We start from the raw sequence: 47,572 nt of genomic DNA, 5'->3' as shown, positions 1-47,572 counted from the left end.
TCGCCGGGGGCGATCTCCAGGACGATTTCGTCGTGGACCTGGAGCAGCATGCGGGGGGGGCGGAGGGGCATAAATGCCCCTAAAGAAATTCCTGGCGGAATTTCTCGCCCCGGAATTTGCCTGGCGGCAAATTCTTTGTGGTTTATGCCGGGCCGCTGGCGCGGCCCTTGGTTTTGCGTGTGAATTTGCCTGGCGGCAAATTCTGGGTTGTGGGTGGAGAAGGGTGTTGTATTTTGCCTGGCGGCAAAATTGTTTTTTGTTTTTGTGTTGGGCCGCTGGCGCGGCCTTTCTTGGGTTTGGCGGGGTGGTGGTTTGTCGGAGCGCTGGTGCGCTCCGGTTGTGATGGTTTGTCAGGTGTGGTGGTGTCATGTGGGTTGGTGGGGTGGGGTGTTGGTGGTGGGGGTGCCTGTCGGTGCCTTGGGTGGTGTGTGGGTTGGCGCCTGGCGGCGCTGGTTTGTGTGGGTAGCGTGGCGTCGGCTATGGCTGTCTCCCTGTCGGAGTGCGGGAGCGTGTGCGGGGGTTGTGGGCGGCTTACGGCCGTGCATCGTGCAGTTGGTTGATGGGTTGTTGGGTGTGGGGTGGCGTCATGGGGACCCTGTCGGGTCCCTTGGTGGGTGGGGTGTGTTGAGGATTGCAATATTCGGATTTCTTGCTCGCGGGAGGATGTTCCTGGTCGTTGGCCAGGGGGTTGTTGAGGGGCAGGGGCCTCTTGCTCGCCGTGATTGTGGTGGGTGGGGCTTCGTGGGGGTGTGCGGGGCGGGCGCGGCTGGGCTGTGTTCGGGTGGCCTCATAGCGTCCTGGGCATCAGCCTCTCCCGTCTCGGCTCGCCGTCCCCTTGCCGTCTCTCACTCGCTGATAGCGGGTGCCTTCTGTTCAGCAGGGTGTGGCGCCCCTGTCGGGGCGCTCGTCGGCGTGGTGGAGGCACGGGGGCGGGGGCTGTTGCTCCCGGGGGCATGGGCGATGGGGTCTCCGTTCTTGTCCGAAGCGCCGGCCTAGTGGTGATGTACAGCGGGGGCATCGCGGTTGTCCTGGACCGTGGTTGGGGCGCGGCCGGGTTCGGGTGCGTTGGGGCCGCCCCTTGCCGGGAGTGGAGCGCGGCGGTGGTCCGGGGGGCTGCCGACGGTGCAGCTGGTGCCGGCCGCAGGGTCCGGGGCGCTGGGGCCTACGGCGGGCGCCCCGGGAGGTGAATTGGTCGGTGTCCTTAGAATTCGGTATCGCGGGGCTGGTTGGGTCTGTCTCCGGCGCTCCGGAGATGCGACGGGCTCGTGGCTGAGGAGTGCTCTCAATATGTCGTTTCTTTCGGTCGCTTTTCTCCGTGGTCGGGTCGGGTTCTTTCCTCTCCGGTGCTGGGTTAATTGGGAGTCGGAACGAGCGGGTGGGGTTGCGGATTCATAAGGTGTGGGTGTGGTGTGTCAGTCTTTTCTATAGGGGGCTGTTTGTCGTGTGCTGAGCTCGGGGGCGGTGGCTCTCTTTTCTTTCTGGTCGGGATGACGGTTTTGGGGTGGTGCGCCTGTTGGGCGCTTTTCGTTTATGGGCGGTCGGGGTGCCGGGGAGGGCGAAGCACAGCAGGAGGTGGAGGGTGCGGCGCGCGGCGGTGCGGTGGGCAGGGGTGGGGCGTAGGCGGCGCTGAGGGCGGTACTGCCGGCCGGGGCGAGCCGAGTGGGGCGGATCGGGAGCTGATCGAGCGCCTGGCGGCGCTCGGCCTGCACGTGTCGGCGGCGCAGCTGGAGCGGTGGCGCGGGGCGGGGCTGCTGCCCGGGCACGCGCGGGCGTGGCTGGGCCGTGGGCGCGGCTCGGTGTCCACGCTCGCCGAGCACGCGCGGCCTGGACGGGACCTGCGCTGGACGGTGATCGCCTGGTACGCCGAGGCCGGACGCCCCGTGCTCCCCGGCGAGTTGGGGGTGCCGGAGCCTCCATGGCCGGCCGTGCGCGAGGCCCTGGTCTGGGCGATGCGGCGCTCGGCGGCGCATCGCCTGCTCGTCGCCACCCGTACAGCGGCCGAAGCTGGTGAGGCCGAGCAGGACGCCTTCTACACGCAGGCATCGCGTCGGGGTGCGGCGAGTCCTAGAAGGCCCCTAACGCCGAGTTGGCCGACCAGGGCGAGGACCGCCGGCGGCGGCGCGGGGCAGTGAGCCTGACCGCAGCCGCCGCCATGGCCGCCGGCGAGGTCGGCGGACAGGCCCTCGTCGACGCGCTCGCCACCCTCATGCCCGGCCCCGACTGGGCCGGGGCCGTCGACCCGCTCGGCCTGCTGGAGGCGGCCAGCACGCAGGAGATGGCGGCCTCGCGCCACGCCGCGACCGTGCTCGCCGGGGTCGGCGGCCTCTACCTGATGCACGGGCTCGGCATGCCCGACACCCCCGCCCTCGCCCGCCTACGGGCCTTCCTGGAGGAGTCCGGGTTCTCCCTGATCGTGACCCAGACGGTGCCCATGATGATCAACCCCTCGGGCATCGTGCACGCCCTGGCCATGTGCCTCGCCCCCGAAATCGCCGCGCTCGCCGCCTGGTTGGAGTCGGTGCTCACCGAACAGGCCGGCGCCGGAAAGGGACTGCTGCCGCTGCCCGGGGACGAGGAACGCAGCGCGGAGGCGTTCATGCACGCCTGGACCAGCCACCTCCACCAGCTCACCGACCTCGCACGCCGCGCCGTCGAGAACGCCTTAGCCGAACACACCGACGGGGCTCAGCCCTCCACGGGCACGCCGGCGGACACGGGACCGGCCGGGAGTAGTACAGCCGAGGACGGCCCGGCCCGGGCACGCGGCGCCGGCCGGACAAAGACGGGCGAAGCGGCGGCCGAGCGGGAGGAGCAGCACAGGTGACCAGGCACAACAGTGAAGACGGTGAACTCGACATCGCGGCGCGGCTCGACACCCACGGCCTCACCGCGGCGGCCCGCGCCGTCATGACCTCCGCCTCGGCGCCGGGGAGCACCAGACAGTGGCCGGCGCCGGGAGCACGGACCTGTATCTGATGGGCCGTGCCCCCGCCGACGTACTCCCCCACGGCGACGAGCCCGCCGAGCACCTGGACCGGACCCTGGCGACCGCGCCCTGTTCACCGACCGCCGAGACCTGCAGGCCGCCCCGCACCGACTTCCTGACCCCGCCCCGGCAGTACCTGTGACACCCCAGCCCTCGCCAAGCCGGAAGCCTTCCGCCCTTGGCACACCTCCCGGGCCCAACGGCACGACGCCGTACGCAAGCTGCTCGGGCAGCCAGCCGCCGACGCTGCCCTCAACGGACACAAGGCCACCATCTCCGACCCGGAGAAAGCCCTGCAGGCCGCCACCCGCAACGCCCGCATGCCCGCCCTCCTCACCCGCAGCCGGATCCGCGAGGGCACCCCCGACTGGTGACCACCCGCCCGGCCGGGCACCCGCAGCCGGCCCGGGCCGTGCGACGGGCGCGGCGGGCGCCAGCCGGACGAAGAAGAACCGCGCCGGACACCGGGCCCGTCGTACGGCCCGGCCCTCCCCAGCTCCTGCCGCGCCCGGAAACCGGCACAATAATTCACCGAAATACCGGCCTGAAAAACGTCTGCTATTTCTCTTTGGAAGTGCTCAGATAAGTCAGAATGGAAAATTTATTGTGCAGCTCCTCGGTGGTCTAATCCGGGATTGTTGTCAGGTGAAAATGTGCGACCTGTGAGCGCGGGAGGCGCGCCAGATTGGATCATGGCGTGATCTGAGTGCTGAGGTGCGTACGCAGAGGGGCGCGGGAGACCGCCGGGCATCACCCCGGCTGCGGGAAGGGTGTCGGCCAGGCCGTGTCGCCCCGGACCGATCCCTCAACTCCCCCTGCGTGTATGGGTGTTCGCTGCTGGACGTGCTCTCGGTGATCAGGCCGGCGCCTTCGCCGTACGGGGATCGGCAGCGGGCGATCGTCTCCCGTACGGCTGCCCGGCGCGCTCCGCCCGTCACAGCTGCGCATGCCGGTCACGGGCCGCCCTGAGGACGGCACGCAGCCGCGCCCGTCGGCCGTGTCCGGGATCCGGAGGCGGCCGGGGTCCATGGCCGCGAGGCGGGCCAGGGCTGTCCCGGTAGGCGGCCGGCAACCGGAACGCGGCCAGCGCAGCGGGCCTGTCGGCGGTCCAGACGGCCGGGTCGGCGGCAACGAGGCGGTGCAGGACCATCGCGTAGCTGCCCGGGCCCGGCGTCCTCGTCCCGCACTGCACCGGCCGCCTCGTGCCGGACCGGCCGTGCGCCTTCCACCCGTGCTTTCAGGGATCAGCGGGTGCCGGCTGGCGGGGTGCTGCAGCAGGTCCGTGGCAGGGGGCGGGTATGCGCGAGGACCGGCTCCGCAGTCCGGGGCCGGTCCTCGTGTCCGCGGGCACGCGTCACCGTGACCTGCGGCGGATCTCCCTGCGTCGCGTGGGTTTGCGGCCAGTAGCGGGTCAGGGAACCGGGGGTCGGTACTGCGTCGGGGCCGGACCGACGACCGGTTGTGCTGCAGCATCGCCCTCTCACGCCAGACGGGGCATCGAGGCGGTGCGAACTCGGTCTAGGCCCATACCTGCAACACCCCCGGACCAACAAACAGACATTCCGCATTTAAGTGATTTTCCGGGTGAGCGGGGCGGGGGCGGGGCGTGCCATGCTCGTCGGCACCGGAGGGTCGGCGGCCGTCAACTGCCGTCCCGCGATACCGGTTTGCGGCCAGTAGCACCCCATCAGGTCCCGGTCGCCGGTTCCCGTCCACGGGGCCGGCGGCCGGGCCGTCGGTCAGGAGGATCCCCCTCGTCATGTCCACGCACCACCCCGGCGCGAGCGCGCCCGAGTCCGAGCCGCCCCGCACCCCCGTGCGCGTGCTCACGCCCTCGCAGATCGCCGGCGTCACCGTCTTCCCGCTGCTGGGCGCCGGCCTGGCCCTGCAGGGCATGTCGGTCGACGACGTCCTCACCCTGCTCGCGGGGTGCGGCGCGATCGGCGCGGGCACCATCGCCGCCGCCGGCGGCGGACGGCACCTGCTCACCGCGCTCGCGGCGGCCGCCGTCCGCGCGGCCGCCCACGCCGAGCCCCACAGCAAGTAGGAGGCGGCTTCGATGACTTCGCCCCTGCCCGGCCGGACCGCGCGCCACCACGCCGGCCTCACCGCCCTCCTGTGGGCGATCAAGGACCGCTGCGGGCTCACGTTCAGCGAGCTCGCCGCCCGCACCGCCCGCACCGAGGACGCCGCCGCCGTCTCCGCGAGCACCCTCAAGCGGGCGGCCGGCGGCGACATCCTGCCCCAGGAACACGTCGTCACCGCCTACGCGCGGGCCTGCGGCGCCACGGCCGAGGAAGAGCTGCAGGCGCTGAAGCTGTGGCGGGCCGCGCGCGCCGAGCAGCGCGGCATCCTCGCCACCCTGCACGCCCCGGCCGTGCGCAGCATCCGCACCCCGCCCGACCTCGACGCCGCCCTCGTCGCCGCCTACGAACGCGCCGGCGCCCCGGCCCTGCGCGTCCTGCAGGAGCGCGCCTCGACCGACGAGGAGGACGGAGCGCTGCTCCTGCCGCGGACCACCCTGTGGCGCATCACCTGCCGCGAGGCCCGGGTCGCGACCTGGGAGCAGTGCGCGGCCTTCCTGCGCGGCTGCGGCGTCCACCCCCGCCGGATGGGCCCGTGGCGGGAGGCCTGGCAGCGCATCCACACCGCCGCCCGGGCCGAACCGCCCGAGCCGGCACCCGCCACCGGCCGCACCACCCGCGGCTCCTGGTGGAGCGAGATGCGCCTGTCCCTGCCCCTCACCCTGCTCACCGACGGCACCTGGCTGCACGCGCCGGACCGCCCCGCCGCGTACGGGCCGTTCGCCCCCGCCGTCGTGGACCAGCCCGGGCAGCAGGCGGGCGCGGCCCCCACCCTCAGCCGCACGTTCGCCGGCCTCGACCCCGCCGATCAGGCCTCAGTCCTCGCCGCCGGTCTCACCCGCCTCGCCGTCGCCCGGGGGCGGGCCCGCCGCAACGGCACCGCCCCCGACACCGGCATCGACGCCATCACCGTCCACGACGGCAACCTCGTCCTGCTCCAGTCCAAGCACTCCGGGGACACCGCCTCCGGTCCGCCGCCCGGCACCGGCACCGCCCCGGGCCCCGCCCTCCCGCCACGGCCCTCCGGCCCCCACCACCGGGCACGACAGGCCGCCCCCGCGTAACCCCGCGCGAGCACACCGGCCAACGGCCGTACGACATGCTCGGGACGGCACCGGAAACGGTGCCGTCCCGAGCGTCAGCGGGCGCCGACGCGGGGAGTCCGTTCAGGCCGCCGCGCCCCGAGGCCGGCTCACCGGCGGGCGGCGGCGTCGACGTCCCCGGCGTCGACCAGCGCTGTCCTCAGCTCCTCCACCCCCGAGGGGCGTTCGTCCTGGGGCAGGGCGGTTGCGGCGTCCAGCAGGGCGCGGGCGTGGCGCCGTACGGCCGCCTCCCGCCATGTCACCGGCGCCCGGGCGACCAGCAGGGCGGCCAGCAGCAGGGCGTCGGCGCGGTCGGGGTGGGCGGCAGCGCGTTCGGCGACAAGGTCGGCGTCGGCCAGGGCCGGGGAGTGCCCGGCACTCGCCCGCATCAGCTCAAGCCACACCGTCTCCTGGACGGCCGCGTCCGCGAAGGCGCCCGCACCGGCGAGCGCACCCTGCGGCAGACCGGCCGCGAGCGCGGCCCGCCACAGCTCCACCGCCGCCCCCGCCCGCGCCTGCCCGGCCGGCGGAAGCGGGCCGTCGGCGCGCGGCGTGCGGGCGGCGACCGCCTCCAGCAGACGCGAGACCGCGACGGCGCCGTCGCCGGCGTTGTCCGCCAACTCCGTCCACAGGGCGGCGGGCTGGTCCAGCAGGGCGGGATCGTCCAGGAGGGCGTGCGCGAGGTGCTCGGCGGCGCCGGACAGCCCGGCGCGCAGCGCGGCCAGGAGCTCGGCGCGGTCCAGGGCGGCGAGCAGCTGCCCGTCGGGGCCGCCCGAGCTCAGCCAGGAGGCGGCCGGCGACGGCCGGCCGGGCACGAGACCGTACAGGGCGGTGCGGTGGGCGGCGGCGAACGCGGGCGCGTAGCGGTGCAGGGCCGGCAGGTGCACCCCGACCACGGTGGCCACCGCGTCCTGGCCGGCGTGCGCGGCGAGGACCGCGGCGACCGTGTCCAGGACCTCCCCGGGCATCTCGCCGGCGGCACGGGCCCGCTGGGCGGCGTACTCCAGCAGGCAGCCCAGCGCCCGGACCTCCCTGTCCGATCCCAACAGCAGCGGCGCCGTGCCCTCCTCCGCGGTCTGCGCAGCAGCAGTCCCCGGACCGGCGGCCGCGGCGGTGGCGGTGGCGTCCTTGGCCTGCGCGGCGGGGGCGGTGTCCCCGGCGGCGCGGGTGAGCGGGGCGACCAGCGTCTGCAGGTACGCCACCGCGTCCTTGTCCTGCTCACCGTCGAGGGCGTCGCCACGCCAGGCGGCGGTAAGCAGGCCGAACAGCGCCTCGTCGGCGAAGGACACCCGGGCGGGCCAGCGCCGTACGCCGTCGAAGTGGACGGTGGGTGCCGGCTCGCCGAGGCCGCGGCGCAGGCCGAGCGCCGCGGCGACGGCCGCCGGCAGCGCATCGTCCGGGAAGGCGCCAGGGCGGTCGGCGTGGGCGGCGGCTGCGGCGAGGTAGAACGCGGCGAGCTCCGGCCGGCCCAGGGCGGCCAGGACGGCGGACACATCACTCGTCCAGGCGGTCGGGCCGGCGGCGACGAGACGCTGCAGCACCATCGCGTACCCGTCGTCGCCGGCGTCCGGGGCGCCGGCGATCCGCGTCGCGGCCGCCACCGGCCCCTGCCCGGCCGCGAGTTCCACCAGGTCCTCCGCCTGAAGAGCCGTGGTGGTCCTGCTCGGCTCGAACACGGCCCGGGTGCGCGGGTCGCGCGGGCCGGCGGGCACCAGACGGCGCAGGGCATCGAGCAGCGGATCCCAGCCCTCAAGGACCGTGGAGGTCAGCACGGGCGACCAGTCCCACACCCGCAACCACGAGGCGAGCGGCTCGGCGCGCCCGTCGGCACGTTCGGCGCCGGCGGGCAGGACCTCCTCGACGCGGGCGACGGGCGGCGGGGTGCCCAGGGCCCTGCGGGCGTCCGCGTCCAGCTGCGCGGTGTGCCCGGGCGGGCAGGAGGCGAGGACCAGCCCGACCAGGCGGGCCGGCTCCGGGGCGGGGGCGGCGGCCAGGGCCTGCGGGACGAGCGCGATCGCCTCCCGCCACCACTCCTGCCCCTCCAGCGCGCCGGCGGACGGCGGCCGGTCGGCGAGGTGCGCGGCCATCAGGCGCATGTGGAGGCGGGCATCGAGGCCGGCCACCCGCCGGAAGTGGCGGGTGCGCTCGGCCAGGCCGAGTCCGGCGTCCGCGTCCGCCGCGGCCACGTCCAGCACGGCGCGCGCCAGCCGCGGCCCGCCGAACGCCGCGGTGTCGCCGACCCGCACCTGGTCCAGGTCGGCGTGGAAGACCACCGGCCGGGCCCGCTCCGGGGTCAACTCGACGTCACGGGCGAGCAGTTTGGCCAGGACCGCCCGGACCGCGCCGACGTTGCGGTGAGCCGGACCGCCGCGGCCGGCCGGATAGGCGGTGCACGCCAGCTCCCGCACCAGCGCGGCGACGTCGTGGTCGGGCAGGCGGGACGCGACCTGAAGGGCGACCAGCCCGCGCATCTCCTCCTCGCCCGCCACCCCCTCCGTACCCGCCGCCTCCCCGGCAACCACACCCACACCCTCGCCGACGACCGCGCCGACGACGACGCCCTCGCCCACGCCGACCTCCTCGCCGTCGACGCCGACGTCCTCGCCCTCGCCGGTGTCGACGACCGCGCCGACGACGTCGCCCTCGTCGACACCGGCGTCCGCACCGGCGTCGGCGTCGGCGAGGAGGCCGGCGGCCCTCATCCGGGCGCGCACCCGCTCGGCGACCGCGTCGAGCGCCAGGCGGCCGGTGTGCTCGTCCTCCACCGCGCCGGTCAGCAGTCCCTCCGCCACGCCGATCCACTGCCCCGTCCGCCCGGCGCGCGGGACCGCGCGGGCCCACCGCACGGCCAGGCGCAGCGTCGCCCCCACGGCGGGACCGCCCCCGTCCCGGACGCCGGAGCCCGCCAGCACCGCCTGGAGCACGGCGGCGTCGACGGCGTCCCAGTGGCGTGCGGCCAGGTCCAGCAGCGCGTCAAGGGCCAGGCGGCCGGCAGCGGCGATCTGCTGCGCCCGCAGGACGCCGGGGGCGCCCTGGCCGGCCGGTGCGTTCAGCCAGGCCCGGACGGAGGCCGGGTCGGCGGCGGCGAGACGGCCGAGGAACGGGGCGGCCGGCCACCGTCCGCCCGCCGCCCCGTCCGGCAGCAGCAGGTGCGGCGCGTGCTCCTGCAGCACCGCAAGCCACGCCGGCGCGGGGCCGGAGCGGAAGAAGTAGGCCTCGGCGCGCGGGTCCGCCCAGCCGGCGAGCTCCCGTGCCTCGGCGGCGCCGGGGTGTTCGAGGGCGACCAGTTCGAGGATGCGGGCCGCGCGCTCCGCCAGCGGCACCAGCAGCTCGCGGGCCGCGGCGAGGACGTCCGTGTACAGGACGGCGGCCTCCCCGGGCTCGGCACCGCCGCCGTGCAAGATCCCCGAAGCCACCCCGTAGACGGTCCCCCACACATCCAGCGCCCTCTCCTGCGCCGCACCCAGCTCCACCCCCCTCAGCCGCTCGACGACCCCCCGCGCCCGCGCCTGGTGATACCGGCCCGGGCGGCCGAGCTCACCGCGCAGCACATCCGCGGCCTCCGTCACCCGCTCCCACGCACTCGCCCCGGCCGACCCGGCCGACGCGCCGGACAGGCCACCGGCCGCATCACCGGCGGCGCCGGCCGGGACATCCCGCCGCGGGACTTCGGCCGCGGGGAGCTCGACGTCGTCGACCGCGGCCAGCAGGCCCTGTGCCGCGGGCTTCAGTCCCACCGTGACCGGAGCGCCGGGCAGGCCCAGCAGCGCGTCCGCCGCCGAGCGCACACACGCCGCGGCGACCTCTTCCGGCCGCGCGAACCCGTCACCGGTCAGGACCCGGCGGGCGTCCCGCAGCAGCCCCAACGCCCGCACGCCCGCCTCCCCCTGGGCCACCAGGGCATCGGCGAGGACGTCGTCGACCTCGGCCAGCACGCTCGCGCCCACCGGCGCCACCTCGTCGCTCACGCCCCGCACCGTAGACCCGCCGGCCACCACCCCCGTACCGATATCGCGGATCCGCCACAGCCACCCGCCCGACCTGCCCGGACGTCCCACCGCGTCGGCCGCCGACACCGCCCTGGCCGCCCCGGCACGCACCGCGAGGCGAGGCAGCCGGCTGCTGCACAACCGCAGGAAGCGTGCACCGGCTGCCGTACGACAGCCGGCACACCGCCGGCCGCGGGCAACCACCGCGGCCCTGGACAGGCCTGCAGACGATGTACGCCGCCCGGGGCCCGGCGGGCGCCGTCGTACGGCCGACCACTGCCGCATGGGCGCATGCGTGAAAGTGTGTGAATCCGTGAAAGCCATCCGGCGGCACTTCGCTTCCTGGCACAGCAGACGACACCGCCCTACGACCCTCGGCCCGGCGCGCGGCAGGTGATCCCGACGGCGTCCGCGTCCGCGAAGACGGCCACCGGCGATGCACGCTGTGCGATAGTGGCCGCTGGACTTGTTTCCCCGCCGAAGCGGGGGTGGCCCCTTCGGCAGCTGCGCTCCCGAACCGGCAGAGCAATACTCCCCGCCTCCGCGGGGGTTGACGCAGCGACCACCCCATGCCCAGGGAGACGACCGCCCCGTGCACCTCAGTCGGCAACGGATGGTGGGGCATGGCCGTTGGCCATGCCCCACCATCCGTTGCCGTCCCTGTGCGGGGCAGACTGTCCTGGCCGCGGCCTCGAAGGACGCTTAAGAAGTGAACTGCCGAACGCACGGCACCCGCCCAGTGAGCATCGCTGGGCGGGTGCCACTGGGGGTGTGGCTCAGGCGGGGGTGATGTTCTCCGCCTGGGGGCCCTTCTGGCCCTGGGTGACGTCGAAGTTCACCTTCTGGCCCTCCTGGAGCTCACGGAAGCCGGAGCTGGCGATGTTGGAGTAGTGGGCGAAGACGTCGGGGCCGCCGCCGTCCTGCTCGATGAAGCCGAAGCCCTTTTCCGAGTTGAACCACTTGACGGTTCCGCTGGCCATTGTGTCCTCCAAGGGGACTCGAAGTCGGCCCCCGCACCGTGCGGGAACCGGAGGTGATCGCCCTGGTCCTCAGAGACTGTGAACAGCAAAGTCGCCCGTGAGCGTGCGCACGGGCGACCGGTACTTCGGAACCACGACAGCTGACCCTGACGCTACACGGAGAGGTCCGTCCTCACCACGAGAACCCTCAGGTCACAAGCGGCCCGAGCCATCCGTTCCAGCTGGAGCGAGACACGGCCGCCCGATATACGCGGCCCGCAGTACCCCGCCGAGACCGGGCTACTGCCCGACCAAGCGGACGTCCTGGTGGCCACCGCGCTCCGGGAGATGGACACCGCCGCCGCGATGAAGCAGGGCGGCCGGCGGCGGGGCGAGAGCCGTACGGACGTCCGTCTCCAGCGGCCCGGCGCGCTCGGGCGGGCAGGCGCCGAACACGAGGCCGACGAGACGGACCGGCTCCGGAGCGGCCTCCGGTGACCTGCTCCCGCCACGCCTGTCCGGCCAAGCCACCCGCAGATGAAGAGGAAGCACAGCGTCCGCGACCTCGACCTAGGCGACGACCTCGACCCCTACTACCTGGCCCCGAACTACGGCGTGACGGTCAGAGGAAACTGACCTCAACCGCCCGGATCCGCGGTGACGTTGTTCTTGCCCTGTCCTGTGTGCGGATCGCCACCGCCGACCAGCTCTCCATGGTCGTCACCGCCAACCGCGTCGGCACCGGCTACACCCTGCGGGCGCTGCGGGACCTGGAGGCGCTCGGGCTGGTCGGCCACGGCCGGCACGGCCGGCACGGCCGGCACGGCCGGTCCAAGGTCTGGCACCTGACCACCAGCGGGCAGCGCGCGGTCGCCGAGGGCGGCGACGTCCCCGTCCGCCCGCATGCCTCGACCGGCGAGAGGGCGATCGCCGCCGGCCTCGCCGCGCACGGCCTGGGAGTCACCGACGTGATGATCGCCTTCGGCGGCCACCTGCTGGACTGGGAGGTGGAGGTCGACCACAGCATCGACAAGGTGCGCCGCGTGGTCACCGACGCCGTGCTGCGCCGCGACTCGTACGGGGCGGAAGTGGAGTTCCTGGAGTTCGACCGCGGCACCATGTCGGTGCCCCGGCTCGCGGCGAAGCTGCGGGCGTACCAGACGTACGGCGAGGCCACGTACCACGAGGGTGAGCGGGGCACGATCGGCACCACGAAGTACGTGTGGCGCGAGCGCTACCGCCGCAGCCGGTCCTTCCCCCTGATCCGCCTGGTCCTCGCCGGCGGCGTCAACGCGACGCTGGAGCGGCGGACGGAGGCCCTGCGACAGCAGGCGCGCGGCATCCGGCTGCGCGTCGTCGCCGCCCCGCTGACGATGCTGCAGCAGCGGCCGCGCGAGGAATGGCAGTGGCAGCCGATCGGCGTCGACGACGGCACGACCCCCCGGGCCGCGTGACCCGCCCCGGCCGGGCTCGTTGGACCCGGTAGTCCACGTGCGCAGAGGGGCCCGGGTCGTCATGGCGATGCCCGGGCCCCGCGCCGTGGGAAAGCTCCTGCCCTCATCGCGCGCCCGCGCGTAGAGGGATCCCAGAAGTCCCAAAACCCCACCCCGGCGTTGGACCATCGGACATCAGACCTGTTAGGTCTAACGGGCCCAAGCGGAGCTGAACTGGCCATATGCCCCCAACCAGAGGGGAGTGCCGGGCGCCAAAAGAGCCGGTCCCATAAGGCGGGTACCGGCTCTCGGCGGTCTCGCGCTGCAACGCGAGACCATGCAGTCCCTGTTCACGCTTCGATTGGAGTCAGCAGCAGCCAGGGCAGCGCCTACCTCACTGATGGGGTAGGCGCATGTTGCGGGGATCGTGACTCAAGCACCGGCCGTCGCGCAACCAGGATCGGCGCACGCCTGCATCAACTCGTTTACTACCACGGGGCACTGACACCCCCCGCGATCTCGATCAGCGGAACAGAATCCCAGGTCACCGTCACGCGTACGGCGCAACGCTGACTCTGAGTCGTATTTTTCGCACGCAAGTGCCTCCAGGCGGACGGGGACGCCGCCGCATCAACCCCCCGTGAATGACCTCTGCCGGGGCTGCCGGGGTACGTGCTGCTGTCACCATCAGATCCACGCACCACAGGGACGGCTGCAACCGCCCGTGGTTCGTGTCCGATTGGAGTCAGCAGCGGTCCGGCGACCGGTGGGTCGCCGGACCCGTAAGACAGGGAGCCCCTGTGCCGAAGTCCCCGTCCGTCTCCTGCGTGGAGAACGGGTCCCCCTCCCCCCGGCGCCTCGGCGGCGCCGAGGCCGTCGTCATCATCGTGATCGTCGCCGTGGCGGCGGTCCTGGTCGCGGTCGCGGGCATGACCGTGCCCGTGATGCTGCAACTGCTCGTCGGCGCCGGCCTGACCGCCGTCCTCGTGGTCGGCATGGTCACCGGGGCCTCCACCCGGGGGCTCCGGGCTGCGCTGCGCGCTCTGCTGGCACCGGCCGCGTGAGGTGACGGACGTGTGCCGTCCCGAGAAGCCGATCAGCACCAGGAACAAGGCGCTGCGCGAGCTCGCCGAATGGCTGCGCGAGCAGCGGTTGCGCACCACGCAGGGCTATCGGGCCCTGTCCGCGCGGGCCGGCTTCCACGCCACGACCCTGCAGCGGGCCGCCTCCGGCGAGAGCGTGCCCAAGCTGCAGACCGTGCTCGGCTACGCCCGGGCCTGCGACGCCTCGCCCGACGAAGCCCGTCTGCTGTGGAAGCGGGCCCGGTACGAGGAGACCCGCCGGGCCCGCGGCGGGCGCGGGGTGCCCTCCCCACGCCCGGAGCTCATCCGTGACTTCGTCGACATGAGCGCGGCCCTGCACGACCTGTACGAGAAGGCCGGGTCCCCGCCGCTGCGCACCATGGAGCAGCGGGCGGGCCATTACGGTGAACTGCCGCGCAGCACGTTGCACCGCATCGTGACCAAACAGGCGATGCCGCACAACCAGCGGCAGTTCCAGGCGTACCTGCGGGCCTGCGAGGTCCCGGTGACCGACTGGCCCGACTGGGAGACTGCCTGGACACGCGCCTGGCGCCACGAGAAGCAGGACGACTTCGCGGCCAGGCGAGTGGTCGCCGCTGCTCACACACTGCCGCGTCAGGGCCTCGACGAGGAGTTCGAGATCCTGACGAGTGAGGAGTTCGAGGCCAACCTGGAAAGGTCGATTGCGTACGTGGGTCCGGGCGCGCGCACCACGGTTCAGGTCTCGCGGGATCGTGTCCAATACGACTTCTTCACCGGGGCCCATGGGGACGACGTGCAGCACGGCGTCCTACGGCTGCCGCCTACGCAGGTGAGGCGCCAAGCACGGGTGTCTTCCGGGCGCCGGCCGCACACGGGACCGGCGCGCCAGCGCGAGTCCGAATCGGCTGTACAGGGGCAGCTGGACTTCGCCCTCGAAGAGCCGGTGCAGGTGCAGGTGCGGGATCCCGACGCCCTCTTCTAACGCCTCAGCCTGGGTTGGACCCGTTGTCTCCAATGGGTCCAACCCAGGCTGACGTGTGCGTTCCGGTGGGCTACGCGGTGGGGGTGCGGGCGGCAGCCGCACGGTCGCTATGGATCCGGTGGGCCTTGCGGCCGGCGGGCGATCCCATGAGACCGGTGGACGGCTGCTCGACCATCGCCAGATGCAGGCTCAGGGGCGCGGTCACCCGTACCGAGTAGCCCTGGCCTCGGCGGATCGTCTGCCCGGCGTCGAGCGCCTGGCGGACCGCTCCGTCGGCGACGTCGACCAGACTCTCGGCGACGAGGCCGGGCACGTCGACCACCACGACCGCGTCGGCGTCGGCCTCCTGGTCCCGGCCGCCGTCGGCGTCCTGGTCGTCGCCGTCGAGCAGCTCGGACAGGTCGTCGGGCACTTCGCGGGCCCCGGCAGTGTCGAGCACCCGACGCACGGTCTTGGGGGCGATGCCGTACTCGCGGGCGAGCGCCTTCACGGCGACGCCCTCGTCGCGGTACGCCTTCACGAGCTCGGCCACCTCGCTCTCGCCGAGCGCGGCCGGACGCCCGAGCCGCTTCCCTCCGCTCTCGGCCGCGGCAAGGCCCTTGTCTGTGTTGCCGGCCCCTGCGCAGGCCGTCTCCAGGGCCTACTCGCGAAGCTACGGCGAAGTGACAAGTAGCTCTCTGCAATCACCGCTCGACGCGTTCCCAGACCACGTGCCGGACAGACGGCGGGCCGCTTTCCGCAGGTCACCCGCGAGTTCTTCTCCGCCACACACTTTTTGACGCGGTTTCGACTCTTTAAGGAGGTACGGCGCGCCTCGCCGGAGGCGTGCACCGAACCGGATCCAGGAGCCGCCGACATGACGTCGGACCGCAAGGCCCCCCAGCGGGGCACTGAGCCGAAGGCCACTCGGCACCAGTCCGTACCGAAGCAGGAGAGCGTCGGGGACGCGATCGGCGGGTGGGACGAGAAGCTGCTGCCGGCTGCATCCCGCCCCCAGTGGAGCAAGGTGCAGAGTATGCGCACGATGTGCCTGTTCACCGCCTACAAGTTCGTCCCGTGGGACGAGCGCGAGGACGTCTGGCAGGAGACCCGGCTGGCCCTGTGGCAGCGGCTCCTCAAGGGCCCGGTCGACAAGCTCCGGCCCTACGTGCGCACCACCTGCGAGAACACCGCGAAGCAGCACCTGAAGAAGGTCAAGAAGCGGGCCGAGCAGTTCATCGGTGACGACATCGAGGAGCTGGAGACCCCCGTCTTCGACGAGCGCACCGACGCGCGGATCCGGGAACTCCTCGTCGGCTTCCGGCCCGAGCTGACGGAGCACGAGGCCCGCGTCTTCGTGCTCCGGATGGGCCTGAAGTGGAGCATCAAGATGGTGGCCGAGTCGCTGGAGATCACCGAGGACGCGGTGAAGTCCGCGCACCGCTCGGCGAAGCGGAAGCTCCTCCACCCCGAGACCCAGAACGCCGTCTTCCGAAGGCTCAACCCTGAGTGATCCTCCATGGGTCCCTCCGCGGCCCTACGGCCTTCTGGTCCGGAACCCTCAACCGGATCAGACGTCCGTAGGGCCGAGCGGGGATCACTGGGGATTCCCGCTCGGTCTGGGATGGCCGAGAAGCAAATGTCCGTCTGTGGCCTGCAAACCCCAGACGGACATTGCAGCACAAAGGACGAGAAAAGGACGCGTCATGAACCTTATCCACATGCTTATCGCACTCGTTGGTGCCGTATGGACCTTCGTGTGCAGGGGCGCTGACCGTATGGTCATCCGGCTGGAGATGGCCTACATCTCCTTCCGCCGGTGGGCGGTTCGCGACCACGACAACAGGCTCCGGATCGTGCCGAACCAGGGCAAGTGGTTCACCGCCGGCTCCAGCGAGCGACTCTGATGTTGCCTTGGAGGCTCTGGTGATCGAGCTCCCGGGGGGGAACTGCTAGATCACATCAGGCTGAGGATCCAAGGTGGCTGAATGGGCCGGACCCCACTTTTGGGGGTCCGGCCCATCTCGTATCCGGTACACGCGAGAACCGGCACCGGCGCCGCCGCCCACCCGGCCTAGGAACCTGAGGGCGTCCACGGCGTACGGGCCCTTCCTGGAAGGACCCACATGTTCAGCATGCCTGAGCAGCCCGCCCAGAACCACCGTGATGTCGACGCGCTGCTGGTCGCCGTCGAGCACGAGCTGTCCCGCATCGCCAAGCAGAAGCGCGCGGCGAAGCAGGAGCGTCGCCGTCTGCGCCGGGCCCGCCGCGCCGAACAGGCCCGTACTCTCGTGCGCGTCGGCCGTCCGGTACTGCGCGCGGGGCTGATGTTCATCGCCTCTGCGGCCTTCCTGGTCGGCATCGTGTTCCTGGTGCTGGACATCGGCGACATCAGGCTCTTCTTCGAACTCGCCGCCGCGGCGTGCGGCATTGCGGCCGCGATGCCCTCCGGCAAGTAGGACCGCGCCGGTTTCGCTCTGTTAGCCCCGACGGGGCTGAGCGCGCATGACGTGTGACGATCCCCTGTATTGCAGGGGGAGCTTGTCAGGCTGAGTAGTTGAGGAGCTCGGCTACGGCCGGGATGTGTCGACGCCCGGTGGGCTGGCCGCGCAGTTCGGCGAGTGTGCCGGTGGTGCGGGCGGAGTCGATGCCGCCCATCGCGTCGATGACCTGGTGGCCGACGTCGAGGGCGGCGTCGACGTCGCCGAGGGCGAGGTGGGCCTCGGCCTGGCGGGCCTGGTAGATGACGGTGCCGCGGGTTTCGCGCGCGGTGTCGTAGGGGTCGACGTGGGTGACGGCCGCGGCGAAGTTCTCCAGCGCCTTCCTGGGCTCGTTCAGGCTCAGGGCGGAGCTGGCGGCGACCTGGTGGAGTTCGCCGTGGGTGATCCAGTACATCGAGGGGAGATCCGCCTCCAGGACGTCGGCCCGGCCGTAGGCGGTGAACGCGGCGTCGATCTGGTGCCAGGCGGCGGTGGCGTCGCCCGCCGTGGAGTGCGCGCGGGCAGCGCGGGCATGGAGCATGGCCAGGACGCGGGGTGAGCGGATCTTGCGGCGGTCGGACAGGGCACCGTCGATGAGGTTCAGCGCGCCGTGCGGGTCGGGGATGCCGGCGGCGTAGCGGAGGTTCGCCCAGAAGGCGAGGGTCACCGCCCCCAGGGTGGGGTCGTGGGGGCGGCGAGTGCCGCGTCGATCTCGAGCTTGGCGTCCCGGCCCAAGAAGTCCCCGAGGACGCCCTGCCTGTCCGGCATCCACCCGGCGAGCGGCAGCCGAGGGCCGGCATCCCCGGGCGGTGCCGGGTACCCGCCGAGGCCCTCACCGGCCCGGTCAGCGATCCGTCAACCGGTCAGCCGCTACGCTGCGTTGAGCATTGCCATATTCGACGACCCGGGCACGGTGAAGCATGCCTCGCGCAGCGGTACGAGCGGTGTGGATCGCCGTCGACGACAACATCCCGCAGCAGATCAAGGACCTCGCCGAGGACCACAAGGCACTCCGCGCCCGCCGCTCGACCTCCCCTCAGTGGTTCGTCCCCCGCCGTACGGCGCGCCGGGAGGCCTCACTGCGCAAGGCCGCCTGGCTCACCGAGGTCCATCGCCAACGCCGCGCGGGTGAACTCCTCGACACCCAGGACGTGATCGTCGAGTACGGCGTCCGGGAGGAACTGCGCCGCCGGGGCTGGGACCACGACCAGTGGGACGAGGCGCCCGACGAGGCCTGGAACCCCGGCCGGTGGCCCGGCTCACGCGACTGCGGCACCAGCGGCTACCCCGCACGTCTCTCCGCCCGCCTCGACGACGCCCTCGTCCGCCGCACCGTCGCCGCCTGCTGGCACACATCCGCCCCCGCGATCGAGCAGATCCAGGCCTGGCGCGACGCCCACCCCGGCATCGTCCCGCCCCGCTACGAACCCGACGAAGAAGGCCGCACCCGCCTCACCGGCCCCCTCGCCGCCTACATGCGCCTCGCCGACCAGATCACCACCACCGGCACCATCTGGCGAGCCGGCGTCGAACTCGGCCTCCTCCAGGCCCGCGCCGCCCTCACCGCCGAACCCGACGACGCCCTGGAATCCCTGGAGTCCGCGGACACCGGCGTTCGCGTGCCCTCGGCCGGCGGCTGAATTCCCTACCCGCGGCCATGCTCCATGCCCGTGCCGCCCGCGCCCACTCCACGGCGGGTGACACCGCCGCCGCCTGGCACCAGATCGGCGCCGCGTTCACCACCTGCAGGCGGGCGTCCCGGAGGCGGATCTACGAACCCCAACCCGCGAAGGCGACCTGACCTGCAAAAACAGTGCTACAAGAGAGGACGTTCCCCGAGATGCACCGCGACGTCCGAACCGACTCTCCAGTCGGCAAGACGCCGCGGACTCACCCCGTGAACGTTGTCCCTGTCCGGATCGGCACCGGCACCGACCAGTGCGGACAGCACCGCGCCGTCGCCTCGATACGTGAACACCGCCTGCCACAAAGGCGTATTGCCCTGCTCGTCCGGGGCATCCACCCGCTCACCCGCGTCCAACAGAGAACCGACAGCAACAGCATCCTGCTCATCGGCCGCGAAATGCAGCAGCGTCCAGCCCCGACGGCTCTCACACTCCAGGCCCTCAACCCCATTGCTCATGACAGCCATCATCACGACAGCTTGACGAAGGACATAGGGACACCCCCCCCGTGAGCACCCTCGGGACTGGAGTGACCTGGCGCCGCCGGACGGCTGGCGGCCCGTCCGGTCGGTACCTGGCACCAGATCGAGCGCAAACGGGCCCGCCGTGCCGCGGACGGCATCCGGCTCTCGGCCCGTCTCACAGTCCACGTCCGCCCGGCTGACGACGGGACTTCGCCCAGATACTCGCCTTGCGCACCGGCGCCGACCTGCCGGACTGGATCGGCACCGCACGCGCCGCACAGCTTCCCGGGATCACCGGGTTCGCCCATGGGCTGACCGCCGGCCTGGGAGCCGTGATGGCCGGACTCACGGTGCGCTGGAGTTCCGGCGGCACCGAGGGCGCCGTGAACAGGGTGAAAAAGATCAAGCGGCAACTCTACGGGCGTGCCGGATTCCGAATGCTCCGCAAGATGATCCTGCTCCAGTGACGCGTCACCCCCGTCATCGCATTCCTGGCCGCCAGGCTGCGCGTGGTGCGGCATGCGCCACAGTTTGACCGGTAGGTTCATATTTGCCCGCCGTTCGCTGCCGCCGCGTCCGGGATCCCGTCTGCTGAGCGTGCGTCAGGGCACGTCCGTGGCAGGTCGCGTCAGCCCCGGCAGCCCATGGAACTTGGAGAGGGGAGCGCACGATCGTGTGCACTGCTTCCGTGCCCCGCCTTCCGGGCGATGCGACGGTTGATGCGCTGGCCCGGCTCATGTACGGCACCGATATGGCCGAGGTGCGCCGTCTTGAGGAATCCGGCCAGGTGAACAGCGGAAGCATCGAGGTCACCTGGCGGCGGCTGCTGGAGAGGGTGGGGGTGACGCGGCTCCTTGCTCCGGGCGAGGAACTGGTGTCCGCAGACGGCCAGTTGGAAGGAGCCGTCCGCCTGGCCGACGGCGGTCTGCACGACCTGCTGGAATTCATCCCGTGGCTCCTTCGCCACAACGTCCTTGATGACCTCGCCTACGAGGCGGACTCCGGCCGGGCCTACCAGGTCGACACCGCACAGGGGTTCGAGCCCGGAGACGCCGCACTGCTGCGGGTGCGGTGCGTGAGCCCCGCAGCCCTCAACGCGCACCCCCTGCATGAGGACATCGAAGATGCCGCGCTGACCCGGGTCCACGAGATGCTGGCGCTGATGGCCACCTACACCGCAGTGACACACTTCATCCCGGCCACTGCCGCCTTCGATGCCGCCACCGGACTACCGCCCGAGCCGCAGACGGAACTCCGCCTGCCGGCCGAGACCGTCTTCGTCTTCCACGACGGAATCCCCCTGCCGGCCGTGACCACGGACGACGCCGCCCTCCACGCCCACGTCACCGCCCGCTTCGACATCACCCCCGACACCGAGAATCTCACCGTCTTCGACGGCAATCCCCTGATCGTCGGCGGCGTCCTGATGGGCCACCCCGACGACGGCACCGACCAGGCCCACCTGCTCGACCAGGACCTCGGCTGGCTGATCATCGCCCAGCGTGCGGACCATGGGAAACGCCACTTCTTCCTTGCCCCGATCACGCACCTGGAGAACGCCGGCCCGGCCGCCCGGACCCTGCGCAACTACGCAGCCCTGCTCGCCCTGGAGGGCTGGGACGTACCCCCACCCCTGCCGGGCCGGGCCCGCCCGGCCGGCAAGGGCAAGAAGAACCGCGGCCTGTCCCCGGCCGAACGCCGCCGACGGGCCCGCACTCCCCAGGCCCGCGCCGGCGCCCTCCTGGGCGTCCGCTCCCTGACCACCCCGCCGCACCAGCCCGCCCTCCCCGCCCAACAGACCTCCGGATCCGCCGACGAGCCGGGCCGGGCGCCCGCCCAGTACCGCGACTGGCGCCGCGCGCACTTCACCCGCAACACCCGGGTACACCTCCTCGACGAACACGACCGTCCCTCTGGCCCCGTCTACGGACCCGACGCCGTCGAAGGCGTCACATTCACCCGACGCCGGACCTGGGTCCGCGGCACCTGGGTCAACGAACACCTCCCGCCACGCCCCAGCCCAGCACCGGTGTACGCGCTCGACCACCGCCTTGCACGCACCCCTGCCGAGACCCCTTGAGGCCGATCAGCAGACGCGTGACTATGCCAAGGATCTCCGGCACGTCGCACTCCCGGTCGGCGTCCGGGACTAGATGGGGCCGCCTCGAACTCACTCTCGAAGCAGGGTTCCTGGCCTTGGGCCCTCAACCGGGGTTGGACTACCGGACCCGGCAAGACCTCTCCTACGTCGCCGGGCGTGCCGCGATGGCCCTCGACCTCGGACACCCGGAAGCGGCAGAGCGCGAGATCCAGCGTATGGAACAGGTGGGTTCCGTGGAGCAACGGGAAAGCGGCTGCGGCTGAATCGGGGCTTGCCGGGGTCCACAGACGTAGAACGATCTCTTCACGTGGCTGGTGTGATCACGGCGTTGGAACCGCACTGGACAGCCCCGTTCAGCGGCTGCACTCCCGCGACCTGCGCAGGCTGATCGCCATGTTGCGCCGAGAAGGTGCTAAGCCGACTCGTCGAGGACGTCCCTGCTCACTGCCTCTGCAAGACCGAGTGCTGTCGGTCACCGCGTAGTCGGCAGCGAAGGATGGAACACCGCCTCCGGCAGTGCCCCTCTTCGCGGTGGTCCCGCGGCGTTGGGTGGTAGAGCGGACGTTCGCCTGGCTGGGACGGTGTCGCCGGCCGTCGAAGGACTACGAGTACCCGCGCGTCTGCTCGGAGAACACCATCTACCTCACCATGGCCATGCTCCTCGTGCGGCACCTCGCAAGATCACCCCGCTGACAGGCTTTTCAGACGCCCTCTACCCGGTATTCACGTCTGAAGTCGCCAGGCTGATCAGCCTCGGTCATTTTCGGGCATGCGCAGGCGAAAATAAAAAGGGATAGCCGATCGAATCGCCACAGCCCTGCAATTTGTCACCACCGTGACATTCGAACTTTGCGTGATGAAGCGTTTATATAGCGCAGGGCGTGACGGAGGCACTACGGTCCGTTGACGCGAGGAAACCCCGGGCAGGCTCGCTACCGACTCCGGGGTCCCTCTATGACGAGACCAAGAAAAGGAAGGCAGGCTCCCCTGTGCTTGACCCGTTTTCTGTTGCCGACCTCACGGGGGCGGCAACTCGCGACGACGCTAGCATTCCGCGCCCTCGCAGGCCTGAAACCCGTATCACGAGTGTCTGGACTGTCACGTTGCAGGCGGGCGCATTCCTGGCCGTCCTTGTGCTGCCCGTGATCCTGATCCAAGGCTGGTGGCAGACACCGGCCACCACTGTGCTGGTCGCCGGGCTGACGGTGGCCATGCGTCAGTCACGGTGTCATTACCAGCGACTTCGCTTGAACTGAACGGCTTGATGGCATGGCGGTGCGTCTGCAGGCGGGCCGCCATGCCATGGGACGGCGGCCGCAGGTGCGGCCTCGGGAACAGCGAGTTCCTCTTCCAGGTGCGCAACAGGTTCGCGCTCCCGGGAGAGAAACGGTCACAGCATGTGGGAGGAACGGATGGCGGGCACCATTCCCCGCTATGGCAGCTGCGGCTACTGCAAGGAGCGGTTCGCCCAGGCGAGCGGCCCGGGTCGGAAGAAGGAGTACTGCACCGTCGAGTGCCGACGCAAGGCACAGCGTGAGCGCGACGGCCGGCTCGGGCAGCAGCGGCGCGGAAGCGCGCTCCCCCTGGGCCGGGGGATCGCCGAGGACATGCAGGCGCTGTCCGCTGCGCTGCTGGAGGCCGAATACGACGGGCGGCCTCTGGCGGAACTGCTGCACTGCGCGAACGAGCTCAGCCGCGAGCTGGACCACTACGCGGCCGCCGCGGTGCAGGATGCCCGCAATCGGGGGGCGAATTGGGACCAGGTGGCCGAGGCCGCCCAGGTGAGTGCCACGACAGCGCGCACGCGCTGGCCCGAGAACCGAGTGAAGGAACGCCTGGAACAGCGGGCGGCCCAGCGGGCGGCCGTGCGTGAGCCTTCCGCGCCGCTGATGGACGGGGCGGACCCGGCGGACCCGGCGGGCGGACGTCCGCTGTCGAAGGCGGCCGAGCGGGCGTCGGTGAAGCTGGCCTCGGCGCTCTCCCACTTGTACCGGGCCAGTGACCTGACGATCAGGGAGGTGGCCGAGGAAACCTCGCTGTCACCGTCGTACGTCTCGCGCATCCTTTCCGGAGGACGGACGCCGACCTGGCAGGTGGTGTGCTCCCTGGCCGAGCTGTTCGGCGGGGACGCAGCCGAGCTGAGCGTACTGTTCGAGAGCGCCCACGGACTTGTGCCGCCGCCGCGGAATGCAGTGCCCGACACGGTGGCGCGTCTGCAAGCGGTACTGCGCGGGCTGCACCTGGCCGCGGGGCGCCCGCAGCCGGGCGTCATCCGCAAGGCAACGCGCGGCGGACTGAGCGTCCAGGCGATCAGCGAGATCCTGAACGGCGAGATGATCCCGGGCTGGGAGCAGACCTCTGCACTGGTCACCGCACTGGGAGGCTGGCCGGCAGACGTACGGCCGCTGTGGGAGGCCGTCCACTACACGTTCCTACTCTGCCTCGATCCGCAAGAAGTACCCCGTCCTATGCCGTCGGCCCGTCCCGAATCCGACTGACGTTCTCTCGCCCGAACTGGAGGAGGTGCCATGTTCTTGTCGTTACGGCGGCGCGGCGAACCGTCCGTGCAGGCGACGTCGCCTCCGCGAAGCCCGGAGGACGCCCGTTCACCGGTGATCGAGCTCGTACTGCCGTTGGAGTACACGGCGTTCTGCCAGCTGCACCAGGAGGACTACCTGCGCTACACCCACGAGCGGGTGCAGGACGCGTGGATGAGCCGGCAGGTGGTGAAGGCCGTCCTGGGCAATCTCGCCACGATCTGGCCGACCGTCATCAGCAGCCCGAGGCCTGCAGCCGTGGCATGGCAGCTGCTGGACGCCCTGATCTCCTCGGCCCTGTCCCAGCGCACAGCACCGCCCGCCGCACAGACAGCCGACTCCATGCACCGGATGCTGCCCCCGGGGCAGGCAGACGCGTTGATTCTGCGCTGCCAGCTGCACCTGAGCGAACAGCGCGCGGCAGAGTTGATGGGAGTGGAGGCACCAACGGTCGCCTCCCAGTTGCTGATGGCACAGCGGGCGCTGGGTGACCGGTGAGAGCACGCCGCGCGCGGGCGCGGCCGCCGGGAGCCGAGTGCGCCGGTGTCAGCGGGCCATTCTGTCGTGTGCACCCGTACTGGGTAAATGATTCCGCGAAGAACCGTCCCCGGCGGACCGAGGTTTCTACCATGGTGTTTGTGCAGCATGCAGCGTGCTGCACGGTGCCGGACGGGGTGGGGTGCCGCATTGGAGCGCGGGCAGGCGCAGCAGTCGCACATCATCGATGTCGCAGCGCCGAACCTCCCCCGGATGAACAACTATCTGCTGGGCGGCAAGGATCACTACCCGGCCGACCGCAGAGCCTGCGAGCAGCTTCTGAGGATCGTTCCGCAGGCACGGGACGTCGCGCAGGCGGCGCACCGGTTCCTGTTGCGGGCCACCAGCCATCTGGTGCGCGAGCACCGCATCCGCCAGTTCCTGGTGTTCGGAGCGGGGCTGCCCACACGTATTGGCGTGCACCAGATTGCGCAGAGCATCAACGCGCGCTGCCGAGTCGTCTATGCGGACAACGATCCGCTGGTGCTGACCCATGCCCGGGCCCTGTGGGAGCAGCCACGACGAACCCTGGTCCTGCAGGCAGGGCCCGAACAGGCTCCGGAACTGCTGCTGGATCCAGCGGCGGGCGTCGTGATCGACCTGGCGCTGCCGCTGGCGGTGCTGTTCGTGTCCGCGCTCCAGACGATCCCCGCACACGCCGGCCCCCAGGAGGTGCTGGAGCGAACAGCCGGGATGCTGGCGCCGGGAAGTCTCGTGGCGGCCAGCCATCTGGTCAGCGAGGACCCCGATGTGCAGCAGGAGGCCGGTGCGCTGCTGCGTGAGGCGGCGGGCGGGCGGTGGGGCCAGGTGCGCTCGCGCGATGAGGTCGAGCCCCTCTTCCGCTCCCTACGGCCGGTGGCGCCGGGGCTGGTCGAAGTGAGCCGCTGGCGGCCGAGCGGCGACCGCACGGCGGGCGGCGACCGCCGGTGGGCCGAGTACGGCGGTGTGGCCATGGTGCAGCCGGGCGACGTCCCAGAAGGGGCTTGGCTGTTCAGCTGAGGGTGTACTCGAGCAACTCAAGGCTTTCCTGCGGGGACAGCGCGGCCTGGGCCAGACCGTCCAGGACACAGCGGTAGTGATCGGTCTCGTCGGGCTTGTCGAGGTATTCGGCGTCCCGCAGCTGCTCGAGGTAGACGATGTCCGGAAGAGCGGGCAGCTCGAAGCGCAGATGCGTGACCGGGAAGCCGCCCACGATGCAGCCGGGCCGGTTGAACGGCGCGACCTGGAGCGTTATGTGATTGAGCTGCGCCATGAACATCAGATGGCGCAGCTGCTCGCGCATGACCTGTTCACCGCCCATGGGCCTGCGCAGTACGGCCTCGTCCAGGACCGCCCACAACAAGGGCACATCATCGCGGACGAGCAGGTTCTGCCGGATCATCCGCAGCTCCACCCGGCTGTCCACCTCGTGCTGCAGGGCCTCGGGGTAGGCCTGGCGGACGACCGCTTCGGTGTAGGCGGGTGTCTGCAGCAGGCCGGGCACCAGCTGGACCTCGTAGGTACGAATGGCGGAAGCGGCCTCCTGCAGGCCGATCAGCTTCCCGGCCCAGTCGGGCAGCACGCCGTCGAAGCGGTGCCACCAGCCGGGCTGGCGCGAGATCCGCACCATCTCCTCGAACGGGGCGAGCAGGTGCGGGTCGGTGACCCCGTAGAGCGTGAGCAGGTCGCGGACGTCGTCCGGTTTGCAGGTGACCTGGGCGCGTTCCATCCGGGAGATTTTGGCTTCTGAGCCGCGGATGGCACGGCGCGCCGTCTCCGCATCGACCCCGGCTTCCTTGCGCAGCGTGCGCAGCAGGTGGCCCAGCACCATGCGCACCGCGACCGGGCTGCGGGCGGAGACGGCGAGGTAGTACTCCAGGGTGGGGGCATCAACCTGGCGGGCAGGCGCGGGCATTGGGTCTCCTGTGGCGGACGGACGACGAGCGTCAGTCTCGCAGGATGCCACCGGGCATGCCCCCAATTGAGCTGTTTCTACCTGGCGTTAGCTGGCGATTGCGTCGAACTCGCCGTCCTTCACCCCCGCGATGAAGGCGGCCATCTCAGCCTGCGTGTACACCAGCGCAGGTCCGTGCGGGTCCCGTGAGTTGCGCATGGCCACGTCGCCTCCCGCTAACAAGGCCACCTCGACACAGTTGCCGTCCGCCGTGCTGTGACGGCTTTTCAGCCACGTCACACCGTGCAGCACACCGGCCGGGACACCGTTCGCCATCCGCGCCATGACCGCCCCCTTTCGATTCTGCCCGAACTCTGCTCATATCTGGCCCGTACCGATCCTCTTGTCAGGTACAAGAGTTCCCCTCTCGTCTCGTTCGGATGCAAGTCACCGATGCAATTGCATCCGGGATAGGGCGCGGCAGATACTAACCAGTCAGGGCACAGATCCGCGGCCCATGAACTGGACGTCTTCGGGGGGATGAACAGTGCCGGCACACGCGGCGACAGCGCCGATCCGGGCGGTCGAACCAGCTATCCGTTTTTCTCCTGCCACTCGCGGGCCGGGAAATACCTCTCTGGCATACTCCGGACCCTTGGACTGGGGACTTGCGCTGGGTATCAGCACGGCCGATTTCGCAGCCCACGCATTCAGTAAGGACCCCGAAAGCGTCCAGAGCATCCGCTGCTTCGTCCGTGAGACCCTCGCAGGCTGGGGTCTGCGTGCCTGCGCCAACGACCTGACGAACGTGGCCAACGAACTCGCCGTCAACGCCGCGCAGCACGCACTGTCCCAACACGGCGAACCGGACAAGGCCTGGCTGGGCCTAGCCCACACAGGCGGCACCGTGGTTTGCGCCGTCACCGACCCCAGCCCGAAGCCCCCCTCACGCCGTTCACCGCAACACCTGGCCGCGGCAGGACGGGGACTGGTCATCGTGGATGCCCTGACCAGCCAGTGGGGTTACGCCAGAACCCATTCCGGCGGAAAGATCGTCTGGGCGCGCATCGCCACCCCCCATGCCTGACAGCCAACGAACCAAACCTGCAAGACCGGCGCAGGCGGCGCCTGCGCGATTCTTGCGGCACTCGTGAAGGCACTGCGACAACAGCCGGACACATGGCGATCGGACCGAGTGCACAACTGGCGGCTCCTCAGCGCAGGCGCGATGCCGCCCGGTTCGAGGCAATCTCTCCTCCCTTGCCTTAGGCGATCACGGAGTTCGCACCATCGGAGGACTCCATGACGTTCAGGCCCTCCTCGACCTCCCGCTGGAAATCCGGAAGCCTCAGGTAGCGGGCCACGAAGATGGTCTCCTGGGCGCGGCCGACCTCCAGCATGGTCGCGTAGGTGGGGTGGGAGGCGTTATAGGTGAAGCGGCGCAGGATCGCCTCGGTCGACGCGGTCCGCGTGCGGATCGCAGTCGCATACTTGATCATCCGGTTGTGTTGCTGGTCGAAGTGCAGCAGCCTCGCGATGCCGAATCCGATTTTCGATGAACAGACCGCCTTCCCTACTGAGTTGGCTGCCGTAGCTTGACACCTCAGTGTCGCGAGGTGTCCTCCTCGGCCTTGCCATCTGCCTCATCGCCTACCGGCACGTGCAGCGCCTTTGTCAGGACCTTCTAAGCGGCGAAGCCACCACGGCGCGCGACCTTCTGGACACTCTGCTGCACTCCCCGAGTTTCATCGAGCCCCGCCGTCTCCCTGAGATACGCTCCGCCTATTTCACCCCCCTGTGGTGCTTTGAGCGCCTCTACGCAGGACGGCAGCACGGCGAGCCGCCGCTCCCTGCGCTTCCTCCACCTGATCATCAGCGGGCAGTTCCGGGCAGCAGCAGCGCACCAGAGAAGTCGTCGTCGGACGCGACCATCCGGGCAGTCTTTTGCGTGGTCCACAGGTACTCCCCTGTGCTGTTTGCTCTGGCTGACGATGGTGCTGTCCGGACCGGTCAGATGCCGACGACCACGCGTACCCTGGCGATGTTGTCGATGCGGGCGAACACCGTGGTGGGGTCGCCTTCGTGCTGTGCGGAGACCCGCACCGTGACGAAGTGGGTGCCCGAGCGCGAGAACGTGTGCTGCCTCTCGATGCGGATGCGTTCGGACGGTTCGGTCGTCTCGGTCACCGGGAACGTGCCGTCGCCGTCGAAGTCCCAAGCCACGGACACGATCTTCCCCGCGTTCGGGGGGATCTCGGCGTCAAGGCGCAGCGTGACCCGTTTCCCGGCCTGGAGGTTCGCCTGGTCCGCACCGTCCGCGGTCAGCCGGGCCACGGGCTGGACACCCCCACGGTCGTGCGCGGAAGCGGGGACCCGGACCTGGGAGTCCTCGACCGTGTAGGTGCTCGACGCGATCGGGGGCGTGCCCTTCTCCGCCCAGGCGCTCACATCGCGCAGGGCCTTGTGGAGGACGCCGACGTAGCTGACGACGTGGGTGGAGTCCCCCGGGACCTGCTCGTCGCCGTGTTCGGCGTTGTCCACGTACCAGAGGCGGAACTGGTCGTCGGTGCCGTCGCCGAGGTGTTCGCGCACCTTGGACCGGTACCAGTCCGCCTGCCAGGGGAAGGCTTCCCGGTCGAGGAGGCAGGCCACCACGATCATCTTTCCGGAGATCTTGCCGGACTGGAGGGTTCCGGAGGCGCCCCGGGTGAAGATCGGGCCGGCCAGGAACGGGCGCTGGGGATAGAGCGGTGTCCCGTCCTCGGCGCGGAACTGGTCCCAGGCGGGGAAACCACTGGGCGGTACCTGGTGGCGGTGGTAGGTCTGGGCGGCGAGGAAGTTGCTGTTGTCGATCTCGATCTCGTCGCCCGCCCGCAGTCCCTGGGGGGTGTGCTGGCGGTCCAGGAGCGCGAGGTCGCCCTCGATCCCCCGCAGGATGAAGGTGGCGCCGGCCTCGATACCGGTGTGGACGGTCAGTACCGCCCCTTGGACGGTGCACGGCGGCGGCGTCGACAGGCGCACCGCGAAGACGGTGTCGTCATCGGCCCGCGCCTTGAAGGCATGGTCCACGCCGCCCTGCAGGTCCTCGGGCTGCCGCGGCTCGAGCCCGAGCGCCACGGCTTCGCGGCGCGTGATCGTGGCGAGGACCTCGCAGCGATAGCGGGCGCGGTCGCGGTGGACGGAGGACGTCGGATCGGCGCCGAGGTATCCGGGCTGGGTCCAGAAGTCCTCGAAGTAGCCGGGGTCGATCTGCACGAGGCCGGCATAGAGCGCGCTGAACCCGTGCATGCCCATGGTGGGGTGGGCGAACCACGAGCGGGGCGGGAAACCCATGCGGGTGACCTCGGTGAGCGCCGTGCTCTCCTCCTCGTCCAGCCCGTCGAAGGGGTTGCCGCTGCCACCCGGTTCGAGCGCGTCGACTATGCGGTCCAGTTGGTCGCGCAGGACGCGCTGGGCGTGCATCCGGACGCTGAAGACACTCGGCATCGCCATGGGGCTGGCGATGACGTAGGGGACGCAGCCGTCCCAGACGCCCTGGGTGTTCTCCGCCCCGCCGATCGTCCGGAATCCGCCGCCGCTGCCGCCGTAGGCGTACCCGAACGGACGGTCTCCGCCGTACATCTCCTGGGCCACCACCCGCGAGTACTGGGCGGCGGCGGCGTTCGCGCGGTAGGCCCCGATGGTGGGGTCGGCCGCGGACCCCGGTCCGCCGGCCTCGCCGCCGCCGTTGGTCTCGACGAAGTAGGCGCCGCTGGAGACGGCGAAGCCGATCTTGTCTTCCTGGCCGCGGGCCGTCTGCGCCAGGTTCTCGCTTCCGGGGACGGGAGTGATGTGCTGGAAGAACCGGCCCTGGTACTGATCCGCGGGCGGGAAGTAGAACGAGAACCTCGTGTCGTTGTTCGCGAAGCCGCCGTGCACGTAACGGTGCCGGACCGGAAGGTCACGCCATTCGTCCGTGTCGACGTACGGCTCACGGAAGTCCTTGTCCTGCGTCATCACTGGCTGTCCTTGTCTCTGTTCATTCTGCGAAGCTGTCCGCAGCCGGCCGGGGCGCGCGGCCGCGCGGGAGAGGCTGTCCCCCTGCGGGCGCGGTCAGAGACCGACGCCTGGGCCGTCCAGGAGCGCGCGGGCTCGCATCCAGTTCTCACCGGTCAGCCGACGGAAGCCGTCGACCAGGAGCGGGGCCAGATCGAGCGTCTGGTCGTTGACCCACATCAGCGTCAGGCCCGCCCACAGGGCGTTGAACTGCCGGGCGGTCTCCTGCGGGTCGAGGCCCGGGTGGGCGAGGCCTTCGCGCTGCCGGTCGGCGATCAATGCGGCGAAGGCCCGCAGACCGCGCTCGGTGCGGCGCAGGAAGTACTCGGCGGCGGGATGGTCCGGCGTCGCGGCCTGCCCCTGCAGCATCACATGCAGCCTGATACGCCTCTCGCCGTTGAACCGTGTGGGGTCGGCCCACAGGCGAAGGTTTTCGAGGAGATCAGCGGACTTCATGTCCGGGTTCTCCGCCTCCGCGAAGGCGAGGGCTACGTCGTCGGCCCGCTCAAGGGCCGCCACCAGCAGGTGGTCCTTGGTGGGGAAGTGATAGAGGACGGTCGGCTCGGAGGTCTTGGACCGCTTGGCGACGAGTGCGGTCGTGACGCCCTCGTGTCCGGCCTCGTCGATCAGTTCGAGAACGGCGAGCGCGATCTGCTCACGACGCTGACGGGACCGGGCATACGGACCTCGCTTCGGGGCGTTGGGAGTGCTCATGGCCTCACCCACAATCCAGAAATTGAGTATAGATTGAATTTTAACCTCACCGAATGAGTGCATGGCGCGATTCGACGGGATTCCATCCATTGAAAAGACTGATCCAGTCAGATTTGGAGGTCGTTTCACGTCGGACCGGGGCTCATGGAGGGGGCTGTAGCCGAACCAGCCGAGGGGCCCCGCGTGCCTGCCAGAGCCGCGAGTGCCGTGCTCCGGGGCATGCCCGGCCTCGCGAAGCCGGGGAGGCCGTCGTCCTTGGTGTTGGTGGTGCCGGGTGAGGGCGAGGTGGCCGGGGCGCGAAGGCAGGGACGCCTCGACGCCGGATCGTCGGCCTGCGCGGGTGCAGGCAGGGCTGGCACGGCCGTCCCGCACGGAGGCAGGGCATCAGGATTCCCGCGTTCAACGTGAGCGTTTGACGGGGAGGATCGCCAGGGCGGCGGCGAAGACGAGGACGAAGGCCAGCACCCAGATCATCCGGTAGCCGCCGGTGAGAGCGACGGCCTGCCCGGCGAGCACCGGCCCCAGGGCCTGACCGAGATTGGACCCGGTGTCGGCCACACCCAGGTCGCGGCCGGCCTTGTCACGGTCGGGCAGTACGTCAATGAACAAGGCCTGGTCGACGGGAAGGTAGACACCGAAGGCCACGCCGGCGAGGACGACCTGGACGAACAGCGCGGGCACCGTCGGCCACAGCAGCGGCACGGTCATGGACAGGGCCATCAGCAGCGAGGCCGCGACGACGAACGGCTTGCGCCGCCCGATCCGGTCCGAGAGCCGGCCGACGAAGGCCAGCGCGAGCACCGTGCCCGGCAGCCCGGCGACCGCCAGGAGCGGCACGAACTTGGTCGCGTCGGTGGCGCTCATCGCCGGGTGGACGTAGCTCTGCAGCATGTAGAAGGAGAAGGCGGTCGAGATCGTGTAGCCGAACGTCAGGCTGACGCGGGCTGTCCACACCCAGCGGAAGTCGGTGTCGCGCATCGGGACCAGGAAGCCACGCAGGAACTCTCCCCAGTGCTGCTCGGGGGCGACGGGCAGCTCCAGCGACGGCCGGTCCGGGAGGCGGACGACGAATCCGATCACCGCGGCAAGAAGGATGACGACGAAGATGTAGTAGATGTTGAAGCCCAGGCTGCCGAACAGCACACCGGCGAGGATTCCGCCGCCGACGCCCCCCAGCATCATGCCCAGGCCGCCCAGCGCGGAAGCGGTGCCGATCTTGTGTGCGGGGACCCGGTCGGCGGTGGTGGCCTTCAGCGGCCCCTGGATGGAGTTGATGGTGAACTGGGTGAACGACCACACCACCGTGAGGAGCAGGGCGCTCGGCGCGAACCGCACGATGGCCAGGAAACCCGAGCCGGCGATGGCACCGACCAGCATCCACGGTGCCCTGCGGCCCCACCGCGACCGGGTCCGGTCGGACAGCACGCCGACCACGGGCTGGGCGATCATCGTGAGGCCTATGCCGAACGCGGTCACGAGGGACAGCGACCGGGCCCTGGCCGCGTCGAAGTCGTCGTACACGCTCAGCAGGTGCCGTTGCGCGGCGGTCGGTACGACGTTTCCGTCGTGCACGGCGTTGTTCAGGTTCGTCAGCGCGGTGAGATCCACGCCGGAGTCGTGGCCGGTGAACCAGCGCGCGAACTCCATCTGCTGGACCTGGTTGGGCAGCAGTACGCCCAGAACACCGCCCCAGACCGCCGTGATGCCGAGTGACGCCAGTGCGTACCAGATCAGGTAGGTGCGGAACGGCCGTCCTCCCGCGTAGGTCACGGAGGCGCCGGGCCGCACCGGCTCGGCGTCCTCCACGGGCAGGGGAACACCGATCGCGACTTCGGTTGGTGGACTGCCAGTTGGCAACTGCTTCATCGCAGTACTCCCGTCAACGCAGGGCGAATGTGCGCTCGCAGCCGGCCGTGCGGACGATGCGCTCACGTTAAATCAGAATTAACACCAAGATTCATCCGGGAACAAGGGGGATGTGGCGTAAAGATCGCGCTTTTTCGGCGTGAAACTGATCCGACACTCGATATTCACCCTCGGTCCCGGGCTTGCCGCTCGCGGAGTCCGCGCACGCCAAGGGGCCGGGAAGGTGCCCGGGACAGACGTCGTCGGCCTGTCCCGGGCACCCGCCGGCGCCGCGGAGCGGGGAACCGGGGCAGGCTCAGCCGATGGTGGCCTCCGTGTGCAGCACGCGCTGGTGGCCGACCGTGCGGACCGGGCCGGTGAGCTGGAGGGTGCCGCGCAGGCGGATGTCGTCGCTCGACGCCCCGACCATCAGGGTGATCTCACCGGGCTCGACGATCCGACGCAGATCAGGGCCGCTGTAGGCGAGCCGGTCCGCGTGCAGCCGGAAGGTGACCCGCCGCTGCTCACCGGCCGCGAGCGGGACCCGCACGAAGCCGGTCAACTGGGTCACGGGACGCGGCAGTTGTGCCACGGGGTCGGCGGTGTACAGCTGGACCACCTCCGTACCGGGGCGCTCCCCGGTGTTGCGTACCAGGCAGCTGATCTCCACCGATCCGTCGGTGGGCGCCTGCGTGCTGCTCAGGGACAGGTCCTCGTAGGCGAAGCCGGTGTACGACAGTCCGTGGCCGAAGGGGTAGGCGGGGGTGGGGTCGAGGTTGCTCACCCCCTCGCTGTTGCCGCCCAGGGGGGCGTGCAGGTAGGTGGCGGGCTGGCCGCCGGGTGTCCGGGGGATCTGTACGGGTAGTTTGCCCGAGGGGGTGACGCGGCCGGAGAGGACACCGGCGAGGGCCGACCCGCCTTCCTCTCCCGGGAAGAACGACTGGACGACGGCCGCCGCCCGGCCGGCGTAGCGGCCCAGCGCGTACGGGCGTCCGGAGACGACGACTAGGACGACCGGCGTTCCGGTGGCCAGCAGCGCCTCGACCAGTTCGTCCTGGACACCGGGCAGGGCCAGGTCCTCCACGTCACAGCCCTCGCCCGAGGTACCCATGCCGAAGAGCCCGGCGCGATCACCGACCACCGCCACACAGACCTCCGCCCGGCGTGCCGCCGCCACCGCCGCGTCGAAGCCGCCGCGGTCGACGTCCTTCACCGGGCAGCCCTGCTCGTATCCGATACGGGTACCGGGCAGTTCGGAGACAAGGGCCTCGCGCAGGGAGCACACCGCTATGCCGTTGTCGTGGCCGGGGTGGTGGGGCAGGACGTGGTTGGGGAAGGAGTAGCAGCCGAAGAAGGCGTTGGCGTCGTCGGCACAGGGACCCACCAGCGCGAGGGAGACGGTGTCCGCGGCCAGCGGCAGGACGCGGTCGGGGTTGTCGAGCAGGACGATGCTCTGCTCGGCCAGTTCGCGGGCGACGGCTCGGTGGGCGGGCGGATCGAGGTCGACGGTCGCTCCGTGGGTGCTGCCCGCGCTGTCCGGGCTGTAGTCGGCGTCGAGGAGGCCGAGGTCGGCCTTCTGGCGCAGCACACGGCGTACGGCGCGGTCGACGAGGTCCTCGGGCACGGTGCTGTCACGGACGAGTTCGGCCAGGGGTTCGCTGTAGCAGAGGGTGTCGGGGAGTTCCACGTCGATGCCTGCGGCCAGGGCCCGGGCGCCCGCCTCACCGTCCGTGGCGGCGATCCGGTGCATCGTGCGGAGGAAGGCGATGGACCAGTAGTCGGAGACGACCGTGCCCTCGAATCCCCAGTCCTCCCGCAGGACTCCGGTGAGCAACGAAGCGTCGGCGCCGGCCGGGACGCCGTCGACGTCCGCGTAGGAGTTCATCACCGAGCGTGCGCCGCCGTCCCGCACCGCCATCTCGAACGGCGGGAGGATCACGTCGGCGAACTCCCGGGGGCCCATGGAGACCGGGGCGTGGTTGCGGGCGCCGCGCGAGGCGGAGTAGCCGGCGAAGTGCTTGAGGGTGGCGATGATCCCGGCGCTCTCCAGGCCCCGCACGTAGGCGGTGCCCGTCATGGCGACCAGGTAGGGATCCTCGCCGAGGGTTTCCTCCACCCGGCCCCAGCGGTAGTCGCGTACCACGTCGAGTACGGGCGAGAGCCCCTGATGCACGCCGACCTGGCGCATGCCGGTGCCGATGGCGTGGGCCATCCGTTCGACCAGGCCGGGATCGAAGGCGGCGGCCCAGGCCAGCGCGGTGGGAAAGACGGTGGCGCGGTAGGCGGTGAATCCGGTGAGGCACTCCTCGTGGGCGATCGCGGGGATGCCGAGCCGGGTGGTGTCCATCAGCTCGCGCTGCACGGCGGCGAGTCGGCGGGCGCCCTCGGCCGGCTCGACCGGCCTGGTGCCGAACGGGCGGGTGAGATGGCCCAGGCCGTCCTTGCTGGCTTGCGGGAAGTCCTTCTGGCGGGCGAAGACGTCCTGCATCGGTGCGACATCGCCACTGATGTTCTCAAGGCCGGGCCAGACGCTGCCCAGCTGGGCCAGCTTCTCCTCCAGGGTCATCTCGGCCAGCAGGGCCTCGATCCTGTCGTCACGCGGGCAGGCCGGATCGGCCCAGGGTGCGGTCATGGTGGGTTCCTTGCGACGGGGGCGCGCAGCGCCGGGAGGATTCAGGAATGGGTGGCAGGCGGGGCCGTGGAGGACCGGACCACCAGCTGGGTGGCCAGTTCGATCCGGTGGCTGTCCAGGGGCTTGCCCGCGCCCAGCCGGAGCAGGGTGCGCAGCGCGGTGCGGCCGATCTCGGCGAAGGGCTGGCGGACGGTGGTGAGGGGAGGGGCGGACGTGGCGGCCGCGGCGGTGTCGTCGAAGCCGACGACGCTGACGTCCTCAGGAACACGCAGGCCGTAGACGCGGGCGGCCTCGATGACGCCGAACGCCTCCAGGTCGTTCCCGGTGAACACGGCGGTCGGCGGGTCGTCCAGCGCGAAGAGCTCCAGCGCGACTTCGTAGGCCGGCTCGAAACGGAAGGCCCCTCGCTTGACGAGCCGGGGGTCGGAGGTGATGCCGGCGCCGGCGAGGGCAGCCTGATAGCCGTGCAGCCGGGCGGCGTTGCACACGGCGCCGGGCTGTCCCTCGATCATCGCGATCCGGCGATGCCCGAGCCTGAGCAGATGGTCGGCGGCCGCCATACCGCCGCTGAAGTTGCCGGCGCCGACACTCGGCACGCTGTCGTCGGGCACGTTCATCGGATCGATCAGCACCAGGGGGACGCCGTGCCGCGCGAACTGGGACCGCTGCGACGGCGTGAGCTCGGAGGTCACCAGGATGACGCCCTCGCGCCCCGCGTTGCTGACCCGCCGGGCCCAGGTGGCGCCCAGCGGATCGTCGGGCGCCACCCCGACGACCACCTCGGCCCCCGCCTCCGCGGCGGCCTCGGTCACACCCTGGATGATCAGCAGGTTGTTCGGGTTCACCAACTGGTCGAAGGTGAGGTCGACGGCGCGCCCGGACGGCCGCGCGCCACCGGGCCCGCGGGCCACATAGTCGTGCTCGACCAGCAGCCGCTCGATGCGCTCGCGGGTTCCCGAGGACACATCGCTGCGGCCGTTGACCACCTTCGACACGGTGGCCACCGACACCCCGGCCGCCTCGGCGATACCGGTCAGGGTCGTCCGGCCCCGCCTGGCGGCTCTCTCCGGCATTTCGGCTCCCTCGAAAACTTTCGGTGCGCCAGAGCGCAGCACAAGACGCCACAAGATGACGCAGGACAGCCTGAATAACCACTGTCGTGCGACAGTTCCGGGCGATGGTAACCCCCATCGCACCGATCGCGTAACACCACGTTGTCGAAATATTTCGCTGGACCCGAAACTTGAGTGAACCATAGCCTCAATCGTGCCGTGGCGGAAAAAAATCGACCCATAGGGCTTTCTGTGGCCGGTTTTCGGCCGCTAAAGTCACGGTCCACCCAAGGTCTACGTGGCATTTCGACGGTCCCCTCCCCCGGCTTGGACGGCCGGGCCGGCACCGACGGCCACTACGCGCGGGCCGTGAGCGAGCCGCCCACGGTGAGCAGCACCGGCGGACTCGACGCCGGCTGCGCCCGCTCGACGACACCAACCCCGCCACGCGTTTGCGTCGCCCGCCGAGACGGCGGGCGACGCAGGACGAAGGAGTCCGCACCGATGCGCATCCGTTCCCCGCACTCCCGCCTCTTCGCCACGTCCCTCACCGCGATCGCGGTGCTGGCCGCGACGACGTCATGCGCCGGTTCGTCAGGCGGCTCCGCCTCCTCGGGCAAGTCGCTCGCCGTCTCGATCGCGGCCGGACCCGCCGGGCTCGACCCCGTGCACCTGACGTCCGACCAGACGTCGTACATCTGGAGCTCCCTCTACGACACGCTGCTCTACCTCGACAACCAGGGCAAAGTGCAGCCCAACGCCGCGTCGAGCTGGACCTACACGGACGACGCACGGACCCTGACCCTGAAGTTGCGCAAGGGAATGACGTTCTCCAACGGTCACGCGGTGAACGCCACCGCCGTCGTGGACACCCTGAACCTGATAAGAACCACCCCCGGCAACAACCAGCAGGCTCTGGCCGCGGTCAGCAAGGCCGCCGCCCCCGACGCCCTGACGATCGTGCTGCACCTGAGCCACCCGGACCCCAACCTGCTGAACTCCCTGTCCACCATGGCGGGGGTGATCGGCGACCCGGCCACGCTCACCAAGGGCTCCACCGCGACCGACCCGGTCGGCTCCGGTCCGTACACCCTGGACAAGGCCACGACGGTGGCCGGCACGACGTATGTCCTCAAGCGCCGCGCGGACTACTGGAACGCCAAGGCCTACCCCTACCAGACGTTCACGGCGCGGGTGCTGACGCCCACGGCATCCATCAACGCCCTGCGCAGCGGTGAGGTGCAGGCGTCCATCCAGGGGATGGGCGCGAGTGCGTTCAAGGCCCCCACCTACACCACCAAGCTCATCCCGGCCTCCTCGGTCGGCACGCTGGTGATCGGGGACCGCAAGGGCGGCGTCGTCCCGGCCCTCGGCAACCTGAAGGTCCGTCAGGCGATCAACATGGCCTTCGACCGCCCCGGAATGGTGAAGGCGCTGCTCCAGGGCGCAGGCGCGGCCACCGACGAGGTGTTCAACCCCCAGGGCCCGCTCTACGTGCCGTCGCTGGCGCAGAAGTACACCCACGACATCGCGAAGGCCAAGTCGCTCATGGCCGAGGCCGGCTACCCCCACGGCTTCACGCTGAAGATGCCGTCCTTCTACTACATGGCGAACGTGCAGCCGACGATCGGCCAGGCACTCAGCGACATCGGCATCAAGGTGGACTGGGTGACCGTCCCCATGTCCGGTACGCCGAGCGCGATCCTGTCGAAGAAGTACGGGATGTTCTTCTACTTCAACTCGGTGGACACGGCACCGGCCGAGATCAACATCAACCTCTCCAAGGGCGGACTGCTCAACCCGTTCGACAGCACCGACCCGGCGCTCACGCCTCTCCTCGACAAGGTCTACAGCGAGACCGACCAGAGCAAGCTGGACGCCGTCTACCAGCAGATCGGCACCTTCATGGCCGACAACGCCTGGGACGCGCCGCTGTTCCAGGTCAACGTCAACTGGGTTCTCGCCAAGGGGGTCACGTTCCTCGGCACCGGCGCCACCCAGTTCAACAGCGTCCGCCAGTTCGGCGTCGCCGGCTAGTTCCCGACCGCGCCCGCCCGCGGGTTCCGGCCGCACCGGCGCCCGGAACCCGCTCCGAGCCGGCCCCTGCCCAGGAGGACCTCCCCCATGTTGCTCTACACGCTGCGGCGCCTGACCTCCGGTCTGGTGCTCGCGGTGGTGGTGACCCTGATCACCTTCCTTCTCCTCAGTACGTCCTTCGACAGTGTCGTGGACACCATCCTGGGCAGCGGACGCACGCCTCAGGCCGCCCACGCCCTCAAGGCCCAGATGGGCCTCGACCGCCCCGTCCTGGTCCAGTACACCGACTGGCTCTCGCACATCGTCCGCGGTGACTTCGGCACCTCCTACTTCGGCGGCCAGCCCGTGGGGCCGGCCGTCCAGCAGCACCTCGGCGTCACCCTCTCCGTCGTGATCACCGCGCTGGTGTTCACCGTCATCGCGAGCGTCGCCCTGGGCGTGCTCAGCGCCACCCGCGCGGGCGCCGTCGACCGCGTCGCACAGGGCATCTCCCTCGTCGGGTACCTGGTACCGAACCTGCTCATCGCGATCGTGCTGGTCTACGTACTGGCCATCCGCCTGAGCTGGCTGCCCGCCACCGGATACACCCCGCTGACCACCGACCCCGGTGCCTGGGCGCGGTCCATCACCATCCCCGTCATCGCCCTCACCATCGGCGGCACCGCGGCGCTGTCCGCCCAGGTCCGCGGGAGCATGATCGACGAACTGCGCAAGGACTACATCCGCACCCTGCGCACCCGGGGCATCTCCACCCGTTCCGTCGTCCTGCGCCACGCCCTGCGCAACGCGGCGGGCCCCACCCTGACCGTGCTGTCCCTGCAGTTCGTCGCCATGCTCGGCGGCGCACTGATCATCGAGACCGTGTTCGCACTGCCCGGCTTCGGCACCTACGCCTTCAACGCGTCCGTGCAGGGGGACATCCCCGTCATCATGGCCATCACGCTCTTCAGCGTGCTGCTCGTCATCGTCGTCAACCTGGTCGTGGACCTCGCCAACGGCTGGCTCAACTCGAAGGCGAGAATCCGATGACCACCACCTCGGCCACCGTCTCCCCCGCCCGCCGCACCTCCACGCTGCGTGTCCTGCTCGGCGACCCACAGGCGGTCGTCTGCGCCGGCCTGCTGACCGTCATCGTCCTGCTGGGCCTGGCGGCGCCGCTGATCACCTCCCACGGCCCGAACCACTCCTCTCTCTCCTTCGTCAACGCCTCCGCCGGGGACCACGGACTGCTGCTGGGCGGGGACCAGAACGGCCGCGACATTTTCGCCCGCCTGATGTACTCCATCAACACCAGCACCGTCTCCGCCGTCATCGGCACCGCCATCGCCCTGCTCGTGGGAGTCACCGCCGGCCTGGTCGGCGGCTACTTCGAGGGACGGGTACGCGGCATGACGGAATGGGTCTTCGGCCTCCTGATGACCTTCCCCGGGCTGGTCCTGCTCATCGTGCTGCTCCCCGTGACCAACGGCGACTACCGCATGAGCATGATCATCTTCGGTGTCCTGCTCTCCCCCGGCACCTACCGCCTGGTACGCAACCTCACCGTCGGCGTACGTGCCGAACTCTATGTGGACGCCGCGCGCGTCGCCGGTCTGCCCACCGGCCGCATCCTGCGCCGTCACATCCTGGCCGCCATCCGCGGGCCGGTCATCATCACCTCCGCCTTCATGGCCGGAACCGCCATCGGCCTGCAGGCCGGCCTGGCCTTCCTCGGCGTCGGATCCGCCACCGTCCCCAGTTTCGGCGCCATGATCGCCGCCGGCTTCAGCAACCTGTACACCGAGCCCGCGCAGTTCGTCTGGCCCAGTCTTCTGCTCGGCGTCATCACCGCCTCTCTGGTCCTGCTGGGCAACTCGCTGCGCGACGCCCTGGAGGGCGGCAGCCCCAAACCGGTCCGCATCACCAGCAACGTACGCCACACCGCCGAGCCGGCCCCGGCCACCAGGCTGGCTGCGGCCACCGAGCGGACTGCCGCCGAGCCGGCCGCCGCGGACGGGACCGGCGCGGAGGCGGCTCCTGCGGCGCTGCTCGCCGTCGAGGACCTGGCCATCGCCTATCCCACGCCCACGGGCGAGTTGGCCGAGGTGGTCAGCGGTGTCTCGTTGACCCTGACGGCCGGTGAGACCCTGGGGCTGGTCGGTGAATCCGGCTCCGGCAAGACCCAGACGGCGTTCGCCGTCCTGGGCGTCCTGCCCGCCCAGGCGGTCGTCACCCGCGGATCCATCAAGCTCGACGGCCGCGAACTGCTCGGCCTCGGTGAGGACGAACTCCGCGCACTGCGCGGCAGTGCCATCGCCTACGTCCCCCAGGAACCCATGTCCAACCTCGACCCCTCCGCGACGGTCGGCTCCCAACTGGTCGAATGCATCCGCGCGACCACCCCGGCCACCCGCTCCGAAGCCCGCGGACACGCGCTGGCCCTGCTGGGCCGCGTCGGCATCCCGGACCCGAAGGGCACCTTCGGGCTCTACCCCCACCAGATCTCCGGCGGCATGGCCCAGCGTGTCCTCATCGCCTGCGCCGTCGCCGGCCAGCCGAAAGTGCTCATCGCCGACGAGCCGACCACGGCCCTGGACGTGACCGTCCAGGCGGAGATCCTGGATCTGCTGCGCGACCTGCGGGACGACCTGGACATGGCGGTACTGATGGTCACGCACAACTTCGGCGTCGTCGCCGACCTCTGCGATCGCGTCGCCGTGATGAAACAGGGCGCGGTCGTGGAGACGGGGGACGTGCACGATCTGTTCCGCTCGCCCGAGCACCCGTACACGGGGATGCTGATGGACTCCATCCTCGACGAGGACACCGTGCGCACCGACCACCCGGTCGTGGTCGGTGCCGCTCCGAAGGAGGAGACACCGTGACAACGCCCCAGCCCTCGGACGCGGCTCTCCTGGAGATCTCGGACCTGCGCGTGGCCTACCCCGGACGCGGACTGCGCGCCCGGCCCCAAGAGATCCTGCACGGGGTGTCGCTGACGGTGCGTGAGGGCGAGACCCTCGGTATCGTCGGCGAGTCGGGCTCCGGCAAGACCACCATCGGCCGCGCGGTGCTCGGCCTGGTCAAGCCCAGCGGCGGCACCGTCCGCTACCGCGGACAGGACATCACCCACGCGTCCGCCGGGGAACGCCGCGCGCTGGCGCGGGAGATCCAGGTCGTCTTCCAGGATCCCTACAGCTCCCTGAACCCCTCCCTGACCATCGGTGACATCCTCACCGAACCACTGGTCGTACAGGGTGTGTCGTCCGCTGACGCCCGATCGCGTGTCAGCGACCTGCTGGACCAGGTGGGGTTGCCCGCCGACGCCTCCGAACGCCTCCCGCGCGAGTTCAGCGGCGGCCAGCGCCAGCGCGTGGCCATCGCCCGTGCTCTCGCACCGCGCCCCCGCCTCATCGTCTGCGACGAACCCGTCTCCGCCCTCGACCTGTCCAACCAGACCCGGGTCCTGGAGTTGCTGATCGGCATCCAGCAGCGGTCCGGCGTCGCCTATCTCTTCGTCTCCCACGATCTCGCAGTCATCCGGCACATCAGCCACCGGGTCGGAGTCGTCCACCGGGGCGGCATCGTCGAGACGGGCCCCGCCGCCACCGTCACCAGCACCCCGCGGCACCCCTACACGCAGCGTCTCCTCCTCGCGGCCCCGGTCGCGGACCCCGTCGAGCAGCGCCGCCGGCGACACGAGCGACGGAACCTGGCCCGGGCCGAACACGTCGAGGCGCCGACGTGACAGCGCCGCCCGTTGCCTGCCGGTCGCCGTCCTCCTCCTCACCGCCCTCGTCGGTGATGCAGGTGAACGTCGTCCCGGGTCGGTCCCGCCGCACCGGTCAGCCCCGGCCGCCAGACGGCGTTCAGAAGGCGATTTCTGCGCAGAGCGGTGCTGCCCCGGCCGGCCGGGTCTCCGGGCGGCCGGGGCAGCACCCGTCCGTCAGAGCTCAGCGGCGTCGGGGGTGCCGATTCCGGTCGGTCCGTCGTAGCCCTCGACGGCCGTACAGAGGTAGTCCTCGCCGCAGTAGCCGTTGGAGCCGCCAATGACGTCGTACATGCGGGAGGCGTTGTCGTACAACTGTGCAGCGTTCTCGCTGTACTGCTCCGGCTCGGAACTCATGGCTATCATCGCGGCGACCAGCGGAGTCGCCAGGCTGGTACCACCTACGGTGAACCACCCTGTCTGCCGGTAGGTGTCGTATATGGTCAGCCCGCTGTCGGGATCGGCCATGGCCGAGATGTCGGCGACGGTCCGGTAGAGGCAGTGTGTGTCCTTCTGGAAGCTGGGTTTGTCGATGTAGGCCGAGCAGGCGCTGCCCGCGCCGCTCCACGCGGTCTCGGTCCAGCCACGAGCGTTCGAGCTGCTCGTGATGGTGGTGCCGCCCACGCCGATCACATTGGCCAGCACCGCGGGGAAGGACGCGGGCTGGAAACCGGAATCGCCCGTCGCGGCCAGGACCGGCACGCCCGGGTGCTCGAAGTACTTCGTGCCCTGCGCCGGCATTCCCGCGAACTCGTCGGAACCCCAGCTGTCGGAGATGACGGTGGCGCCGAGAGCGGCGGCGGTGTTCTCCGCCGCGCCGAGGTCTGTCAAGGCCGACGAGTCGGCCTCCACGAGCAGGATGTCGCAGGCAGGGCAGACAGCCGAAACGGCGTCCAGATCGAGGGATATCTCGGTGGCCCATCCGGAACTCGCGGCGGGTACGGGGGATGCCGCGCCGCGCTGGTTGACCTTGCGGAAGCAGCCGTTGGCGGTGGTGCAGGCCGGTATGCCGTAGGCCGAGCGGTAGGTGGCGAGGTCGCTCTCGGCGTTGGGGTCGTCGTATGCGTCGACTATGGCGACCGTGCGTCCTGAGCCGGCGGTGCCGTCCACCCCGTAGGCGGCGCGGATCTGGTCCGGGGTCAGCGGACCGACGGCCGTGGCCGCCGTGTCCGCGCTCGCGGACCGGGTGACGGGCCTGAAGGCCTTGGTCAGGTACTCGGCGTAGCAGGTGGCGGTTCCCGGACCGGCCGCCGCGCAGGCACGCGTCACCTGCGCGGCGCCGGGCAGGGCGTTCGACGCGGTGGGCGTCATCAGGCTGACGGCGAGGGCGACGGCCACCGTCGCCAGCGACATCACGGATCGGTGCAGTCTCATGGCAGTTGTTCCTGTCGGCCGAGTGGTCAGTGAGCGGCGACGATGTACGCCGCGGTCGTCGTCTGGGTGATGCTGTTCCCCTTGGCGTCCGTCGCCGTGACGCGCAGGGTGACGGGCCGGCCGGCTGCCGCTCGGGGGGTTTTCAGCGTGACCTTGAAGGTCTTCGGCCCGGTACGGACCACTCGGGCCGGGACGAAGGTCGTCCCGTCGACACTGGTGCTGACCGCCGCGGTCGTTCTGGCAGTGGTGTCGCTGCCGCCCAGGTAGGGCGCCACTGCCAGGGTGAAGTGGGATGTGCCGATCGGGAGCCGGTTGTACAGGTCGGTCGGCAGCGGCGCGGTGATCTGCAGGAGACCCAGTGTCCGGCAGGCCGTCTGGCCGGTCGACTCACTGCAGGCCATCGCGTCGGGCAGGGCGTTGCCCGTGCCGGACGACGAGGTGAAGTCATAGGTGGTGACGTCACTGGTGGACGTGGTGCTTCCGTCGCCGCTGCGATTGGTGGCCACCGTCAGCCGGTAGTCGGTCGGATCGGCGGACACCGCGGCGTCGAGGGAGAGCTGGTTGTCACCACCGGCGACGGTGACCCCGTCCGCGGTCAGCGACGTCACGACTGCGGGGGTGCCGTCGGTCGGGTAGGTGAGATCGCCGTTGTGGCCGGGAACGGTGTCGTTGAACTGCGCGAGGTCGATGTTCATGCTGGTCGCTGTGCGGCAGGCCGCACACGCCAGGTGGTACGGGTCGTCACTGCTGTTCTGGGCAAGTCCCGGCGCCAGGGGGCCGCGCAGCCAGTCGACGCTGGTCCGCGATCGGACCGGGTAGGTCCGCCGGCCGGCGGCGGTGACGAAGTCTCCGAGACCACCGGGGGCGTATCGGTCGCCCATCACCTCTTCGCCCCATCGGACGTCGGTGCCTCCGTTGACGTACTCGGTCCGCCGGGTCGGGCTCTGGAAGTACGCGAAGTACCCGAGGCCGTTGCCGGTGAACGAGTAGTGGGGGATGCGGCTGGTGCCCGTGGTGTGATCCGCGTCGTTGTAGTAGCCGGCGTCGACCCTTGCCAGATCACCTCTGGCGGCCTTGCTCACCCCGGTCGAGGGCACCTTTCCGGTGGAAAGGAACGACAGGTCGTAGCTGTACGGCTTGCCTCTGGCCGGGGTTGCGACCGAGTGGAACCGTGCGACCCAGTCGAGTTCGCCCTGTTCCACGTTCTCCGTCGGGGCGTACAGGATGGTCGTCCTGGTGGCATCGACGTAGTTGCTGACCACCAGCGGATCGCTGTCACCGGCGGCCGGGAACCGGTCGTACTCGAAGCCGTACCGGTCCGCCTGCGCCGGCCTCGGTGTCTGGGCCGTCGGTTCGAGCGTCGCGTCACGCGCGTCCACGGCCAGCGTCTGCAGGTTCTCGGTGACCTCGAAGTCGGCCACCGGCAGCGCGAGATCGACGACGCTCGTATCGGTGGGGAACTCGGTGATGGCAGCGAACGCGGTGTAGTTCCCGAGCGGCACGCTGACGCGTGCCTCTCCGTCCTGGTAGGCGACGATGCGGCTGTAGCGCCGCGAGTCGTCCATGTTGGTGAGTGCGACGTACCCCGCGGGGTCCGGCTGCCCGTCACTGCCGGTCACTCTGATCTTCAGCGTGACCTGTTGGTACTTCGGTGAAATGACCACCGATGTGTCCGCGGCTTTCAGTTTGCTCACGCCGGAGAAGGCGGTGGGGGTCTGCCCGTCGCGCACCTCCCCGGCCGCGGTCAGCAACGCCGTCCGGAAAGCGGACGCCCCGGCGGAGGACGCGATGTGACCGGTCACGGTGTCGGAGGTCCGCTCGGTGACCGTCAGGCCCGGCACCGTCGCATCCCCCGACGTCGTGGCCGCGACCACGGTGACCGGTGTCGTGTCCCGGGCGAGTTCGGTGACGTCGAACAGGGACGGATCGACGAGTGAGCCGATCAGCGGTTGAACCTCGTTAGGGAAGACATACTGCTCACCGCCGACCAGGGCGGTCTGAAAGCCAGCGGTGGGGCCGGATCGATCAGCCGGGATCATGGTCAGATCGGAGTGGCCGGTGGATCCGTTCGGCTGGACGACAACGATGTCGCCGGTGGGTAGCAGCGCCTGGGTGGCCGCGCCGTCCGTCGGGGCAGCCGCCGTTGCGGCGCCGGCGTCGCCCGGAACGCTGAGAAGCCCGAGAGCAGCAACCATGGCGGCCTCAACGGCTAACCATCGGAGCCGGCGGGAGGAACCGGGCAACAGCCATGGCTGGAACTCCATCTGAACTCCTTGGAAGGCCGGGTAGGCGCCATTAAAGAGCACCGGCGACAGCCGTGGTGTCCAGGTCGGACGCCCTGACCAGACCGGACACAGGCGGTACGTGGCCTCGCACCCGCAGCCGGCGGCTCAGACGAGCCCTTGGTCCTTCGCGACCAGGCCGAGCTGGAACCGCGTCGACACCTGGTGACGGTCCATCAGCTCGGTGATCCAGCGGCGCACGGTCCGCTCGCTGACGTTGAACTGGCGAGCCATCGTCGCGTCGCTCATGCCGATGGCCATCAGTGACAACACCCTGGATCCACGGTCCGCCCCGCGACCGATGCCCCCGCCGCCCGTGGAGAAGTCCACCGGCGTCGCGGCCGCCCACAACAGATCGAAGAGCACGGTCAGGGCGTCGGTGATCGCCGAGTGGGCCACCACCACCGAATCGGGCTTGCTGGTCCGAGGAGAGACCGCCAAGGGCAGCATCGCGACCTCGCTGTCGACCATCCACAGTTTTGTACGGACCCTGGGCAGCACCCGGGCGATCTCCCCGGCATCGGTGATCATGCGCATGTGGTCGAGCCCCTCAGGGCTGTTCAGCACCGACGAGTCGTACAGCGTGAGGACCCGCACCCCGCGCTTCATTATCGACACCTGCGTGTCGGACATCACCGGATCCGGGCCTACGACGAACGGAGGTGTGCAGATCGTCCGCAGTTCGCTGCGGGCACTCGTCATCAACATGTTTGCCCGGGCGGCGAGTTCCTCGGGTCCGCGGACGAGTTCGAACAGCCGCTGCGGATCGGAGCGCAGCCGATTCGCCGCGAAGTCCTGATGCAGGCGCCAGGCTATGCCGTGGGCCTGGTCCAGGATCGTCTGTCCGCGGCGGGCGGCGCTGACCAGTGCGACGGTCGGATCCAGGCCTTCCCAGCCGTCGCTGGCGGGCCGGATCAATCCGAGATCGGCCAGCCGCCTCAGCGCCGTCGGAACCTCGGCGTCCGTCGTGTTCAGCTCGCTGGGCGCCAGGGACAACACCGCCTCGTAGACCTCGCGTTCCAGCGAGGTCAGGCCGATCAGGTCCCAGAACTGATCGGCATCGGACCACGGCTCACGCCTGGACCCGCGATCCGCCATCCTGCACCCCCAACGGAACGGCGTCGCCCGTGAAGAGCCCCGCCGAACAGACCGAGTTCCCCCGTTGAGGATCATAGTTCGGGCAGCAACTAAGCTTGTTCCGGTTTGACGGACACCAACGGACACCATTGGTGTGGTGGTCAGGCTGCGAGTGGGGCTGTCCAGCCGACGGTCCTGGCCGATGGCCCCGTCCGCACCGGGCAGTGAACATCTCTACTCGAGGTCTGCTCCTTCAGCCCTTCCCCAGGGGGAACAGCGCCCGTACCGTCCAGCCGCCCACCGCTCTGGGCCCCGCGTCCAGTATGCCGCCGAGGGCGGTGACGCGTTCCGTGAGGCCGACCAGGCCGAACCCGCCGCCGTGTGCCGCGTCCGGGAGCTGGGACTGGCCGTGCCCGTCGTCGGACACGGCCACCTCAAAACAGTCCCCGGTCCGCCGCAGCCCGACGGTGACCTCGGCGGCGTCGCCCGCGTGCCGTCGCACGTTCGTCAGGGCTTCCTGGACGACACGGAAAGCCGCCGC

The 47,572-nt window shown here is 70.6% G+C and carries 40 protein-coding genes and 3 pseudogenes; 26 read left to right on the top strand and 17 right to left on the bottom strand.

The window, feature by feature from the left end:
• The first annotated feature begins 2,128 nt into the window (after positions 1 to 2,128).
• From AB0D74_RS48080 to AB0D74_RS48060, 5 genes are all read left to right on the top strand, one after another.
• On the top strand, positions 2,129 to 2,824 hold the full coding sequence (locus tag AB0D74_RS48080) for a hypothetical protein (protein WP_362602147.1): 696 nt from the start codon (positions 2,129 to 2,131) through the stop codon (positions 2,822 to 2,824).
• On the top strand, positions 2,821 to 2,976 hold the full coding sequence (locus AB0D74_RS48075) for a hypothetical protein (RefSeq protein ID WP_362602143.1): 156 nt from the start codon (positions 2,821 to 2,823) through the stop codon (positions 2,974 to 2,976). Before AB0D74_RS48080 ends, AB0D74_RS48075 begins: the two co-directional genes overlap by 4 nt.
• On the top strand, positions 2,976 to 3,128 hold the full coding sequence (locus AB0D74_RS48070; RefSeq protein ID WP_362602140.1) for a hypothetical protein: 153 nt from the start codon (positions 2,976 to 2,978) through the stop codon (positions 3,126 to 3,128). The genes AB0D74_RS48075 and AB0D74_RS48070 overlap by 1 nt, the downstream gene beginning before the upstream one ends.
• A gap of 1,617 nt (positions 3,129 to 4,745) precedes the next feature.
• Entirely contained in the window at positions 4,746 to 5,033 is a 288-nt protein-coding gene (locus tag AB0D74_RS48065; protein WP_362602137.1) for a hypothetical protein, read from the top strand.
• Between the two features lie 12 nt (positions 5,034 to 5,045).
• On the top strand, positions 5,046 to 6,134 hold the full coding sequence (locus tag AB0D74_RS48060; RefSeq protein WP_362602134.1) for a helix-turn-helix domain-containing protein: 1,089 nt from the start codon (positions 5,046 to 5,048) through the stop codon (positions 6,132 to 6,134).
• A 128-nt stretch (positions 6,135 to 6,262) separates the two neighbouring features.
• On the opposite strand, the gene AB0D74_RS48055 is transcribed toward AB0D74_RS48060, so the two are convergent.
• Together AB0D74_RS48055 and AB0D74_RS48050 are read right to left on the bottom strand one after the other, a co-directional pair.
• The gene (locus AB0D74_RS48055) at positions 6,263 to 10,120 is read right to left on the bottom strand and encodes a hypothetical protein (protein ID WP_362602131.1); all 3,858 of its coding nucleotides are present in this window, start codon (positions 10,118 to 10,120) and stop codon (positions 6,263 to 6,265) included.
• A 797-nt stretch (positions 10,121 to 10,917) separates the two neighbouring features.
• A complete protein-coding gene (locus AB0D74_RS48050) occupies positions 10,918 to 11,121 on the bottom strand; it encodes a cold-shock protein (protein WP_010982331.1) in 204 nt (67 codons plus the stop codon).
• Between the two features lie 306 nt (positions 11,122 to 11,427).
• On the opposite strand from AB0D74_RS48050, the gene AB0D74_RS48045 reads away from it, so the two are divergent.
• From AB0D74_RS48045 to AB0D74_RS48030, 4 genes are all read left to right on the top strand, one after another.
• The gene (locus AB0D74_RS48045) at positions 11,428 to 11,598 is read left to right on the top strand and encodes a hypothetical protein (RefSeq protein WP_362602128.1); all 171 of its coding nucleotides are present in this window, start codon (positions 11,428 to 11,430) and stop codon (positions 11,596 to 11,598) included.
• Between the two features lie 185 nt (positions 11,599 to 11,783).
• Positions 11,784 to 12,554 (top strand): replication-relaxation family protein, encoded by a 771-nt coding sequence (locus AB0D74_RS48040; protein WP_362602125.1) that lies wholly within the window; start codon positions 11,784 to 11,786, stop codon positions 12,552 to 12,554.
• A 779-nt stretch (positions 12,555 to 13,333) separates the two neighbouring features.
• Positions 13,334 to 13,597: a hypothetical protein gene (locus AB0D74_RS48035; RefSeq protein ID WP_362602122.1), complete on the top strand. Its 264-nt coding sequence runs from the start codon at positions 13,334 to 13,336 to the stop codon at positions 13,595 to 13,597.
• A 10-nt stretch (positions 13,598 to 13,607) separates the two neighbouring features.
• Positions 13,608 to 14,579 carry a helix-turn-helix transcriptional regulator gene (locus tag AB0D74_RS48030; RefSeq protein WP_362602119.1) on the top strand — a complete coding sequence of 324 codons (972 nt, stop codon included), beginning with the start codon at positions 13,608 to 13,610 and terminating at the stop codon, positions 14,577 to 14,579.
• Between the two features lie 70 nt (positions 14,580 to 14,649).
• Here AB0D74_RS48030 and AB0D74_RS48025 read toward each other — a convergent pair whose 3' ends face one another.
• Positions 14,650 to 15,216 carry a helix-turn-helix domain-containing protein gene (locus AB0D74_RS48025; RefSeq protein ID WP_362602153.1) on the bottom strand — a complete coding sequence of 189 codons (567 nt, stop codon included), beginning with the start codon at positions 15,214 to 15,216 and terminating at the stop codon, positions 14,650 to 14,652.
• A 219-nt stretch (positions 15,217 to 15,435) separates the two neighbouring features.
• On the opposite strand from AB0D74_RS48025, the gene AB0D74_RS48020 reads away from it, so the two are divergent.
• The 3 genes from AB0D74_RS48020 to AB0D74_RS48010 all read left to right on the top strand — a co-directional run bounded on the left by AB0D74_RS48020 (position 15,436) and on the right by AB0D74_RS48010 (position 17,017).
• The gene (locus AB0D74_RS48020) at positions 15,436 to 16,071 is read left to right on the top strand and encodes a sigma-70 family RNA polymerase sigma factor (protein WP_362602116.1); all 636 of its coding nucleotides are present in this window, start codon (positions 15,436 to 15,438) and stop codon (positions 16,069 to 16,071) included.
• Positions 16,072 to 16,336: 265 nt separating this feature from the next.
• A complete protein-coding gene (locus AB0D74_RS48015; protein WP_362602113.1) occupies positions 16,337 to 16,465 on the top strand; it encodes a hypothetical protein in 129 nt (42 codons plus the stop codon).
• 228 nt (positions 16,466 to 16,693) lie between these two features.
• Positions 16,694 to 17,017, top strand: a complete 324-nt coding sequence (locus AB0D74_RS48010; RefSeq protein ID WP_362602110.1) for a hypothetical protein — start codon at positions 16,694 to 16,696, stop codon at positions 17,015 to 17,017.
• A gap of 85 nt (positions 17,018 to 17,102) precedes the next feature.
• Here AB0D74_RS48010 and AB0D74_RS48005 read toward each other — a convergent pair whose 3' ends face one another.
• Positions 17,103 to 17,705: a hypothetical protein gene (locus AB0D74_RS48005; RefSeq protein WP_362602107.1), complete on the bottom strand. Its 603-nt coding sequence runs from the start codon at positions 17,703 to 17,705 to the stop codon at positions 17,103 to 17,105.
• Between the two features lie 253 nt (positions 17,706 to 17,958).
• Between AB0D74_RS48005 and AB0D74_RS48000 the strand changes: the two genes are divergently transcribed.
• Both AB0D74_RS48000 and AB0D74_RS47995 read left to right on the top strand, forming a co-directional pair.
• Positions 17,959 to 18,678, top strand: a complete 720-nt coding sequence (locus AB0D74_RS48000; RefSeq protein ID WP_362602104.1) for a hypothetical protein — start codon at positions 17,959 to 17,961, stop codon at positions 18,676 to 18,678.
• Between the two features lie 17 nt (positions 18,679 to 18,695).
• On the top strand, positions 18,696 to 18,839 hold the full coding sequence (locus AB0D74_RS47995) for a hypothetical protein (RefSeq protein WP_362602101.1): 144 nt from the start codon (positions 18,696 to 18,698) through the stop codon (positions 18,837 to 18,839).
• Positions 18,840 to 18,854: 15 nt separating this feature from the next.
• Here the strand turns inward: AB0D74_RS47995 and AB0D74_RS47990 are convergent, their stop codons facing one another.
• Positions 18,855 to 19,181: an ankyrin repeat domain-containing protein gene (locus AB0D74_RS47990; RefSeq protein ID WP_362602099.1), complete on the bottom strand. Its 327-nt coding sequence runs from the start codon at positions 19,179 to 19,181 to the stop codon at positions 18,855 to 18,857.
• A 209-nt stretch (positions 19,182 to 19,390) separates the two neighbouring features.
• Here AB0D74_RS47990 and AB0D74_RS47985 point away from each other — a divergent pair.
• From AB0D74_RS47985 to AB0D74_RS47955, 7 genes and pseudogenes are all read left to right on the top strand, one after another.
• Positions 19,391 to 19,654, top strand: a pseudogene (locus tag AB0D74_RS47985) (transposase); the annotation flags it as partial.
• 221 nt (positions 19,655 to 19,875) lie between these two features.
• On the top strand, positions 19,876 to 21,267 hold the full coding sequence (locus AB0D74_RS47980; protein ID WP_362602096.1) for a hypothetical protein: 1,392 nt from the start codon (positions 19,876 to 19,878) through the stop codon (positions 21,265 to 21,267).
• Positions 21,268 to 21,595: 328 nt separating this feature from the next.
• Positions 21,596 to 21,768, top strand: a pseudogene (locus AB0D74_RS47975) (IS5/IS1182 family transposase); the annotation flags it as partial.
• A 45-nt stretch (positions 21,769 to 21,813) separates the two neighbouring features.
• A pseudogene (locus tag AB0D74_RS47970) lies at positions 21,814 to 21,981 on the top strand (transposase); the annotation flags it as partial.
• A gap of 704 nt (positions 21,982 to 22,685) precedes the next feature.
• A complete protein-coding gene (locus AB0D74_RS47965) occupies positions 22,686 to 23,786 on the top strand; it encodes a helix-turn-helix transcriptional regulator (RefSeq protein WP_362602094.1) in 1,101 nt (366 codons plus the stop codon).
• A gap of 114 nt (positions 23,787 to 23,900) precedes the next feature.
• The gene (locus AB0D74_RS47960) at positions 23,901 to 24,323 is read left to right on the top strand and encodes a sigma factor-like helix-turn-helix DNA-binding protein (protein ID WP_362602090.1); all 423 of its coding nucleotides are present in this window, start codon (positions 23,901 to 23,903) and stop codon (positions 24,321 to 24,323) included.
• A gap of 87 nt (positions 24,324 to 24,410) precedes the next feature.
• The gene (locus AB0D74_RS47955; RefSeq protein ID WP_362602088.1) at positions 24,411 to 25,361 is read left to right on the top strand and encodes an SAM-dependent methyltransferase; all 951 of its coding nucleotides are present in this window, start codon (positions 24,411 to 24,413) and stop codon (positions 25,359 to 25,361) included.
• Here AB0D74_RS47955 and AB0D74_RS47950 read toward each other — a convergent pair.
• Together AB0D74_RS47950 and AB0D74_RS47945 are read right to left on the bottom strand one after the other, a co-directional pair.
• Complete coding sequence (locus AB0D74_RS47950) at positions 25,354 to 26,256, bottom strand: helix-turn-helix transcriptional regulator (protein ID WP_362602084.1); 903 nt, start codon at positions 26,254 to 26,256, stop codon at positions 25,354 to 25,356. The genes AB0D74_RS47955 and AB0D74_RS47950 overlap by 8 nt on opposite strands.
• A gap of 87 nt (positions 26,257 to 26,343) precedes the next feature.
• The gene (locus AB0D74_RS47945; protein ID WP_362602081.1) at positions 26,344 to 26,580 is read right to left on the bottom strand and encodes a DUF397 domain-containing protein; all 237 of its coding nucleotides are present in this window, start codon (positions 26,578 to 26,580) and stop codon (positions 26,344 to 26,346) included.
• Positions 26,581 to 26,890: 310 nt separating this feature from the next.
• Here AB0D74_RS47945 and AB0D74_RS47940 point away from each other — a divergent pair, with 310 nt between their 5' ends.
• The gene (locus tag AB0D74_RS47940) at positions 26,891 to 27,322 is read left to right on the top strand and encodes an ATP-binding protein (protein WP_362602078.1); all 432 of its coding nucleotides are present in this window, start codon (positions 26,891 to 26,893) and stop codon (positions 27,320 to 27,322) included.
• 178 nt (positions 27,323 to 27,500) lie between these two features.
• Here the strand turns inward: AB0D74_RS47940 and AB0D74_RS47935 are convergent, their stop codons facing one another.
• The 6 genes from AB0D74_RS47935 to AB0D74_RS47910 form a co-directional block, all read right to left on the bottom strand.
• Positions 27,501 to 27,761 carry a Tn3 family transposase gene (locus AB0D74_RS47935; RefSeq protein ID WP_362602150.1) on the bottom strand — a complete coding sequence of 87 codons (261 nt, stop codon included), beginning with the start codon at positions 27,759 to 27,761 and terminating at the stop codon, positions 27,501 to 27,503.
• Positions 27,762 to 28,245: 484 nt separating this feature from the next.
• Positions 28,246 to 30,231, bottom strand: coding sequence for a PKD domain-containing protein (locus tag AB0D74_RS47930; RefSeq protein WP_362602074.1), 1,986 nt, complete (start codon positions 30,229 to 30,231; stop codon positions 28,246 to 28,248).
• Between the two features lie 96 nt (positions 30,232 to 30,327).
• Positions 30,328 to 30,984: a TetR/AcrR family transcriptional regulator gene (locus tag AB0D74_RS47925; protein ID WP_362602071.1), complete on the bottom strand. Its 657-nt coding sequence runs from the start codon at positions 30,982 to 30,984 to the stop codon at positions 30,328 to 30,330.
• 399 nt (positions 30,985 to 31,383) lie between these two features.
• The gene (locus tag AB0D74_RS47920; RefSeq protein WP_362602068.1) at positions 31,384 to 32,790 is read right to left on the bottom strand and encodes an MFS transporter; all 1,407 of its coding nucleotides are present in this window, start codon (positions 32,788 to 32,790) and stop codon (positions 31,384 to 31,386) included.
• Positions 32,791 to 33,145: 355 nt separating this feature from the next.
• Positions 33,146 to 35,461, bottom strand: coding sequence for a glycoside hydrolase family 3 N-terminal domain-containing protein (locus tag AB0D74_RS47915; RefSeq protein WP_362602065.1), 2,316 nt, complete (start codon positions 35,459 to 35,461; stop codon positions 33,146 to 33,148).
• 41 nt (positions 35,462 to 35,502) lie between these two features.
• Complete coding sequence (locus AB0D74_RS47910) at positions 35,503 to 36,534, bottom strand: LacI family DNA-binding transcriptional regulator (protein WP_362602062.1); 1,032 nt, start codon at positions 36,532 to 36,534, stop codon at positions 35,503 to 35,505.
• Between the two features lie 483 nt (positions 36,535 to 37,017).
• On the opposite strand from AB0D74_RS47910, the gene AB0D74_RS47905 reads away from it, so the two are divergent.
• The 4 genes from AB0D74_RS47905 to AB0D74_RS47890 all read left to right on the top strand — a co-directional run bounded on the left by AB0D74_RS47905 (position 37,018) and on the right by AB0D74_RS47890 (position 42,277).
• Positions 37,018 to 38,550 (top strand): ABC transporter substrate-binding protein, encoded by a 1,533-nt coding sequence (locus tag AB0D74_RS47905; RefSeq protein WP_362602059.1) that lies wholly within the window; start codon positions 37,018 to 37,020, stop codon positions 38,548 to 38,550.
• Positions 38,551 to 38,637: 87 nt separating this feature from the next.
• Positions 38,638 to 39,579 (top strand): ABC transporter permease, encoded by a 942-nt coding sequence (locus AB0D74_RS47900; RefSeq protein ID WP_362602056.1) that lies wholly within the window; start codon positions 38,638 to 38,640, stop codon positions 39,577 to 39,579.
• Positions 39,576 to 41,414 carry a dipeptide/oligopeptide/nickel ABC transporter permease/ATP-binding protein gene (locus AB0D74_RS47895; protein WP_362602053.1) on the top strand — a complete coding sequence of 613 codons (1,839 nt, stop codon included), beginning with the start codon at positions 39,576 to 39,578 and terminating at the stop codon, positions 41,412 to 41,414. The genes AB0D74_RS47900 and AB0D74_RS47895 overlap by 4 nt, the downstream gene beginning before the upstream one ends.
• Positions 41,411 to 42,277, top strand: a complete 867-nt coding sequence (locus tag AB0D74_RS47890) for an ATP-binding cassette domain-containing protein (RefSeq protein ID WP_362602050.1) — start codon at positions 41,411 to 41,413, stop codon at positions 42,275 to 42,277. The genes AB0D74_RS47895 and AB0D74_RS47890 overlap by 4 nt, the downstream gene beginning before the upstream one ends.
• 198 nt (positions 42,278 to 42,475) lie before the next feature.
• On the opposite strand, the gene AB0D74_RS47885 is transcribed toward AB0D74_RS47890, so the two are convergent.
• The 4 genes from AB0D74_RS47885 to AB0D74_RS47870 all read right to left on the bottom strand — a co-directional run.
• Positions 42,476 to 43,672 (bottom strand): S53 family peptidase, encoded by a 1,197-nt coding sequence (locus AB0D74_RS47885; protein ID WP_362602047.1) that lies wholly within the window; start codon positions 43,670 to 43,672, stop codon positions 42,476 to 42,478.
• A gap of 26 nt (positions 43,673 to 43,698) precedes the next feature.
• Entirely contained in the window at positions 43,699 to 45,867 is a 2,169-nt protein-coding gene (locus AB0D74_RS47880) for a hypothetical protein (protein WP_362602045.1), read from the bottom strand.
• Between the two features lie 195 nt (positions 45,868 to 46,062).
• Positions 46,063 to 47,052 (bottom strand): LuxR C-terminal-related transcriptional regulator, encoded by a 990-nt coding sequence (locus tag AB0D74_RS47875; RefSeq protein ID WP_362602042.1) that lies wholly within the window; start codon positions 47,050 to 47,052, stop codon positions 46,063 to 46,065.
• A 232-nt stretch (positions 47,053 to 47,284) separates the two neighbouring features.
• Positions 47,285 to 47,572: ATP-binding protein (locus AB0D74_RS47870; RefSeq protein WP_362602039.1), on the bottom strand; the 288-nt coding region annotated here is incomplete at its 5' end.

Source organism: Streptomyces sp. NPDC048278, assembly GCF_040652195.1.
Classification (GTDB): Bacteria; Actinomycetota; Actinomycetes; order Streptomycetales; family Streptomycetaceae; genus Streptomyces.
The sequence above is the reverse complement of the archived record's forward strand: the minus strand, read 5'-3'. Positions and strand labels throughout refer to the sequence as shown.

Bases quoted from the DNA above. Each gene is read 5' to 3' on its own strand.
- AB0D74_RS47995 (WP_362602101.1), top strand. From the start codon at position 18,696: ATGCTCCATGCCCGTGCCGCCCGCGCCCACTCCACGGCGGGTGACACC.
- AB0D74_RS47965 (WP_362602094.1), top strand. From the start codon at position 22,686: ATGTGGGAGGAACGGATGGCGGGCACCATTCCCCGCTATGGCAGCTGC.
- AB0D74_RS48060 (WP_362602134.1), top strand. From the start codon at position 5,046: ATGACTTCGCCCCTGCCCGGCCGGACCGCGCGCCACCACGCCGGCCTC.
- AB0D74_RS48070 (WP_362602140.1), top strand. From the start codon at position 2,976: ATGGGCCGTGCCCCCGCCGACGTACTCCCCCACGGCGACGAGCCCGCC.
- AB0D74_RS47910 (WP_362602062.1), bottom strand. From the start codon at position 36,534: ATGCCGGAGAGAGCCGCCAGGCGGGGCCGGACGACCCTGACCGGTATC.
- AB0D74_RS47885 (WP_362602047.1), bottom strand. From the start codon at position 43,672: ATGAGACTGCACCGATCCGTGATGTCGCTGGCGACGGTGGCCGTCGCC.
- AB0D74_RS47950 (WP_362602084.1), bottom strand. From the start codon at position 26,256: ATGCCCGCGCCTGCCCGCCAGGTTGATGCCCCCACCCTGGAGTACTAC.
- AB0D74_RS48020 (WP_362602116.1), top strand. From the start codon at position 15,436: ATGACGTCGGACCGCAAGGCCCCCCAGCGGGGCACTGAGCCGAAGGCC.
- AB0D74_RS47925 (WP_362602071.1), bottom strand. From the start codon at position 30,984: ATGAGCACTCCCAACGCCCCGAAGCGAGGTCCGTATGCCCGGTCCCGT.
- AB0D74_RS47895 (WP_362602053.1), top strand. From the start codon at position 39,576: ATGACCACCACCTCGGCCACCGTCTCCCCCGCCCGCCGCACCTCCACG.
- AB0D74_RS47905 (WP_362602059.1), top strand. From the start codon at position 37,018: ATGCGCATCCGTTCCCCGCACTCCCGCCTCTTCGCCACGTCCCTCACC.
- AB0D74_RS47955 (WP_362602088.1), top strand. From the start codon at position 24,411: ATGATTCCGCGAAGAACCGTCCCCGGCGGACCGAGGTTTCTACCATGG.
- AB0D74_RS47875 (WP_362602042.1), bottom strand. From the start codon at position 47,052: ATGGCGGATCGCGGGTCCAGGCGTGAGCCGTGGTCCGATGCCGATCAG.
- AB0D74_RS47900 (WP_362602056.1), top strand. From the start codon at position 38,638: ATGTTGCTCTACACGCTGCGGCGCCTGACCTCCGGTCTGGTGCTCGCG.
- AB0D74_RS47880 (WP_362602045.1), bottom strand. From the start codon at position 45,867: ATGGTTGCTGCTCTCGGGCTTCTCAGCGTTCCGGGCGACGCCGGCGCC.
- AB0D74_RS48065 (WP_362602137.1), top strand. From the start codon at position 4,746: ATGTCCACGCACCACCCCGGCGCGAGCGCGCCCGAGTCCGAGCCGCCC.
- AB0D74_RS47915 (WP_362602065.1), bottom strand. From the start codon at position 35,461: ATGACCGCACCCTGGGCCGATCCGGCCTGCCCGCGTGACGACAGGATC.
- AB0D74_RS48010 (WP_362602110.1), top strand. From the start codon at position 16,694: ATGCCTGAGCAGCCCGCCCAGAACCACCGTGATGTCGACGCGCTGCTG.
- AB0D74_RS47945 (WP_362602081.1), bottom strand. From the start codon at position 26,580: ATGGCGCGGATGGCGAACGGTGTCCCGGCCGGTGTGCTGCACGGTGTG.
- AB0D74_RS47930 (WP_362602074.1), bottom strand. From the start codon at position 30,231: ATGACGCAGGACAAGGACTTCCGTGAGCCGTACGTCGACACGGACGAA.
- AB0D74_RS48000 (WP_362602104.1), top strand. From the start codon at position 17,959: ATGCCTCGCGCAGCGGTACGAGCGGTGTGGATCGCCGTCGACGACAAC.
- AB0D74_RS48050 (WP_010982331.1), bottom strand. From the start codon at position 11,121: ATGGCCAGCGGAACCGTCAAGTGGTTCAACTCGGAAAAGGGCTTCGGC.
- AB0D74_RS48015 (WP_362602113.1), top strand. From the start codon at position 16,337: ATGGTCATCCGGCTGGAGATGGCCTACATCTCCTTCCGCCGGTGGGCG.
- AB0D74_RS47990 (WP_362602099.1), bottom strand. From the start codon at position 19,181: ATGAGCAATGGGGTTGAGGGCCTGGAGTGTGAGAGCCGTCGGGGCTGG.